A 57469-nucleotide genomic window follows, 5' to 3' on the forward strand; every position below is an offset into this window, starting at 1 on the left:
GGCCGCGTCGTTGCCGGCGCCACCGGACACGGTGTCGTCGCCCGTGCCGCCGTCCACGGCGTCATCGCCTTCGCCGCCGCCAGCCGCGTCGTTGCCGGCGCCACCGGACACGGTGTCGTCGCCCGTGCCGCCATCCACGGCGTCATCGCCTTCGCCGCCGTCGGCCGCGTCGTTGCCGGCGCCACCAGACACGGTGTCGTCGCCCGTGCCGCCGTCCACGGCGTCATCGCCTTCGCCGCCGTCGGCCGCGTCGTTGCCGGCGCCACCGGACACGGTGTCGTCGCCCGTGCCGCCGTCCACGGCGTCATCGCCTTCGCCGCCGCCAGCCGCGTCGTTGCCGGCGCCACCGGACACGGTGTCGTCGCCCGTGTCGCCGTCCACGGCGTCATCGCCTTCGCCGCCGTCGGCCGCGTCGTTGCCGGCACCGCCGGACACGGTGTCGTCGCCCGTGCCGCCGTCCACGGCGTCATCGCCTTCGCCGCCGCCAGCCGCGTCGTTGCCGGCACCACCGGACACGGTGTCGTCGCCCGTGTCGCCGTCCACGGCGTCATCGCCTTCGCCGCCGTCGGCCGCGTCGTTGCCGGCGCCACCGGACACGGTGTCGTCGCCCGTGCCGCCGTCCACCGCGTCATCGCCTTCGCCGCCTTCGGCCGCGTCGTTGCCGGCGCCACCAGACACGGTGTCGTCGCCCGTGCCGCCGTCCACGGCGTCATCGCCTTCGCCGCCTTCGGCCGCGTCGTTGCCGGCGCCACCAGACACGGTGTCGTCGCCCGTGCCGCCGTCCACCGCGTCATCGCCAGCGCCGCCGTCGGTGCTGTCGTCGCCTTCGCCACCGGCGGCGCTGTCATCGCCTTCGCCGCCGCTCACGGTGTCGTTGCCGGCACCGCCATCCACGGTGTCGTCGCCCGTGCCGCCGTCCACCGCGTCATCGCCAGCGCCGCCGTCGGTGCTGTCATCGCCTTCGCCGCCGCTCACGGTGTCGTTGCCGGCACCGCCGTCCACGGTGTCGTCGCCGACGCCGCCGTCGGTGGAGTCGTTGCCCGTACCGCCGCTGACGCTGTCGTCGCCTTCGTCGCCGGCCACGGTGTCGTCGCCGTCGCCGCCGGCCGAGCTGTCGTTGCCGGCGCCGCCGGCCACGGTGTCATTGCCCTGCCCGCCGTCCAGGGTGTCGCCACCACCACCACCGGCCACGGTATCTGAGGTCTGGCCGCCGGAGATGGGCGATTCGTCGACCAAGGCCACCTGGGCGTTGGCGGTGCCGAAGGTGCCGTTGAGCAGGTTGACGATGGTGAGGGTGACAGTGCCCTGGGCATCACGCACGGTGTTGCCGGTGATGGGGAGGCTGACCTCGACCGAGGTGCTGCCGGCGGGCACGGTGAGCTGCAGGGTGGTGCTGGCCACGCGGGCGTCGCTGGACTCGACCTTCAGGGTGACGACCACCGGCTGGGTAGTGGCCGAGCTGAGGCTGACCAAAAAGCGCACCGGCCCGGCCTGCTCATCCACCCGGGCGCTGGGGGCCGACAGGTTGACGGCCGGGATGACGGTGGGCGTGGTCTCCGAGCCACCGCCAGTCCCGCCGGCGCTGGAGCCGCCCCCGGTGGTGGCGGTGCCGCCACCGGTGCTGCCAGTGCTGCCCGTGGTGGTGGTGGTAGTGCCCAGGGCACTGCCGCTGCCGGCGTTGCCGCCGCTGTTGAGGCCGCTGAAACTGCTGCTGGTCCCTGAGAAGGTGCCGCCACTGAGGCTGGCGCCGCCGGTCCCCCCCGTGCCGCCGGCGGCCGCGCCGGTGCCCGAGACGGCCGCCCCCGCGTCGGCACTGACCTGGCCGACCGCCGGGCCGCCGCGCGAGCCCTCGCCCCCCCGGACGCTGCCCGAGGTGCTGGTGCCGGTGCTGGCGTTGGCGCTGGCAGCATCGCCGCTGTTGCCGCCCTGGCTGGCAAAGAGGCTGGTGATGGGCTGGGTCTGCTCGCTGCGCGCGGTGGTGCCGCCAGTGGCCGGGGTGCCGGCGGCGGCCTCGGTGGCAGACGCACCGCCGCTGGTGCCCAGCACCAGGCCTTCACGCGGCACGTTCAGGGCTTGGCTGCCGGCATTGCCCACCAGGGTCACGCTGCCCGGCGCCTGCGCGCCCGAAGCCCCGGCGGCCAGGGTCAGCACGGTGGTTTCGCCGGTCTGGGCGTTGACGTTGACGCCGATACCGGTGCTCGTGCTGCGGAGCTGACCGGCGGGGGTGTCCAGGCTCAGGCGAGAGAGGGCTTCGCCCTGGGCGTCCAGGGCCACGGCGCCGGCCTCGACCTTGATGGCCAGCTGGCGGCCGCCACCGCCGGTACCCGCGTCGTTGAGGGCCACGCGGGCCTGCTCACCCAGGGCCAGCAAGGCACGTTGGCCCCCGTCGCTGAGCAGCTGCACCTTGACGGTGCCGCTGCCGGCCACCAGCACATCCCCCAACAGCAAGGCATCGCCCACCGAGACCGAGACCTCCGCACCGTTACGCAGGACCTTGGCCGCACCACTGGCCTCCTGCACCGTGCCCACCACGCGCGTGTCGGGCTGCGCGGGCGCCGCCGCGGGCGACGGCCCGGCCTGCGCCAGCAGCACCGGCGCCGCCCCGCTGTCGGCCTGGGCCAGCAGCTGCTGCAACTGCAGCGGGTCCAGCACGGCCTGCAGCTGCTGCAGGGCCTGCGGATCGTCCAGCACGTCCTGCAGGCGCACGGCCCGGCCGTCGGCCAGGCTCAGCAGCAGGTCGCCGCCGTCCGCCGACAGGCTGACGGCCTGGCTGAGGAGTTGTCCGAGGTCGGCTTGGTCGGCGGGGGCGGCGCCCGCGCCTGCGGTGGACGCTTCTTGACCAAAACCGAACTGCAGGGAGCTGGAACGTTGAGCCATGTTGCCTCTGGGTGGTGTCTGGGGGTGTCTCGGGGTGCGATGCGGGCAGGCACGGCCCTCCCGGGGCCATGACCAGCCAATACCCCACAGGCTAGGGGGCCTCTCCAGATCCAAGGCTGTCAAAACCTGACATTCCCCGGCGCTTCTCCACGGACCGTGCGGTTTGTGGCAGCCGAGCCCCTGTCGCAGGCGCTGGCGTTGCGGGCGATAGCGGCGGTGGGGGGGGCGGCCAGCCCCACCGTCATGGCTGGACTGCCGGGGAGCAGAAGGCCTTCAGGCCTGCCAGTCGCGCAGCGGGGCGGCGAAGGCGTAGCCCACGTTGCGCGCGCTGCGCAGCGGGCAGGGCAGATCGGGCAAGGTCTGCTCGATCTTGCGGCGCAGCCGGCTCATCAGCGTCTCCAGACGCCGGAAGTCGTAGTCGAACTCCGGGTGGCCGATGGCCGCGGCCAGCTCGCCCCGGCGCACCGGCTCGGGGGCTGCGGCCATCAGGGATTTCATCAGCTGGAACTCGGTGGGGGTGAGCAGGATGCGCTCGCCCTGCGGCGGATACAGGGTGCTGGTCTGCAGGTCCAGCTGCCAGGTATCGGGCCGGGCCGGGGGTTCGGGCTGGCGGGCGCGGCGCCACAGGCTGTGCACGACCGCGGCCAGCTCCCGGAAGTCCACCGGCTTGACCAGGTAGATGTCGGCCCCGCCCTGGAAGCCGGCGATGCGGTCCTCCACGCCCCCGCGCGCGGTCAACATGGCAATGCCCAGGCCGGGGTAGGCCTGACGCAGCCGGCGGGCGATGCTCAGGCCGTCCTCGCCGGGCAGGCCGATGTCGAGCAGGGCCACGTCCGGGGTGTGGCGCTCCAGCCATCGGCTCAGGGCCACGCCCTGGGAGAAGGCAGCCACCTCGAAGCCCTGCCGCTCGAGGTGGAAGCACAGCTCGTCGGAGAGGTCGGGGTTGTCCTCCACCAGCACGACCTTGACCGTGCTCATGCCGCGGCCTCCGGGGGAGCCACGGCAGCCGCCGGCGGTTGCAGCGGCACCCACAGCTCCAGGCTGGCGCCCTGCCCGGCCACGGTGGGCAGCACCCGCACCGCCCCGGCGTGGCGCTCGGCAATCTGGCGCACCAGGTACAGGCCCAGGCCCAGGCCCGGGGCATCGCTGCCTTCGGCGGCGCGGTAGTACTTGCGAAAGACTTTCTCGTGGTCCTCGGGGTGGATGCCGGCGCCCTGGTCCACCACCGTCCAGGCCACACCCGGGCGGCCCGGCCAGTCCAGGCGCCGCACAAACAGGCCCACCGGTCGGCCGGCCGGCGAGTACTTGAGCGCATTGCCCACCAGATTGCTCAGGGCCAGGCGCAGCATGCGCGCGTCACCCCGCACCGGCGGCAAGGCGTCCTCGGCATGCAGACTCACCCGGTGCTGGGCGTCCTCGCCCAGGTCGGCCAGCAAGGCCGCGGCCAAGGCCTGCGGGGCCAGCAGCTCCAGATCCTGCGACCACTGGCTGACGTCCAGCCGGTCGCGCTGCACCACCAAGTCCAGCAGGCTGCCCAGGCGCTGCAGGGCGCGGCCGATGCGCTCGTGGCGCCGCGCCCGCTCGCGCGGCATCTCGGCATCCAGCACGGCCAGGCTCTGCATGGAGGCGTCGATCACCGCCAGCGGGGTGCGCACCTCATGGGCGATCATGGCCAGCAGGTCCGACTTCTCCTCGCGCAGGCGCTGTTCGGACTCGCGCCGCTGTTCGGCCTGCGCGGCGCGCGCCTCCGCCTGCTGCCGCTGGCGGTGGGACTCCACCGCCCGCACCACCAAATGGGCCACCGCCACCACCACCAGCGACAGGTGGGACAGGGCGAAGGAGGCCTCGCTGAGTGCGCTGACCGGCCACCAGCCCAGCAGCACCACCGCGTTGAGCGCGGTGAGGGCCGAGGACAGGCCCATGAGCAGGGCCAGGCCTCGCATCACCCCACGCTGGCGCCAGGTCGCCATGCCGCCCAGCGCCCCGCTGAGCAGGGCCCCGGCCAGCAGGGCATGCATGACCCAGGGCGTGGGGTTGAAGGCCGGCTCCAGCGCCTGCAGCAGGGCCAGCCCCAGGAAGAGCCCTCCCATGGCCATGCCCGCGCGCCACATGCCCGGAAAGTCGCGGTGCGCCCCATAGACGATCCACTGCATCAACAGGCCCAGCGCAGCCGAGATGGGCACCCCCACCGCCACCAGGCGGTCGGCCCAGGGCGGCCCCAGCGGCAGCAGGTGCTGCAGGCTGCCGCTCACCCCCAGCCAGACCAGGCCGTCCACGGCGACAAAGGCCGCAAACAGCAGGTAGACCCGGGCGCGCAGCCCGGCAAAGCCCAGCAGCGCCCCCACCACCAGCAGCAGCGAGGCCCCCGTCACCGCACCGGCCAGCAGCTGCGCCGCCCCCAGCGCAGCCAGGCCCCGGTCGCGGGGCAGCAGGGTCACCGGCAATGACAGGGCGCTGCGGGACTGCACCCGCAGCAGCAGCACATGCACGCCGGGCTCGTCGAGCAGCAGCTCGAAACTGGGCACCGCCAGCGGCAGCGCGCCCTGGGGCGCCACCCGGTCTCCGGCCACGCGCTCGGGTTCCCACTGTCCGCCGGGCCGCACATGCAGCAGGCGCACCTCATCCAGGTAGCCGCGCGGCAGCTTGAGCCACCACACCGCCGGGGCCTCGGCGTCGCGCAGCAGGCGCAGCCGCAGCCACACCGGCCCGTCTTGGTAGCCCAGTGACACCACCCCCCGGGCCGGCCGCCAGGCCGGCGCCTGCGGCCCCAGCAGTGGCGCCGCATCGGCCTGCCCGGTGGGGTCGGCCCACCAAGACAGGGCCTGGGCCACTTCGACCGCCCCGCCGCCGTCGGCCTGCAGCGCCAGCACCGGCCCGGCCTCGCCCGCGGCCTGCGGCAGCGCCAGCCCCGTGGACGGGCCCGCCAGGCCCCGCGCGCCGGGCCCCTCCAGCAGCGCGCCGGCCCAGCGCACCCCCAGCAGGAACAACAGCAGGACCGCCAGACCGGCCCAGGCCGCCCACGGCGGCACCGCCGCCGGCGACCCTGGCGGATCCGCCAGCCGACCGTTCCCGCCTGCTGCTGCGCCCCTCATCATGAAAGTCACGATAGCAGCGGCCTGCCGCCGCTGGCTGACAATGCCTGACAGCCACGGCGCCGCCGTGAAAACCGTCCCAAGATGCCGGGCCCCGTGCCTGCCACCCCGAAAGCCCCCATGGCCCTCAAGTCCACCATCTACAAGGCCCAGCTGCAGATCGCCGACATGGACCGGCACCTGTATGCCGACCACGCCCTCACGCTGGCCCTGCACCCCTCCGAGACCGATGAACGCCTCATGATGCGGCTGCTGGCCTTTGCGCTGTGCGTGCCGGCCGACGACCTGCGGGGCCGCCTGGAGTTCGCCGGCGGCCTGTCCGACACCGACGAGCCCGACCTGTGGCAGAAGGACCTGACTGGCGACCTGGTGCAGTGGGTCGAGGTGGGCCAGCCCGACGACCGCCGCCTGGCCAAGGCCTGCGGCCGGGCCGAGGCCGTGCGCCTGTGGGCCTACGGCAGCAGCACCCCCATCTGGTGGCAGGGCCTGCAAGGCAAGGTGAGCCGGCTGGAGCGGTTGGAGGTGTGGCAGGTGCCCACCAGCAGCAGCAAGGAGCTGGCGGCCCTGGCGCAACGCAGCATGCAGCTGCAGATCACCGTGCAGGACGGCGGTATCTTTGTGGGCAATGGCCAGGACTCGGTCCACCTGGAACCGGTCTGCCTGAAGGCCCGCGGCCGGGCCTGAGGGCGCAGCGGCCCCCCTCGAGCCCGCCAGGGCCTGCCCCCCGATGTCCGCAGGAAACCCGATGCCCCCCCGCCAGCCCCACCTGCGCCATGGCGCATCCGCCGGGTGCCCGTCGGCCCCGCTCTTCACCCGCCGCCACTGGCTGGGCGCCACCGCGGCGCTGGGCCTGGGGGGAGCCGCCGGTGCCGCTGGATCCACCGAGGCCGTACCGGCCCCGGCCCCGGCCGCGTCGGCGCCTTCGCCGCTGCCCCCTGCCTGGCCGCAGACACCCGACCCCTGGCAGTGGCTGGAAACGGTGGAAGCCCCCCAGGCCCTGGACTGGGTGCGCGGACAGAACGCCCGCACCGAGGCCGCGCTGGCCCAGCCTCCGGCGCACGGCCCCACGCTGGGGGCACTGCAGGCGGAGTTCCTGGACATCCTGCACGACCGCCAGCGCATCCCCGCCGTGCAACGCAGCGGCGACCACGTCTACAACCTGTGGCAGGACGCCGAGCACCCCCGCGGCCTGTGGCGCCGCACCCGCGTGGAGGACTACGAACGGCCCGAACCACGTTGGGAGCCCCTGCTCGACCTGGATCGCCTGGGGCGCGAGGACGGCACCGGCTGGGTCTGGAAGGGCGCCGCCCTGCGCGGGTCCCGGGCCCTGGTGTCGCTCTCCCGTGGCGGCGCCGACGCCCTGGTGGTGCGCGAGTTCGACCTGGCGCGCCGGGACTTCGTGCCCGACGGCTTTCGCCTGCCCGAGGCCAAGGGCGGCCTGGAATGGCTCGACGACGACCAGGTGCTGGTCTCCACCGACTTCGGCCCGGGCACGCTGACCACCTCTGGCTACCCGCGCCAGGTGCGTCTGTGGCGCCGCGGGCAACCCCTGGACCAGGCCCGCCTGCTGCACGAGGCGGCGGTGGACCATGTGGCCATCTCGTCGCGGGTGCAGCGCGCCGCGCACCGGCCGGTGGTGCTGCTGACGGTGCACACCGACTTCTTCCACGCCCGCAGCGCGCTGTGGTGGCCCGACCAGCCCCAGCGCCCTCCCCTGGCCCTGGACCTGCCTGACCACGCGGAGCCCCAGCTCTGGGGCGAGTGGCTGCTGCTGGAAACCCGCAAACCCTGGCGCACCGGTGGCCGCGACTGGCCCGCCGGCGTGCTGCTGGCCACCCCGCTGGCCGGGTGGCTGCAGGCCGGCCCCGACACGGCCGCTCCGGCCTGGCAAGCGGTGTTCGAGCCCAGTGCCCGCCGCTTCCTGGGCGACTGGGTGGCCACCGCCAGCCGCCTGGTGCTGCAGGTGCAGGACGACGTGGCCCACCGGCTGGAAGTGGCCCGTCCCGTGCCCCGCGGCGCCTGGCCCCTGCAGCGTCTGCCCCTGCCCCACCCCGGCAGCCTGCGGGTGCAGGCCCTGCGCGACCCCCAACTGCCCATGGCCCGCGACCGGCTGGCCGAGCAGCTGCTGGTGGAATACGTCGACTTCCTCACCCCCAACCAGCAGCTGCGCATCGGCAGCGACGGACGGGGGCGGCGCACCCTGCGCTCCCGGCGCAAGTTCTTTGACGCCCAGGGCCTGCAGGCCGAGCAGGCCTTCGCCCGCAGCGCCGACGGCACCCAGGTGCCCTACTTCCTGGTGGGCCCCCGCGACGGCCGGCCCCGCCCCACCCTGCTCTACGGCTACGGCGGCTTCCAGGTCAGCCAGGACCCCTTCTACTCCGCCGTGCGCGGCCGCGCCTGGTTGACCCAGGGGGGCCGCTTTGTGCTGGCCAACATCCGCGGTGGCGGCGAATACGGCCCGGCCTGGCACCAGGCGGCCCTCAAGACCCGGCGCCAGCGCGCCTTTGACGACTTCATCGCCGTGGCCGAGGACCTGGTGCGCCGCGGCCTGACCACCCCGCGCCAGTTAGGCATCCAGGGCGGCAGCAACGGCGGCCTGCTGGTGGGCGCGGTCATGACACAGCGGCCCGAGCTGTTCAATGCCGTGATCTGCGAGGTGCCGCTGCTGGACATGCAGCGCTACCACCTGCTGCTGGCCGGCGCCAGCTGGGTGGGCGAGTACGGCCACCCCGACGACCCCGAAGAGGGCGCCGCGCTGCGCCGCTACAGCCCCTACCACCAGCTGCGCGCCGGCGTGGCCTACCCGCCCCTGCTGCTGCTGACGTCCACCCGGGACGACCGGGTGCACCCCGGCCATGCGCGCAAGATGGCCGCGCAGCTGCAAGCCCTGGGCCAGCCCGCCTGGCTGCATGAACGCCTGGAGGGCGGCCACGCCGGCAGCGCCGACCCGGCACAGCTCGCCCACCAGCTTGCCCTGAGCTACAGCTTCCTCTGGCGCCACTTGGGCGGGCCGCCCGGCCCGCGCTGAACCCGCCCTGCGCTGCGACGTCCGCCCGCTGCCCTTTTCTTCCCTGCAAGGCCCCCATGGACCCCCTCCTGCCCCTTCCCCTGGACCCCGCCGCCGAAGACCCCTGGCAATGGCTGGAGGCGCTGGACGCGCCCGAATCCCTGGACTGGGTGCGCCAGCGCAATGCCGCCTGCCGCCAGGCCCTGGCGCAGGACGAGGCCTTTGCCACGCGCCGCGCCGCGCTGCAAGCCGTGCTGGACGACCAGGCCCGCATCCCGGCGGTGGCGCGCTGCGGCGACTGGGTCTACAACTTCTGGCGCGACGCCGCCCACCCCCGCGGCCTGTGGCGGCGCGCCCCGGTGGGCGAGCACCTGCAGGCCGCCGACCCCGACTGGCAGCTGCTGCTGGACCTGGACGCATTGGCCGCCCAGGAGGGCGAGCCCTGGGTGTGGCACGGCGCCCTGCGCTGCGGTCCAGGCTCCGAGCGGGCCCTGGTGGAACTCTCCCGGGGTGGCGCCGACGCCGCGGTGCTGCGCGAATTCGACATGGCGAGCCGGCAGTTCCTGCCCCAGGGCTTCCAGCTGCCCGAAGCCAAGAGCCGCGTGGTCTGGTTGGACGAGGACCGTGTGCTGGTGGCCACCGACACCGGCCCGGGCAGCCTGACCGACTCGGGCTACCCGCGGCAGATCCGCTGCTGGACCCGCGGCACCCCACTGGACCAGGCGCCCTGCTGGCTGGCCGCCGACCCGCAGGACGTGGCCGCCCACGCCTGGGTGGACCACGGCGCGCAGCCCCCGCGTGTGGTGCTGGGCAGCGCGCCGGCCTTCTTCACCACCCGGGAGCACCTGTGGCACGACGGCCAAGCCCGCCCGGTGGACAAGCCCGAAAGCGCCGGCCTGGGCTTCTGGCACGGTTGGCTGCTGCTGCACTTGCGCGAGGACTGGTCCGTGGCTGGGCGGCAGTGGTCCGCCGGCAGCCTGCTGGCGGCTCCGGTGGAGGACTACCTGGCCGGCCGCCGCGACGGCCTGCAGGCGCTCTTCCAGCCCAGTCCCACCTGCGCCCTGCAGACCTGGGCTGGCACCGCGCAGCGCCTGGTGCTCACCCTGTCGGACCAGGTGACGCACCGCGCCGAGATGCTCTGGCCTGCCGACCCGGGCCCGGCGGACGCCGCTCCCCTGCCCTGGCAGCGCCTGGCCCTGCCGCTGCCTGAGGGCGGCACCCTGGCGCTGCAGCCGCTGTACGACCCGCAGCTGGCCCACGACCCCTGGGCCGAGACGCTGCTGGTCACGGCCACCGGCTTCCTGACACCCGAGCGCCTCCTGGCCCTGGACCTGGACGCCGTGGCCGCCGGCCAAGGCGACGCCGCGCTGCGCCCGCTGCGCGCCCGGCCGGCCCATTTCGATGCCGACGGGCTGAGCGTGCACCAAGCCCATGCCCGCTCGGCCGACGGGACGGCCGTGCCCTATTTCGTCATCGGCCCGGCATGGGACCCGGCCGGGGACGACCGGCCCTGCCTGCTGTACGGCTACGGCGGCTTTGAAGTCAGCCTGGAGCCCTGGTACCTGGGCGGCACCGGCCGGGCCTGGCTGTCGCAGGGCGGGCGCTTGGTGGTGGCCAACATCCGCGGCGGCGGCGAATTCGGCCCGGCCTGGCACCAAGCCGCGCTACGCGGGCAGCGCCAGCGCGCCTATGACGACTTCATCGCCGTGGCCGAGGACCTGCGACGGCGCGGCCTGGCCGCGCCCGGCCGCCTGGGCATCCAAGGCGGCAGCAACGGTGGCCTGCTGGTCGGCGCGGTCATGGTGCAGCGGCCCGACCTCTTCGATGCCGTGGTCTGCCAGGTGCCGCTACTGGACATGAAGCGCTACCACCGCCTGCTGGCCGGTGCCAGCTGGATGAGCGAATACGGCGACCCGGACGACCCAGCCGACTGGGCTTACCTCAGCCGGCTGAGCCCGTACCACAACCTGCGTCCGGGCGTGCGCTACCCGCCGCTGCTGCTCGTCACCTCCACACGGGACGACCGGGTCCACCCGGCCCATGCCCGCAAGATGGCCGCCCGGATGCTGAGCCTGGGACAGCCCGTGCTCTACCACGAGCTGATGGAGGGCGGCCATGGCGGGGGCGCAGACAACGCGCAGATCGCCGACCGGCAGGCGCTGGAGTACGGTTTTCTCCTGCGCGTGCTGGGTCCGCGCTGACCTGGGCGGCGTCCTGCCGCGGCACCACCGGCAGCGGTCACCAAACTGTCGCCTTTTTGACACAGGGGCCGGGTCCGGTCGCGCTGCAAGGCCTGCGGGCCGCGGCTAAGCTTGCAGGCAGGAGGTCGCTGCTGGGTCGGCACCTCCGCCCCGCCACAAGATTCATCCGCTGCCTGCGCTCCGCTCCCATGTCCTACCTGCCGCCCGACGTGCCCTCTTCCGAACGGCTCATCATCCACAACCGCGAAGCGTGCTGCTTCGAGACCGAGGTGGATGGCCTGCGCTGCGTGGCCGATTACCGCCTGGAGGGCGCGGTGATGGCGCTGACCCACACCGGCGTGCCCCGCGCCCTGGAAGGCCGCGGCATCGCCGCCCAGCTCATGACCGCCGCCCTGGACCACGCCCGCACCCAGGGCCTGAAGGTCCGCCCGGTCTGCAGCTATGCGGTGGTGTACATGCGCCGCCACCCTGAAACCCAGGACCTGCTGGCCGACTGAGCCGGGCGGCGGGCAACCGCCCGCTGCCCGCGCCGGCCCCCCCTCGGCTGCCCTTCAGCCCGGCCCCAGCGGCAGGAAGCGCGGCGCCGGCGCCGCCTCCACCCGCCCCTGGGCGTCACGTCTGAGGCTGCCCCGGGCCAGGTGGTGCGGATGGTCGGGTGCCTCCTCCAGCCCCAGCACCGGGGCAAAGCAGACGTCGCTGCCCTCCAGCAGTGCCTGCCAGTGCGTGCGCGGCCGCTGCGCAAACACAGCCGCCAGCCGGGCCTTGAGCGCCGGCCAGGCGGCGGTGTCGTGTTGGGCGGCCGGGTCCACATCGTCCAGCCCCAGACGCTGCAGCAGCTGGGCATAAAAGGGCGGCTCCAGCGCGCCCACGGTCACCCAACCGCCACAAGCACAGCGGTAGCTGTCGTAGAAGGGCGAATCGTGGAAAGGGCTGGGCCGGCCGTCCGCCCGCGCGCCCCCCAGCTGCCCGCCACCGTGGATCCAGTGGGCCAGCCCGCCCAGCATGCTGACCACGTCCACGATGGCCGCGTCCACCACCCGCCCAGGTCCGCCGGCCCGGGCGGCCAGCACCGCGCTGACCAGCCCGAAGGCCAGGCCCAGCGCACCGGCGGCGTCGCCCAGTACCGTGGGCGGCACCTGGGGCGCCTGTGGGGCCGGCCGGCCCAGGCCCAGCAGCCCGGTGAGGGCCACATAGTTGAGGTCATGACCAGCGGCAGTGGCCAGCGGCCCCTGCTGACCCCAGCCGGTCATGCGGCCGTAGGCCAGCCGCGGATTCAGGGCGGCGCAATCGGCCGGGCCCAGGCCCAGGCGCTCCATCACGCCGGGGCGGTTGCCTTCAATCAGGGCGTCCACCTGCGCCACCAGGGCGCGGGCACGGGCCAGGCCCTCCGGGCGCTTGAGGTCCAGCACCTCCACCTGCTTGCCGCGGCGCAACGGGTTCTCGCCCGGTCCGCCCAGCTGCTCGGCCACCACGGCCGGCCCGGGCCGCACCAGCACCCGGACCTGTGCGCCCAGGTCGGCCAGCATGCGCCCGGCCAGGGGCCCCGGCCCCAGGCCCTCAAACTCCAGCACCTGCACGCCCGACAGCGGACGGCTGAGCGGCGTGCTGGCGGCCAGGGCCGCAGGCATGGGGGACAAGGGCGGCGGCGTGGAAAGGGCGATGGACATGGCACGGTGGTGCAAGGCGCGCACGGGACGCGGACCCACCCACTGTGACCGCGCCAGGCACCGTCTTCAATCGGGCTTGACCCAGCTGAAGCCGCCCGCCACCTTGCGATCGCTGCTCTTGCGGGTGCGCAGCACGGCCTCAAAACCATCGCGGCCGCCGTTCAGGCTGGCTTTGACCAAGCTGGTGACGTCTTCCAAGGGATAGGGCGCCAGGTCGGGGCGGCAGGCCAGCAGGGCCTGGGCCAGCCGCTCGGGCGGGACCCCGGGGTGGGTGACGGCCGCCGTGACCACTGCGTCGAACAGGCCACTGCGGTGCCGGCAGATGGCCTGCAGTCGCCGCATGACCTCGCGCGGGTTGGGGGCCTGGCCCGGCGCCATCCAGACCAGGTCCAGGCGCTCGGCCTGCAGCTGGCCTTCGGCCAGCGCCAGCCGGGTGGCCAGGTACTCGATGTCGCCCGCGGCCATGGCCGCGGGCACGCCGTTCTCGGGCAGGCCGGCGTAGCGGTCAGCCTGCTGCCGGGCCACGCGGCCGGCCAGTTCGAACAGACGGTCGGCCTCCGCCTGCTGCTGGGCCGGCGTGAGGGATTTCAGGTCTTCATCGGCAAGGGGCATCGCGGGCTTCCTTTCTCCATGGCGCCACGCCGCCCCTTCAGGGGCCCGTCAGGGCAGCAGCACGCTGCAGCCGGTGGTGGCACGGGCCTCCAGGTCACGGTGAGCCTGGGCCACCTGATCCAGCGGGTAGCGCTGGTCGATGCGCACGCTCACCGCGCCGGTCGTCACCATGGAGAAGAGGTCATCGGCCATCGCCTGGGTGCGCTCAAGGGTGGCGATGTGGGTGAACAGCGTCGGACGTGTGACATAAAGTGAACCCTTGGCCGCCAGCAGGCCGATGTCCACCGGCGACACCTTGCCCGAGGCGTTGCCGTAGCTGGCGAGCAAACCGAAGGGCTGCAGGCAGTCCAGCGAGCGCATGAAGGTGTCGGCCCCCACCGAGTCGTAGACGGCCTTGACGCCGCGGCCGGACGTGATGGCCTTGACGCGGGCAACAAAGTCCTCGGTGCGGTAATTGATGGCGTGACTGGCGCCATGCTCCAGCGCCAGTTGGCATTTGGCGTCACTGCCGGCGGTGGCGATGAGCTGCAGGCCCATGGCCCGGGCCCACTGGCAGGCGATCAGGCCCACGCCCCCGGCGGCGGCGTGGAACAGGATGGCGTCGCCCGCCTGCAGCCCGCCCTGAGGCTGGGTCTGGCGCAGCAGGTATTGCACCGTCAGACCCTTGAGCATCATGGCCGCGCCGGTCTCAAAGGGTATGGCCTCGGGCAGGCGCACCACGCAGCGCGCGGGCATGACACGCCGCTCGCAGTAGCTGCCCGGCGGCATGCTGGCGTAGGCCGCACGGTCGCCCACGGCCAGGTGGCCCACGCCCTCGCCCACAGCCTCCACCACGCCCGCGCCTTCCATGCCCAGGGCCAGCGGCAGGGCGTTGGGGTACAGGCCGGTGCGCTGGTATACGTCAATGAAGTTCAGGCCGACCGCATGGTGGCGGATGCGGATCTCGCCCGGCCCGGGCTCGCCCACAGGCAGCTCCACGAGCTTCAGGTTCTCGGGTCCGCCAAAGGCGTCGATGCGCACGGTGCGGCTGCTCAGGGTCATGTGGGAGTCTCCGGGGTTGTTGAGCGGGTGTTCAGGATCGCTGCGGTATCGTGCCAGCCTTTGGGTTGACGCGCACGTCAACCACCGCTTGCCCCCACACGATGTCCCATCCCCTCACCCTGCGCCTGGCCCTGCTGCTCACCCTGCCCCCGCTGCTGTGGGCCGGCAACGCGGTCGTGGGCAAACTGGCCGTGGGCGCCATGCCCCCGGTGGCCATGAACTTCGTGCGCTGGAGCCTGGCGCTGCTGCTGCTGTGGCCGCTGGGCCGCGCCGCCTTCCGTGATCCGGGCGCCCTGCGCCTGCGCTGGAAGTACCTCAGCCTGCTGGGCTTGCTGGGCATGGGCAGCTACAACGCGCTGCAGTACATGGCGCTGCACACCTCCTCGCCGCTCAACGCCACACTCATCACCGCCAGCTCTCCGGTGTGGATGCTGGGCATCGGCGCGCTGTGCTACGGCCAGCGCCCGCGCGGCCGCGAGCTGCTGGGGGCGGGCCTGTCCCTGCTGGGGGTGTGCCTGGTGATCTCACGCGGCGAGCCGGCCGCCCTGCTGCGCCTGCAGTTCGTGCCGGGTGACCTGCTCATGCTGCTGGCCATCCTGACCTGGGCCTTTTACAGCTGGCTGCTGGCCCGCCCACCGGCGCACATGCAGCCCGGCCAGCGACCTGACTGGGACTGGGCCGGCTTCTTGGCCGTGCAAACGGCTTTTGGCCTGGCCTGGTGCGGGCTGAGTGCCGGCGTGGAGCTGGCCGTGAGCGACGCCCGCTGGCAGTGGTCGCCACAGGTGGTGCTGATCCTGCTCTACGTCGCGGTGGGCCCGTCCCTGCTGGCCTACCGCGCCTGGGGACTGGGGGTGGCCACTGTCGGCCCCGCGGTGGCCAGCTTCTTCGTCAACCTCACGCCGGTGTTCGCGGCCATCCTCTCAGCCGCCCTGCTGGGCGAGGCCCCGCACTGGTATCACGCCGCCGCCTTCGGCCTGATCGTGGGCGGGATTGTGGTGTCGTCGAGGCGGTAAGCCGCGCAGCACACCACCACGGTGGCAACGATAATGCCGCCCCCATGAACCCCCTGCTCGGCACGCTCAACCCCTACCCGTTCGAACGCCTGCGCGAACTCACGCGCGGCATCACGCCCAATCCGGCGTTGCGGCCCATCAGCCTGGGCATTGGCGAGCCCAAGCACCCGGCGCCCAAGCTGGTGGAGGAGGCGCTGTGCGGCTCGCTCTCCGGGCTGGCGAGCTACCCGCCGACGATCGGTGAGCTGTCTTTGCGGCAGGCGGTGGCGGGCTGGGTCAAGCGCCGTTACGACCTGGACCTGGACCCGGCCACCGAGGTGCTGCCGGTCAATGGCTCGCGCGAGGCGCTGTTCTCCCTGGCGCAAACGGTGCTGGACCCGGCCGAGCGCGATGCGGTGGTGGTCTGCCCCAACCCGTTCTATCAGATCTATGAAGGTGCGGCCCTGCTGGGCGGCGCCCGTCCGGTGTTTGCCAACTCCGACCCGGCGCGCAACTTCGCCAACGACTGGCGCCAGATCGACGAGGCCACCTGGGCCAAGACCCGCCTGGTGTACGCCTGCTCGCCCGGCAACCCCACAGGCGCGGTGATGCCTCTGGACGAGTGGAAGCTGCTGTTCGAGCTGAGCGACCGCCACGGCTTTGTGATCGCCAGCGACGAGTGCTACTCGGAAATCTACTTCCGTGACGAAGCGCCGCTGGGTGGCCTGCAAGCTGCCAAGCTGCTGGGCCGGGACTTCACCAACCTGGTGATGTTGTCCAGCCTGTCCAAGCGCAGCAATGTGCCGGGCATGCGCTCGGGCTTTGTGGCGGGTGATGCCAAGATCCTCAAGGCCTTCCTCCTCTACCGCACGTACCACGGCAGTGCCATGAGCCAGACGATCCAGAAGGCCAGCATCGCCGCCTGGAACGACGAGGCGCATGTGGTGGCCAACCGGGCCGAGTACCGCGCCAAGTTCGCCGCCGTCACGCCGCTGCTGGCCGAGGTGCTGGACGTGCGCCTGCCCGACGCCGGCTTCTACCTCTGGGCGGGCGTGCCGGGGGGCGATGACGTCGACTTCAGCCTGAAACTGCTGGCTCAATACAATGTGGCGGTCCTGCCGGGCAGCCTGCTGGCCCGCCAGGCCCACGGCGCCAACCCCGGCGCCGGCCGGATCCGCATGGCGCTGGTGGCTGAACAGGCCGAGTGCCGCGAGGCGGCCGAACGCATCGTCGCCTTCACCCGCGCCTACGCCGCCGCCCTTTGACCCGGTGCGGCCTGCGCCGCATCCCCTCCCACCGCTTACACACCCCCGACCATGAGCCAACAACTGCAAGCCATCATCGACGCCGCCTGGGAACAGCGCGCCACCCTGAACACCGCCACCCAGGGCGAGGTGCGCGAGGCCGTGGACGCCGTGATCGCCGGCCTGAACAACGGCACCCTGCGCGTGGCCACCCGTGAAGGCGTGGGCCAGTGGACCGTGCACCAGTGGATCAAGAAGGCGGTGCTGCTGTCCTTCCGCCTGAACGACAACCGCCCGCTGGGCGCCGGTGACCTGACCTTCTTCGACAAGGTGGACACCAAGTTCTCGGGCATGGACGCCGCCGCGCTGGCCGCCATGGGCATCCGCGTGGTGCCGCCGGCCGTGGCCCGCCGCGGCAGCTACATCGCCAAGGGCGCCATCCTGATGCCCAGCTACGTGAACATCGGCGCCTACGTGGACGAAGGCACCATGGTCGACACCTGGGCCACCGTGGGCTCTTGCGCACAGATCGGCAAGGGCGTGCACCTGTCGGGCGGCGTGGGCATCGGCGGCGTGCTGGAGCCGCTTCAGGCCAACCCAACCATCATCGAGGACAACTGCTTCATCGGCGCCCGCTCCGAAGTCGTCGAGGGTGTGATCGTGGAAGAGAACTCGGTGCTGGGCATGGGCGTGTACATCGGCCAAAGCACCCCGATCTTCGACCGCGCCACCGGCGAGATCAGCTACGGCCGCGTGCCCTCGGGTTCGGTGGTGGTCAGCGGCAACCTGCCCAAGAAGACCGCCGCCGGCCAGGACTACAGCATGTACGCTGCGATCATCGTCAAGCGCGTGGACGCCCAGACCCGCAGCAAGACCAGCATCAACGAGCTGCTGCGCGACTGATCGCCGCCGCCCGCCCTCCAGACCGCACCGGGAGCCCCTGCCGATGAGCCTGAACATGCAACGCGCGCTGACGCTCATGGCCGAGCGTGGCGCCTCCGACCTGTTCCTCTCGGCCAACGCCCCGGTGCTCATCAAGGTCAACGGCCAGATGGTGCCGGTGACCGACCATGTGCTGCCGCCGATGATGCCCCGTGCCATGCTGGCCGAGGTGCTCACGCCGGTGCGCATGGAGGAGCTGGACCAGCAGGGCGAGCTGAACATGGGGATCTCCATCCCCAAGGTCGGCGTCTTCCGGATCTCGGCCTTCAAGCAGCGCAACACCATCGCGGCAGTGGTGCGCTGCATCCCCGTGCGTGTGCCCAGCCTGGACCACCTGCGCCTGCCGCCGGTGCTGCACCAGCTGGTACTGGAGAAGCGCGGCCTGATCCTGATGGTGGGCGCCACCGGCACCGGCAAGAGCACCACCCTGGCGGCCATGCTGGAGCACCGCAACCAGACGCTCTCGGGCCATATCCTCACCATCGAGGACCCGATCGAGTTCCTGTTCGGCAACAAGCGCAGCATCGTCAACCAGCGTGAGGTCGGCCGTGACACCGCCAGCCTGGGCATCGGCCTGAAGAACGCCATGCGCCAGGCGCCGGACGTGATCATGATCGGTGAGATCCGCGACCGCGAGACGATGACGGCCACCATCTCCTACGCGCTCTCCGGTCACCTGGTGATGGCCACGCTGCACGCCAACAACAGCTACCACGCCCTGGGCCGGGTGCTGTCCTTCTACCCGCCCGAGGCGCGGCCGCCGCTCCTGGCCGACCTGTCCTCGGCCCTCAAGGCGGTGGTGTCCCAGCGCCTGCTCAAGACACCCGACGGCGGCCGCACACCGGCGGTGGAGGTGCTGCTCAACACGCCGCTCGTGGCCGAGATGGTCGAGAAGGGCGACTTCAACAACGTCAAGGAGGCCATGGAGCGGTCCCTGGCCGAGGGTTCGCAGACCTTCGAGCAGGACCTGGCCCGCCTCATCAAGCAAGGCGTGGTGACCAAGGAGGAGGCACTGTCCCAGGCCGACTCGCCCACCAACCTGCTCTGGCGTCTGCAGAACGACACCACACAGCAGTCGCGCGTCACCCCGCCCAAGCCCGAGCCCGACACCGCCACCTTCACCGAGATCGCCCTGGACGTGGTGCCACCCACCCCGCCGGCAGCCAACCTGACGACAGCGCCCGCCGGCACGCCCACCTTCAAGCGCTCGCCCGCGGGCACCGGCTTCAACCTCAACCCCGCTGCACCGGCCAAGCCCGGCGGCAGCCGCTGAAGGGGTCCCTCCGCCAAGCGCTCCCGGTCCCCGGGGCCCGCCACGCCGGCGGTCCCGTCCCCGCGCGGCGTCGTGTCGCCCTGAGCCCGCCGCCCCCTCTTTCTCCTCCCTGCGCCCAGCGCGCCGGCCCCGCCGGCCCCGGGCGATCCTCCACCCCCCTGCGCCCGCCGCCTTCCGGTTGTTCCATGTCCGACACCCTGCGCCTGCTTGAGGCCCTGATCGCCCGCCCTTCCGTGACGCCAGACGACCAGGGCTGCCAGGCGCTGATCCAAGAGCGGCTGGAGCCCCTGGGCTTCCAGTGTGAAACCCTGTGGTTCGGACCGGAGACCCTGCGGGTGCGCAACCTGTGGGCGGTGCTGGACGGTGGGCAACCCGGCCCCACCGTGGTCTTTGCCGGCCACACCGACGTGGTGCCCACCGGCCCGCTGACCCAGTGGCGCAGCGACCCCTTCGTGCCCAGCTACCGCGACGGCCGCCTCTATGGCCGCGGCGCCGCCGACATGAAAACCTCCCTGGCCGCCATGGTGGTGGCCACCGAGGGCTTCGCCCGCCAGCGGCCGGCCTTCGCCGGGCGCATCGCCTTCCTGCTCACCGCCGACGAGGAAGGTCCCTCGGTCGATGGCACCGTCAAGGTCGTCCAGGCCCTGCAGGCCCGGGGGGAGCCGCTGGACTGCTGCATCGTCGGCGAGCCCACCTCGGTCGAGAAGCTGGGCGACATGATCAAGAACGGCCGGCGCGGCTCGCTCTCGGGACGGCTCACCATCACCGGCGTGCAGGGCCATGTGGCCTATCCGCACCTGGCCAAGAACCCGGTTCACCTGGCCGCACCGGCCCTGGCCGAGCTGGCGGCCACGGTCTGGGACCAGGGCAACGAATACTTCCCGCCCACCACCTGGCAGGTCTCCAACATCCACGCCGGCACCGGCGCCACCAACGTCATCCCGGGTGAGATGCTGGTGGACTTCAACTTCCGCTTCTCCACCGCCTCCACGCCCGAGGCGCTCAAAGCCCGCGTCGCCCGCGTGCTGGACCGCCACGAACTGCAATGGCGCATCGATTGGACGCTGGGTGGCGAACCCTTCCTCACCCCAGTGGGGCCCCTGGTCACGGCCCTGCAGGAGGCCATCCACGCCCAGACCGGCCTGCACACCGAGCTGTCCACCACCGGTGGCACCTCCGACGGCCGCTTCATCGCCAAGGCCTGCCGCGAAGTGGTGGAGTTCGGCCCCGTCAACGCCAGCATCCACAAGATCGACGAGCACGTGAACGTGGCCGATGTGGAGCCCCTGCAGGCCATCTACCGCGGCGTGCTGGACCGCCTGCTGCCGGCCACGGCGGCGTGAGCCTGCCTCACCCGCTGCAGACCGGCAGCCGTGGGCGTGCTCCTGAGCGCCGGGCCGTGCCGGTCCTGTCCTGACGCGTCTGTTTTCACGCCTTCCCCATGAGCACCACCCCCTTGATGACCGTCACCGCACTGGTTGAGCAGGCCGCCGAACGGCTGGACCAGGCCCAGGTGGCCTACGGCCACGGCACCACCAACGCCTTTGACGAGGCCGCCTGGCTGGTGCTGTGGGCCCTGCAGCACCCCCTGGACGCCCTGGACGATGTGGCCGAACAGCCCGTGGCCGAGGCCGACGCCGCCCGCGCCCTGGCCCTGGTGGACGAGCGCATCCGCAGCCGCCGCCCCGCCGCCTACCTGACCGGCGAAGCCTGGCTGCAAGGCGTGCCCTTCACCGTCGACGAGCGGGTCATCGTGCCGCGCTCGCTCATTGCCGAGGTGCTGGCCGAAGGCCTGATCGACGCCTGGATCGACGTGGACGCCCTGGGCCCCCGAGCCCGCGTGCTGGACCTGTGCACCGGCAACGGCAGCCTGGCCGTGCTGTGCGCCATGGCCTGGCCACAGGCCCAGGTAAGCGCCGCCGACCTCTCTGCCGACGCCCTGGCCGTGGCCGCGCTCAACCTGCAGCGCCACGGGCTGACCGAACGCATCCGGCTGTACCCCGGTGACGGCCTGGCCGCCGTCGCGGGCCAGACCTTTGACCTCATCGTCTGCAACCCGCCCTACGTCAACGCCGGCAGCATGGCCGCCCTGCCGCCCGAATACCGGGCCGAGCCCGAGATGGCCCTCTGCGGCAACCGGGCCGGCGGCCAGGACGGCATGGACTTCATCCGCCCGCTGCTGGCCCAAGCCCCCGCCCACCTGAGCGAAGGCGGCCTGCTGGTGCTGGAGATCGGCCACGAGCGCGAATTCTTCGAGGCCGCCTTTCCCACGCTGGAAGTGCTCTGGCTGCCCTGCACCGCCGGCGACGACCAGGTGCTCCTGACCAGCCGCGAGGCCTTGCTGGCGCAGGCATGAGCCCGCCCACGCTCCCGGCGCTGGAACGCTTCCTGGCCGACTTCCATGACCGGGCGCCCGGCGGCACGCCGCGCGCCTTCGCCGGTCTGCCCGTCGCCCCCGTGGCCGGTGGCACCGGCCATGCCGACACCTACGACGCACTGCTGGACGCCTTGTGCACGGCCTGGCCCCAGCTGCCGCCGGGCCCGGTGCTGGACCTGGCCTGCGGTGATGGCCACCTCCTGGCCCGCCTGCAGGAACGCCTTGACCCGGGCACGGCGGCAGGACGCCTGCTGCTGGGTGCAGACCTCAGCCGAGGCGAGCTGCAGGCCGCCCGTGCCGGCCTGGCCGGCGACGTGGGGCTCACCCAGGCCCGGGCCCAGCAGCTGCCTTGGGCAGATGGCAGCCTGGCGGCCGTCATCAGCCACATGGCGCTCATGCTGATGAGCCCACCCGAGGCGGTGGTGGCTGAACTGGCCCGTGTGCTGGCCCCGGGCGGACGCCTGCTGGCCCTACTGCCCCTGGCGCCGGCCCCGGGCGAGCCGCCGCCGCCGGTGTACCAAGCACTGGCAGCGGCCCTGCAAGCGGCACCACGCGCAACGCCGTGGGCAGAGGTGCGCTTCGAAGGTCGCCGCTGGCGGGACCCGCAGACGCTCACCCCCATGCTCGCGCCCGCCTTCGACGCGCTGCATTTCACCCCGCTGCGGGCCCACAGCCGCTGGACGCCTGAAGCCACCTGGGACTGGCTCACCGGCATGTACGACCTGCACCTGCATCCCCGTGCCGAAGCGCCCGGTGCCCGTGCACGCTGGCTGCTGGGCATTGCCCCTCACCTCGACGCCAACGGCCTGCTGCCGCTGGCCCACCACTTCCTCCTGGTCAGCGCCCGTGCGCGGCCCTTTGCTGAGCTGACATGATCCAGCTGAAGAACCTCACGCTGCGCCGCGGCGTCAAAGTGGTGCTTGAAGGCGCCACCGTCACCCTCAACCCCGGCGAGAGGGTCGGCCTGGTCGGCCGCAACGGCGCCGGCAAGTCCAGCTTGTTCGCCCTGCTGGCCGGCCGCCTGCATGCCGATGCCGGCGATTTCGACATCCCGGCCAAGTGGCGTCTGGGCGAGGTGGCCCAGCACATGCCCGAGGTGGACACCCCGGCCACCGCCTTCGTGCTGGAAGGCGACCTGCCCCTGATGGACGCCCAGGCGCAGCTGGCCGCCGCCGAGGCCGGGGACGACGGCGAAGCCATCGCCCTGGCCCACATGGCACTGGACGAGGCCGGCGTGTTCGACGCTCCGGCCCGTGCACAGACCCTGCTGCTGGGCTTGGGCTTCCGCACCGAACAGCTGGAGGCCCCGGTCAACAGCTTCTCGGGTGGCTGGCGCATGCGCCTGCAGCTGGCCCGGGCGCTGATGTGCCCCAGCGACCTGCTGCTGCTGGACGAACCGACCAACCACCTGGACCTGGACGCCCTGGTCTGGCTGGAAGGCTGGCTGCAGCGCTACGCCGGCACCCTGTTGGTCATCAGCCACGACCGGGAGTTCCTGGACGCCATCACCAACGTCACCCTGCACCTGGACGAGGCCAAGCTGACCCGCTACGGCGGCAACTACACCCGCTTCGAAGAGATGCGCGCCGAGCGCATGGAGCAGCAGGCCGCGGCGTTTGCCAAGCAGCAAGACCGCATCGCCCACCTGCAGAAGTTCATCGACCGCTTCAAGGCCCAGGCCACCAAGGCCAAGCAGGCGCAGAGCCGCGTCAAGGCCCTGGCGCGCATGGAGAAGCTGGCACCCGTGCTTACCGCCAGCGACTTCAGCTTCGAGTTCCGCGAGCCCGTCAGCCTGCCCAACCCCATGCTGGCGATGCGCGACGTGCAGTGCGGCTACGTCGGCGCCAACGAGGACGGCAGCGACAAGCCCATCGTCCACGGCATCAGCCGCACCGTGCTGGCGGGCCAGCGCATCGGCATCCTGGGGGCCAACGGTCAGGGCAAGTCCACCGTGGTCAAGACCATCGCCCGCGCCCACCCGGCGCTGGCCGGCACGCTGACCGAAGGCAAGGGCCTCGCCATCGGCTACTTCGCCCAGCAGGAGATGGACCTGCTGCACGCCGACGACACCCCGCTGCAGCACATGGTGCGCCTGGCCAAGGCCAGCGCCGCGCACCTGGGCGGCGAGGGCCGCGAGCAGGACCTGCGCAACTTCCTGGGCCAGTTCCGCTTCATGGACGACATGGTCCACCAGCCCATCGGCACCCTGTCGGGCGGCGAGAAGGCGCGCCTGGTGCTGGCCAGCCTGGTGTGGCAGCGCCCCAACCTGCTGCTGCTGGACGAGCCGACCAACCACCTGGACCTGCAGACCCGCGAGGCGCTGTCCATGGCGCTCAACGAGTTTGAAGGCTCGGTGATGCTGGTCAGCCACGACCGGGCCCTGCTGCGCGAGACCTGCGACGAGTTCTGGCTGGTGGCCGACGGCGCTCTCAAGCCCTTTGACGGCGACCTGGACGACTACCAGAAGTGGCTGCTGGAGCGCAGCCGCGAGGCGCAGCGCGCCCTCTCCGGCAAGGCGTCCGCCGCCAAATCCACCCCGGCCCCGGCCGCGGCGGCCGTGGTGTCGACCAGCGCTCCGGCCGCCGCGCCGGTGGCCGCCCCCAAGGCCGGTGGCCGTGAAGACCGCAAAGCTGCCGCCGCCGCCCGCCAGGCCTTGGCCGCCCGCACCCGCCCGCTGCGCCACGAGATCGCCCAGATCGACCAGCGCATGGAGAAGCTGGTCAAGGAGCGTGACCAGATCGAGGCCGACATCGTGGCCGGCAAGGTGGCTGGCCCCGACATGGCCGAGGCGGGCCGCCAGCTCAACCACATCGCGGCCGAGGTGGCGGCGATGGAGGAGCGCTGGCTGGAACTGCACGAGCAACTCGAAGCCATTGAGGCCGAGGGTTGAGGCCCCACCCCTCACCGGCCACCCCGCCCGGTGAGGGGGCCGCACGGCCCATCCCCACTTGGTCAATGACCACATAGATTGTGTGCAATTTAATTGCCCACAATAATTCAGGCCATGCATTCAACGCCCACCTCCACCGGCGACAGCACCGCCAGCTGGTTGGCGCTGGATCAGCAGTTGTGCTTTGCGCTGTACTCGGCCTCGCTGGCCATGACCAAGCTCTACAAGCCCCTGCTGGAACCGCTGGGCCTGACCTATCCCCAATACCTCGTGATGTTGGCGCTGTGGGAACAGGACGGCCTGGGCGTGAACCAGCTGGGCGAGCGGCTGTTCCTCGACAGCGGCACCCTGACCCCGCTGCTCAAGCGCCTGGAGACCCAGGGCTTGCTGCAGCGCCAACGCGACGCGACCGACGAGCGTCGCCTGCGCGTCACCCTCACCCTGCCCGGCCAAGCCCTGAAGGCCCAGGCCGAGGCCGTGCCTCGTGCTGTGGCTTGCGCTACTGCCTGCGAGTTGCATGAAATCGCCGCCCTCACGCAATCCCTGCAGGGATTGCGTCAGCGGCTCCTACGGGCCCAAGACGTTTCAAAGTCAGAAGCCTGATTTCCAACCCCGTCCGCCCCCCCCCACCAAGGAGACTCTCATGGCCATCGACAAAGCCCTCTACACCGCCCGCGCCACGGCCACCGGCGGCCGTGCCGGCACCGCCCAGTCCGACGACGGTGCACTGAACGTGGCCCTGTCCACCCCCGCCCAGCTGGGTGGCGCCGGCGGCCCGGGCACCAACCCCGAGCAACTGTTCGCCGCCGGCTACTCGGCCTGCTTCATCGGCGCCATGAAGGCCGTCTCGGCCCGCCAGAAGATCGCCCTGCCGGCCGAGGTGAGCATCACCTCCGACGTGGCCATCGGCCCCTTGACCGGCAAGGCGGGCGCCTTCGGCATCTCGGTGGCCATGCAGATCAGCGTGCCGGGTATGGACCGCGCCGCGCTGGAAGCGCTGGTCGCGGCCGCGCACGAAGTGTGCCCCTACTCCAACGCCACCCGTGGCAATGTGGACGTGACCCTGACGGTGGTCTGATCCCCCGGTGCCGGCGGCGGCCCGCCGGCCCTCAGCCCCCCCGCGCCAGCGCCCGCAGCAACAGCTCGACCCGGGCCTTGGCCGGGGTGAGCGGGCCCGCCGAAGGCAGGGCCGAAGCCGGCTCGCCCACCACGCTGCCGCCCTGGCAGCGGCTGGCGCGCAGCACGCCCAGGCCACGGCCAAGCAGCCGCCGCCCCAGGTCTTCCAGCACTTGGTGCACAGTGCCGTTGCCAGTGCCCTCAATCACCACCCCCCGAACGTCGGCTGCCGTCAGCGCCGCCTCCAGGGCAGCCGCCCAGGCCGCGGAGCAGCCGGCGTGGCTGGGCAGCACCACCACCTCAGGCCAGGTGGAGGTGTCGACCGGCAGGCAGTCTAGGCCCAGCGCGGCCCCGGCCGGAGGCCAGCCCGCCAAGGGCAGCACCTGCCCTTCTTCGACCCGAGCCCACCAGGGCTGATCACCCGAGCCGAACGCATCCATCCGGTAAGGCTGCAGCTTGCGCACCCCCAGGGCACCATGCACCACGCCGGCCATCACCGCCATCACCCCACGCGCACCCGGCCAGGCCGCCAGCGTCACCGCATCCAACAGATTCTGCGGGCCGTCGGCCAGCAAGGCCGTGGCCGGTCGCATTGCTGCGGTGAGCACCACCGGCTTGCCGGGGGCCAGCACCCGGTGCAGGAACCAGGCCGTCTCCTCCAGGGTGTCGGTGCCGTGGGTGACCACCACCCCCGCCACCTCCGGCCGCGCCAGGTGGTAGGCCACCCGCCGCGCCAGGGCCCCCCAGGTGGCATGGTCCATGTCCTTGCTGTCGAGCTGCGCAACCTGCTCGGCCTGCAGGTCACGCCCAGCCAAACCGGGCACAGCCGCCACCAGGTCCTGCACGCCCACCTGGCCCGCCGTATAGCCCACGTTGTCACCCGCCACCGCCGACCGGCCGGCCATGGTGCCGCCCGTGCCCAGGATCACCACCTGGCCGGAATTCTTTTGCATTTGCATGGGGTCTGGATAAAAATACAGTAACTGGATAAACCTTCAGCCCGCATGACCGAAAGCCCCAAACTCACCGCCCGCCAGCAGCAGATCCTGGATCTGGTGCAAAGCACCATTGAGCGGACTGGCGCACCGCCCACCCGGGCCGAGATCGCCGCGGAACTGGGCTTCAGGTCGCCCAATGCCGCCGAGGAGCATCTTCAAGCCCTGGCCCGCAAGGGGGTCATCGAACTGGTCGGCGGCACCTCGCGGGGCATCCGGTTGCAGGGGGCCACTTTAAAGGCCCTCAACGAGACCCGGGGCCGGCAGTTCCCCCTGTCCCTGCCGGGCACCCAGGCGCTGGCCCTGCCCCTGGTGGGCCGGGTGGCCGCGGGGCACCCCATCCTGGCGCAGGAGAACATCGACGCCACCTACCAGGTGGAGGCCACGCTGTTTCCGCGCCGGCCCGACTACCTGCTGCGGGTCAAAGGCATGAGCATGCGCGATGCCGGCATCGTCGACGGCGACCTGCTGGCCGTGCAGCGCACGGCCGAGGCACGCAACGGCCAGATCGTGGTCGCACGCCTGGACGACGAGGTCACCGTCAAACGCCTGCAGCGCACCCGCCACGGGGTGGAACTGCTGCCTGAGAACCCGGATTTCCAGCCCATCGTGGTGCCCACTTCGCACCCCGAGTTCCACATTGAGGGCGTGGCGGTGGGCCTGCTGCGCCAGAACATGCTGATCTGAGCCGGACGGCGCCCGGGCCTGCCAGCGCCCCAACCGCAGCGCAACGCGAGCGGGGTGGCCCTCAGCCCGGCTGCAGTCGGTCGCGCCGGCGCAATGCCGGAAACAGCCGGCACCAGGCCGCCACCACCGCCAGCGTGCCCACCCCGCCCAGCACGACGGAGCCCACGGGACCCAGCCAGGCGGCGGTGAGGCCGGACTCGAACTCTCCGAGCTGATTGCTGGCGCCGATGAACACCGAGTTGACCGCCGCCACCCGGCCGCGCATCTCGTCCGGTGTCTCCAGCTGCACCAGCGATTGGCGGATCACCACGCTGACCATGTCGGCGCCGCCCGCCACCATCAGCGACACAAAGGCGGCCACCAAGCTGGTGGAGGCCGCAAAACCCAGGGTGGCCAGGCCATAGACCGCCACCCCAGCCAACAGCACCACACCGGCGCGGCGCTGCAAAGGGCGACGCGCCAGCCACAAACCCACGCCCACCGCGCCCAGGGCGGGCGCGGCGCGCAACAGGCCCAGTCCCTCGGGCCCGGTATGCAGGATGTCGCGGGCGAAGATGGGCAGCAGCGCGGTGGCGCCGCCCAGCAGCACGGCAAACAGGTCCAGCGAGACGGCGCCCAGCAACACGGGGCGCTGGGCAATGAAACGCAGGCCCGCGGTCAGCCCCGTCCACCCTTCGGCAGGCCGGACCGCCGGGCGGGCGCGGTGGCGGATGCGGCTGACGCCCCAGAGGGCGGCGCACAAAGCCGCGGCAGCCAGGCCATGCACCAAGCCGCCACCCCAGGCCAGGCCGGCGGCCGGGTCCGTGTGGCCGGCCAACCCCGCCAGCGTCGGGCCCAGGGCATAGAGCCCCCCGCCCACCGCCGGGCCCAGCACCGTGGCGGCCTGCATGGTGGAGCTGCTGGCTGCCACGGCACGCGGCAGGACCGCGGCCGGCACCAAGGAGGGCAGCAGCGCCTGCAACGCCGGCATTTGCAGCGCACGGGCACAGCCCAGCAGCACCGACACGGACCAGATCGCTCCGGCCCCCAGCCAGCCACCGGTGCTGGCCACCGCCAGCCACAGGGCGGCCAGGGCCTGCAACCCCAGGCTGATACCCAGGGCCAGACGCCGGTCATGGCGGTCCACCCACTGTCCAGCCGGCAGGGTGAGCAGCAGGGCGGGCAGGAACTGGGCCAGGCCCACCAGGCCCAGGTCCCAGGCGCTGCGGGTGAGCTCATACATTTGCCAGCCCAGGGCGACCATCAGCATCTGGTTGGCTGTGGTGCCTGCCACGCGGGCCAGCAGCAATTGGCGGAAATCGTTCAGGTCGCGCAGGCGCAAGGACGGCGCGTCATCGGGCATCGGATCACTCATCCGGCCCGAGCTTACGCGAGGCCGGCGCTCAGACCGCCGTCTTGAAGGCCATCACGGCCTGGTTGCGCAGGGTCTTGAGCAGGTGCAGGTGGTTCTCGGCCAGCAGCAGGGGCTGGTCATGCTCGGCATAGAAGAGGGCAAAGGGCCGGGACTTGAGCATCAGGGGCAGCAGCAACAGGCCACGGGGTGCATCGGCCTGAGGCCACCAAGGCGGCAGGCGCCCACCGCCTGCGACCAGGCTGTGCAGATCCTCCACCACCGTGTCCACGCCCTGCAGGCAGGCGTGGCTGAACAGGTCTGCGGGCTGGCCCAGGTCCACGTGGATACGCTGCTGCAGGCCGTCGCCACCGGCGCCCACATTGCTGCGCCCCAGCAGCTGGCCGCTGCGGGGGTCGCGAAGGCAGAACACGACCCGATCCAATCCCAGCCCCTGGTGCATGGTGTGCAGGATGAGCCCCAGCACCTCGTTGAGCTTGAAGCGGTCGGCAGACAGGGCAGTGGTCACCTCGACGATGCCGTGGTGCAGGCGCGCCAGGTCGTGCCCGCCAGCCAGTGCCGTGGACGTCATGGACGTCATGGGCGTTGCGGGCGCGGCGGACACCGGTCGCGGCAGACGCAGGGTCGGGGCGTCGGCCTCGGCGGCCGCCACCAGCCCCGCGCCGGCCACTGCAGTCCGCGGGCCGGTGACGTCGCCCCCCCGGGAACCGGTCGCGATGCGCCCTGCCCCGCCGGTGGCGGTGGTTCCCGCCGGCTTGGCAGGCCGAACCGGGGCCGTGGCGGCACCGCCCTCGGTGGGCAGCTTGAGCACCCGGCTCAACTCCGCATGGTGGGTGCGGGAGACCTGCAGGGCATCCCGCAGGTCTTCGGCCCCCAGGCCCAGCACGGCCAGGTAGGGGCTGCCCATCTGGAGCAGGCGCTCGGTATCGGACTGGCGCCCCTGCAACACCACCTGGCGCGCCAACTCCGACGCGGCACGGATGCGCCAGCGCATGGTCTCCGCCGGCGCCTCCAGGCGGCGGGTCGGCGGGTCGCCTTGGGGGCGGGAGAATGCATGGCGCAGGCCCTCGGGCAGCCCCCAGGAGCTGGTGACGGCCTGTCCGAGCTCATCCAGGCTGATGCCCAGCACGTCGCGCTCGATGTCCGGGGCGGGTTCGCCCAATGCCCCCGCACCACGCATCTCCAGGGCCAGCGCCTCCTGGGGCAGGTAGTAGCTCACCAGCATGCCACCCAGATGCGACAGCATGCCGGCCAGGAAGGCTTCCTCGCGCTCACGTGCTCCGGGCGTGAGCTGGTCGGTGAGCACCGCTGTCAGCAACGCCTGGGCAAAGAGCTGGCGCATGCGTTGCGCCTGGTCCTGGTCGCCCATGTGCTCCAGCAGCAGCAGGGACAACGCCATGTTGCGGATGCCCGCAAAGCCGATGAGGGCCGCAGCCCGGGTCACGGTGCTGACCTCACCCCGTGCGCCGAAGCGGAAGTGCGCAGTGTTGGCCATGCGCAGCAGCTTCTGGGTCAGGGCCACGTCCTTGAGCACTTCAGCGGCCAGGCTCTGCAAGCTTTCCTTGTCCGACGTTGTGATGTGCTGGATGCGCACAATGGCGTCGGAAAGGGCAGGAAAGTCGCCCGCGTGGCGGATGCGCCGCAACAGGAAGTCCACCGTGCCATGGGCATGGGGGGCGGCTGGCGCCGGCTGACGCCAGGTCCGCAGCGCCTGGCAGAGGCTTGCGGCATCGGGCCAGCGGTCCTCAGGGCGGCGTGCCACCGCGCGCAGCACCAGGCCGCGCAGCCGGTCGTCCACCGCCGGCGCGCCCTCCGGCCAGCCGATGTCCTCCCCCTGAACCCGCTGGAGGTAGCGCTGCGGGTCGCTCTCCTGAAGCAGCGCGCGTCCGGTGAGCAACCGCCCCAGCAGCATGCCGGCGGCGAACACGTCCATGGCGGCACTGGGCGCCTGGCCGGCGGCAGCCTCCGGGGAGAGGTAGCCGGCCGTGCCCATGACCTCACCGGTGCGGTGGTCACGACCCAGCCGCGCGGCAATGCCGAAGTCCATGACCCGACAGCGTCCGTCCTGACCCAGCAGGACATTGGAAGGCTTGAGGTCGCGATGGACCACCCCGGCGGCATGGGCCGCTTCCAAGGCTTCCAGCAGGGCGATGAGCAGGTCCACCGCCTCGGCCGCCGGCCAGCACGGCTGGCTGCGCAGCCGCTCGGCCAAGGTCTGGCCCCGCACCAGCTCCATCACCATCACCGTGCGCTGCTGTTCCGGCGCAGCGGGATCAGGGGTCTGGAAGGCTTCATGCACGGTGACGATGCCCGGGTGGCTGACGGCGCCCATGACCCGCGCCTCGTCCAGCCACAGCGCCGCCGTCTGTTCGTCCTCGTCTTGGAGGATCTTGAGCGCGACCTCGCGCTCCAGGGTCGGGTCCCAGGCCGACCACACCACCGCCTGGGCCCCGCGGCCCAGGACCTGCCGCAGTTCAAAACGCCCCACCCGATGGCCCGAACGGGGGACCGCGGCAGCCGGTGCAGCTCGCAGACTCAGCATGGAAGACTCCTCATCCGACTTGGCGGATTCATGGTGTGGCCCCCCAGCGCCCGGAGGCGGTGCGGGCCAGCCTCAGGCTGGAAGGCCCCTGAGGAAGTGGGGGACTGGCACCGGCATCGCCCGCCGAACCGCCCGCCGCTCCCCCCGGGGCGGGCGGAGCCGTCTGCTGCGCCGACCCCGCTTCGCTCGCCATGCCTCTGGGCTCGCCGCCTGCAGGCCGACCCGCCGACGCCGAACGTTCGGCCTCCACGGCCGACTTCACGGCATCCTGCATGTCGGTGCCGGTCACCCCCAGGGCGCGGGCATAGCGCTGCACCACCGCCCGCACCGCCGGCTGCACGCGCCGCGGCGGCAGCGACAGGGCGTCGATCAACTCATTGGCGCAGCAACCCGCCACACGCAGGCTGTCCAGGTCAGACTCTGGCGTGCGCACCACAGCGCGCGGCCCGAAACGGGTCATCATGTGCAGCAGGCTCTCCGGCAAGCCCCAGTGCTGGGCCACCGCCAGCCCAAGCGCCTCGACGTCCACCCCCAGCACCGCATACGCGGCGGCCTCAGCCCCCATGCCAGGCTCGCCCGCGGCCCCGGCACCTTCATCAGGCTGGGTCAGGCGCCGGATCTGCGCCGCCTCCTCGGGGAAGTGGTACTGCACCACCAGGCGACCCAGGTTCTGCATCATCGCCACCAGGGTGACCACCTCCGGGTCATAGCCCGCGGGCGCCAAGGCCACGGCCACCCGGGCCGCGCGCTGCACCCGCCGGATGAGCAGCATCATCTCGCGCGCCGCCTCTGCCGACAGCGGCCCCGGCCAGGGCCGCAGCGACAACGCGGCTTGACGCACCCCGTCCAAACCCACCATGGCAATGGCCCGGCGCAGCATCAGCACAGGGTCGTGCTCCCCCGCCCGGGCCTGGCGCGCCGCCAGGCCATTGACCTGCCGCAGCAACTCAAAACTCAGGGCCATGTCGCCCAGCACCAGGCTGGCGAGTTCGCCGGTTCGGCAGCGCTCCATCAAGGCCAGGCGCGCCACCTGGTCGGCCCCGCCCGGCATGGCCGGCAGCACGCCCACGCTGCGCAGTCGGTCGAGCACCAGCGCCAGGGGCCCGCCCTCCTGTCCGGCCACGGTCTTGAGCCAGCCCTCCAATGCCCGCTGCAGGGTGCGGGCGTTGCGGTAGCGCTGGCGCTCCTGGCGGTCGGTGGCGCGGTTGACGATGGCCCGCAAGGGGTCAGGCACAGCCCTGGGCACTGTCCAGGGCAGGCGCACGATGTCATTGCCCGCCGGCGGCATCCGGGCAATCACCCGCCCGGTGTCGGGTTCCTCCAGGGCAGGCTGCGCCGCCAGGGCCTGGTGCATCACCAACCCCAGCCCCAGCACGTCCGTGAGGGCTGCCCGGCGCACCGCTTGCAGCTCCTCCATCGCCCCCTGGCGGTGCCCGGGCCGCCAGCGGCCCGCGACCTCCAGGCCCAGAAGCGCTCCATGGCCTCCGTCGCGGCACAGCAACATCCATGGCTGCACATCATGGTGCGCCACTCCCGCCTCATGGGCAAAGGCCAGCGCCTGCGCGGCGTGTGCCGCCCAGCGGGCCAAGTCCTGGGGATCCAGACCCTGCCGGCTGAACACCTCAGACCAGGTGACCCAAGGTCCGCGGTCGTACAGCACATAGGGACGCTGCTGGAAAGCGGCCGCCTCCACCACCGGCAACAGGGCAGGATGGGAAAGGCGCGCCGCCCGCCGCACCGTCTGCAGCCACAGCGCCAGCTCATCCTCCGGCAAGGGCTCGCGCGGCAACGCCAGCAGACCCTCCTGCCCGGAGCGGTCGTCGATGACCAGCCAGACCATGGTGCGCTCGCTCTTGCCCAGCAGCCGCAGCAACTGAAAGCGGCTGAAGCGTCGGACCGCGCGCCCAGGCATGACCGCCACGGAGGCGGCCGTGGCCGAAGACGGGGGGCGGGACGGCTGATCAGGCATGGTGGGGCGAGGCTGTGGCGTGATTGCACCTGCCGGCGCCCCTGAGGACTCCGGCAATCAGGGGCGGGATGACCTGCCATCTCCCGCTCCACCCAGGCGACCGGGGCGCGGTCCGGTCTGGCACTCCCGCCTCTGCAGCACGCCGGCGATGTCTGAGCCTTTATGTCAGAATTCCGAACAAGTCTTTCCCCGCAATTCGCGGTCCGGCAGACCCTCTCCGCCACTTCCTTCCTGGAGCGAGCGGTCCCCCGTCGCCCGATGCCCTGTGTCGACGCAACAGGAACCCCCATGAGCAGCGAACTGATCAAGCATGTTTCCGACGCCTCCTTCGAGGCCGATGTCCTGAACGCCGACAAGCCCGTGCTGGTCGATTACTGGGCCGAGTGGTGCGGTCCTTGCAAACAGATCGCCCCGATCCTCGATGACGCGGCCCAGGAGTTCGATGGCCGACTGCAGATCGCCAAAATGAACGTGGATGAGAACCGCGCCGTGCCGGCCAAGTTCGGCATCCGCGGCATCCCCACGCTGATGCTGTTCAAGGGTGGTCAATTGGCCGCCACCAAGGTGGGCGCCCTGTCCAAGGCGCAACTGGCCCAGTTCATCGAAGCTCACCTATAATCGCGGCTTGACGCCGTCAGGCAGCGGCGCCCGCCGCCGCCGACCCTGCAGATCGTTTTCTGCAGGCGTCCCGCCCGGCCCCGCCGGAGCCCTCGCCTTCAGAGCGTGCTCCGGTTTCCTGAACAGGCCGCGGCGCAGATCCCCAAGAGTCAATTCCAGGCTGCAGCAGCCGGTCCCTCCGACCGGTCCCAGGGCGGCTCGAGCGCGTGGTCCTGCGGTCCTCGTGCGCTGCGGCGCGCGATGTCCGTCGGTCTGCGGTGCTCCGGCAGGGGCAGCCCACACCGTGTGCCATCCGAGGATCCATCCCGATGCATCTGTCCGAACTGAAGGCGCTTCACGTCTCCGAGCTCATCAAGATGGGCGAAGCGCTGGACATCGAGAACGTTTCGCGCCTGCGCAAGCAGGAGCTGATGTTCGCGATCATGAAAAAGCGTGCCAAGGCCGGCGAACAGGTCTTTGGCGACGGCGTTCTGGAGGTCCTGCCTGACGGCTTCGGCTTCCTGCGGGCCATCGACACGAGCTACATGGCGTCCACGGACGACATCTACCTCTCGCCCAGCCAGATCCGCCGCTTCAACCTGCACACCGGCGACCTCATCGAGGGCGAGGTGCGGGTGCCCAAGGACGGCGAGCGCTATTTCGCCCTGGTCAAGGTCGACCGGGTCAATGGCCTGACGCCCGAGGAGAACAAGCACAAGATCATGTTCGAGAACCTGACGCCCTTGTTCCCCAAGGAGGCGTTCAAGCTCGAGCGTGACAACTTCAAGGGTGAGGAGAACATCACCGGCCGCATCGTCGACCTGATTGCGCCCATCGGCAAAGGCCAGCGCGCCCTGCTGGTGGCGCAGCCCAAGACGGGCAAGACGATGATGATGAAGCACATCGCCCACTCGCTGGTGGCCAACCATCCCGAGATCCACCTCATCGTGCTGCTCGTCGACGAGCGCCCCGAGGAAGTGACCGAGATGCTGCGCACCGTGCGCGGTGAGGTGATCAGCTCGACCTTTGACGAACCTGCCGCGCGACATGTGCAGGTGGCTGAAATGGTGATCGAGCGCGCCAAGCGCCTAGTCGAGCTGGGCAAGGACGTGGTGATCCTGCTGGACTCCATCACCCGCTTGGCACGCGCCTACAACAACGTGCTGCCCAGCTCCGGCAAGGTGCTGACCGGCGGCGTGGACGCCAACGCCCTGCAGCGGCCCAAGCGCTTCTTCGGCGCCGCGCGCAACATCGAGGAAGGCGGCTCGCTGACCATCATCGGCACCGCGCTGATCGACACCGGCTCCAAGATGGACGAGGTCATCTACGAGGAGTTCAAGGGCACCGGCAATTGCGAAATCCATCTGGATCGCCGCATGGCCGAAAAGCGCGTCTACCCCTCGATCTTGATCAACAAGTCGGGCACCCGCCGTGAAGAGCTGCTGCTCAAGCCGGAGATCCTCCAGAAGACGTGGATCCTGCGCAAGCTGCTCTACAACATGGACGAGATCGAGTCCATGGAGTTCATCCTCAACAAGATGAAGGCCTCCAAGAACAACATCGACTTCTTCGACATGATGCGTCGGGGCGGCTGATGGGAGGCCGAGGCGCCTGAGGGCGCCCCGTGCGGCCCGTCCCTGTGGGCCGCGGCAGGCTCACCCCAGGGGGCGAGCTTGCGCTACAATCTAAGGTTTTCCGCTGTCGGAAAGTGCGCATGGCATGGGGCCAGGCGTGGCTCCCGGCTCACCAGCGATGAAGGAAGGCGGCAACGCCTCTAAGAAGCCATGAAAGACGGCATCCACCCGAACTACCGCGACGTCTGCTTCGTCGACCTGTCCAACGGTTTCAAGTTCGTGACGCGCTCCTGCGCTCCGACCAAGGAATCCATCAAGATGGAAGACGGCCGCGAGCTGCCGCTGTTCAAGCTGGAAACCACCAGCGAATCGCACCCCTTCTACACCGGTCAGCAAAAGAGCGTGGACACGCTGGGCGGCCGCGTCGAGAAGTTCCGCAACAAGTTCGCCCAGTTCAGCAAGAAGTGAACTCGGCGGCGGTGGCCTGCGGCCACCACGGCGCAGACAAGGGCAGCTTCGGCTGCCCTTGTTGTTTTCCGGGTGACGGCCGTTGCCCCACGGCGCAGGCCCAGTGGCTGCAGCCAGCTTGACTATCATCGCCCCCCGTGAACGCCCCCAATCCCGCCCTGGTGCCCGAACGTGCCGCCGCCCGGCTGCCCCGTCTGCCTCTGTGGCTGCTGTGCGCCGCTTACCTGGTGCCCGGCGTCATCGGCCGCGATCCCTGGCGCAACGCCGACGTCACCTCCTACGCGGTGATGCTGGGCCTGGCCGAAGGCCGGGCCTCGTGGTGGGCACCCACCCTGGGCGGATTGCCAGCAGACGCCGCCTGGCTGCCCCATTGGCTGGGGGCCTGGGCGATCCAGGGCGCGGGCGCCTGGCTGGGCCCGGACCTGGCCGTGCGCATTCCTTTCACAGCCCTGCTGGGCCTCACCTTGGCCCTGGTCTGGTACACCACCTTCCACCTGGCCCGCACACCCGCCGCCCAGCCGGTGCGATTTGCTTTTGGGGGGGAAGCCCAGCCGGTGGACTATGCCCGCGCCCTGGCCGATGGCGCGTTGCTGGCGTTCATGGCCTGCCTGGGCCTGCTGCAGCTGGGCCACGAGACCACGCCAGAGCTGGTGCAGCTCAGCCTGGTGGCCTTGCTGTTCTGGGGTTTGGCGGCCGCGCCGCAGCAGCCGCGGTGGGCCTGGGCGGCGGTCCTGACGGCACCGCTGTTGCTGGCCTTGAGCGGCGCGCCCGCAGTGGGCCTGGGCCTGACCGGCGCCGCACTGCTGGCTTGCGGACTGTCTCACGCGGCAGACCGGCGCGCTTTGTGCGTGCCGCTGGCCCTGGCCTGGGTGGGCAGCGCGGGCCTGTCCTCCGTGGCCCACACCTGGGTCTGGCGTGTGGCTTTGCCCGACCAGGCCCATGAACTGCTCAGCCTGGTCACTCTCCTGGCCTGGTTCACCTGGCCGGTCTGGCCGCTGGCCGTCTGGACGATCTGGAAGTGGCGCCGGCAATGGCGGCAAGCGCACATCCTGCTGCCCTTGGCCATGGGACTGCCAGCCCTGCTGGCCTGCGTGGCCATGGGCGGCAGCGACCGGGCCCTGCTGCTGGCCCTGCCCGCCATGGCGGCCCTGACCGCCTTTGCGCTGCCCACGCTCAACCGCAGCGCCAGCGCCGCCATCGATTGGTTTTCGGTGTTCTTTTTCTCGCTGGCGGCGCTGGCGGTGTGGATCACCTACAGCTCGGTGCAGTGGCAGCTGCCGGCCAAGCCCCTGGCCAACATCATGCGGCTGGCGCCAGGTTTCAGCCCGAGCTTCAATGCCCTGGAGCTGGGGGCTGCCGTGCTGGCCACCGCCGCCTGGATCTACCTGGTGCGCTGGCGCACCGCGCGTCACCGGCATCCGCTGTGGAAGAGCCTGGTGCTACCCGCCTCGGGCGTGGCGCTGTCCTGGCTGCTCACCATGACGCTGCTGTTGCCGGTGCTGGACTACGCACGCAGCCCGCGGGCGGTCTTCAGCCAGGTGGTCCGCCACACCCAGGCTCAGGGTGGCTGCGTGCTGGCTGCCGCCCTGCCCCGCCCTCATCTGGCGGCGCTGGAGGTGTTCGGCCATCAGCCGGTGCAAGCCTTGGCCAGCTGGCAGGACATTCCTGCTGCGGCGCAGGCGCCCTGCGCCTCGCTGGTGCTGCAAACCCGGCAGCCCGCCCAGCCGCCGGTACTGGACGGATGGCGTCTGGCGGCGCGGGTGCGCCGGCCCACCGAGCGCAACGAGGTGACCTGGGTCTACACCCGCTGATCGCGGCAGCGGTTGCCGGGGAGCAGGAGCTTGAACTCCGAGCCCTTGCCCAATTCGCTGCGCACCACCAGCTCGCCACCATGCCGCTGCACCACATGCTTGACAATGGACAGGCCCAGACCGGTGCCGCCGGTCTCGCGTGAGCGGCTGCTGTCGACCCGGTAGAAACGTTCGGTCAGGCGAGGCAGGTGCTCCGGGGCGATGCCGGGGCCGGTGTCCCGCACGGCCACCCACAAGCCACCTTCCGGCCGGCGCTGCGCGCTGACCGAAATCTCGCCGCCGGCCGGCGTGTAGCGCACCGCGTTGTTGACCAGGTTGACGATGGCGCTCTGCAGCTCGGCCTCGTTGCCGGCCACCTCCAGGTCCTCACCCCAGTCAAAGTGCAGGACATGCCGGCCGGCCGAGAGCCCCTGGGCTTCCGCCTGCACCGCCTCACCCAAGCGGGCCAGTGCCAGCCAGTGGTCAGACGGCGGCCGAGGACTGCCCTCCAGCCGGGCCAGGGCCAGCAGGTCGCCCACCAGGGCCTGCATGCGTTGGGTCTGCTGAGTCATGAGGCTGAGGACCCGGCCACGCTCGGCGTCGGACAGCGGCAGGTTGACCATGGTCTCGACAAAACCTGATAGGACGGTCAGCGGGGTCCGGATCTCATGCGAGACATTGGCCACGAAGTCGCGGCGCATGGCCTCGTTGCGTTCGCGCTCGGTGATGTCCTGGGTCAGGAGCAGGCGCTCGCCCTCGCCAAAGGCCCGCAAGGTGACCTGCAGCAGACCCGGCTGGCCCGGACGCTGGAAGGTCACCACCTGCTCGGTGGCGCCCTCATGCAGGGCCTGCACGAAGGTGGGGGCACGGACCAGGTTGGTGATGCGCTGCAGGCGGTCGCGCTCGCGGTCGAGGTTCAGATGCTCGGCCGCCACCAGGCTGCACCAAGTAATCTGCTCCTGGGCATCGATGAGCAGCACCCCATTGGGCGACGCCTCGATGGCCCTTAGAAAATGGGCCAGGTGGCTCTGGGCCTTGCGGATCTCCTGGTCCTGCTGCCGCAGGACACGCTCGGTACGCAGGGCTACGCCCCCCCAGAAGCCACTCTCCAGCGGCGCGCTGCCCTGGGGCTCACGGCTGATCCAGCGCAGCACCAGGTAGCCGCGCCAGGCATCCAGCCCGACGAGCAAACCCAGCGGCAGGGCCACCCCGACCAGGGCGCCCACCAAGGTCAAGCCGGCCCAGCGCCCCAGGAAGAAGCCCGCCAGCGCACCCAGCGAGCAGGCCACGGTGACGCTGAGCAAGCGCGAGAAGATCCAGAACATGAGGTGGAGAGTGGACCGCGGCGACGCCGCATTGAAGGGAAGAAATGCGCGGCCCGGCGGCGCCACCAGGCCGCAGGCTCTCGGACCGGCGGGCGATGGCTCAGGCCGTCTGCGGGAACTGCTGGGTCAGGCGGTAACCCGCGCCGCGCACGGTCTCGATCATCTGGGCGCATTGGGCGGGCTGCAGCGCCTCGCGCAGCCGCTTGACATGCACATCCACCGTGCGCTCTTCAATGAAGACGTGATCCCCCCAGACGCGGTCCAGCAGCTGGGCCCGGCTGTGGACCCGCTCGGGATGGCTCAGGAAGAAGTGCAGCAGGCGGAACTCGGTGGGACCGAGCTTGAGCTCGGTTCCTGCCCGGCTGACGCGGCGCGTGGTGGGGTCCAGGCGCAATCCGGCCACCTCCACCGCAGCGTCCAGCGCCTCAGGCAGGCGGCGCCGCAGCAAGGCGCGGATGCGGGCCAGCAACTCCTGGGTGGAGAAGGGCTTGGTGAGGTAGTCGTCCGCACCAGCGTCCAGGCCCGCCACCTTGTCGGCTTCATCGGCCCGGGCGGTGAGCATGATGATGGGCAGGTCACGGGTGCGCGAATCGGCGCGCCAGCGGCGGGCCAATGCCACGCCCGACTGCCCCGGCAGCATCCAGTCCAGAAGCACGAGGTCGGGCAGCACGCCGTCCACGGCCACGCTGGCTTGGTCGGCGGTTTCCGCCAGGGTCACGTCGAAGCCGGCATGCCTGAGGTTGATGGCGATCAGTTCCGCGATGGCGGATTCGTCCTCGACGACGAGCACGAGCGGCATGGTCTTCTCCTGGGGCGTAGGGGTCAGCTGCGGCGGGTGGCGATGGACTCCACCGCCTCCACCGGGTTGTGGCGCACGTCGGTGCCCTTGACCACGTAGATGATCTGCTCGGCCAGGTTCTTGGCATGGTCGCCCACGCGCTCGATGGCCTTGGCCATGAAGATCAGGTCGATGCTGGCGGAGATGGTGCGCGGGTCTTCCATCATGTAGGTGATGAGCTTGCGCATCAGGCCATCGAACTCGGCGTCGATCTGGTTGTCCTGCTTGATGATCTCCACCGCCTGGTTCACATCCAGGCGGGCGAAGGCGTCCAGCGCCTTGCGCAGCGAGGCCACGGCCAACTGGGCCTCGAACTCCAGGTCACTGACCGGCAGACGCAGGCGGCCGAACACTCCGGTGTTGAGCAGGTGCTGCACGGTGCGCGCGATGCGGGCGGCCTCGTCCCCCACGCGCTCCAGGTTGCCGATGGTCTTGGAGATGGCGATGAGCAGGCGCAGGTCACGCGCGGTGGGCTGGCGACGGGCGATGATCGCCGAGAGGTCGGCATCGATGTCCACCTCCATCTGGTTGACCCGTCCTTCCGCGGCGATGACCTGCGCCGCGGTCTCGCCGCTGGAGTGGGCCAGCGCGTACAGGGCCTGGGCCACCTGGGCTTCGACCAGCCCGCCCATTTCGAGCACGCGGGTGGAGACGCCGCTGAGCTCGGCGTCGAACTGGGTGGAGAGGTGCTTGTCCATGGGATGACTGGGTTGGGGGTGGAGGCGGAAGTCCGCAGGCATCAGCCGAAGCGGCCGGTGATGTAGTCCTCGGTTTCTTTCCGCAGGGGCTTCATGAAGATGTCGCGGGTGGCACCGTATTCGATCAACTCGCCCAGGTACATGTAGGCCACATAGTCAGAGACGCGTGCCGCCTGCTGCATGTTGTGGGTCACGATCAGGATGGTGACCTTCTTCTTGAGTTCGGTGACCAGCTCTTCGATGGAGCCGGTGGCGATGGGGTCCAGCGCCGAGGTCGGCTCGTCAAACAGGATGATCTCGGGATCGGTGGCCAGGGCGCGTGCGATGCACAGGCGCTGCTGCTGGCCACCCGAGAGGTTGACCGCAGACTCATCCAAACGGTCGCGCACTTCCTCCCAGAGGGCGCCGCCCTTGAGCGCGGCCTCGACCTTGTCTTCGATATAGGTGCGGTTGCGCTCGCCGCGCACGCGCAGGCCGTAGGCCACGTTCTCAAAGATGGTCTTGGGGAAGGGGTTGGGCTTCTGGAAGACCATGGAGATGCGCATGCGCACCTCGATGGGGTCGACCTGGTGGTCCAGCAGGTTCACCGCATCGGGGAGCAGCTGGATCGTGCCGTCATAGCGGTGACCGGGATAGAGGTCGTGCATGCGGTTGAAACAGCGCAGGAAGGTGCTCTTGCCACAGCCCGACGGGCCGATCAGGGCCGTCACCCGGTTCTCATACACCGGCATCGAAATGCCCTTCAAGGCCTTGAAGGCGCCGTAGTAGAAGTCCAGGGCCTTGGCCTCGGCCTTCAAGGGCGGCGGATTGTTCGGCAGGGTGATGGTGGAGGTGGTCATGGAGCTGCTCGGGAGAAGTCGTTGCGGAGGCGGGTGGCGCGAAGGCCTCTCACCACTTGATGTTCTTGCGCAGGCGGTAGCGCAGCCAGATCGCCAGGGCGTTCATGCCCACGGTCATGAAGACCAGCACGAAGCTGGCGGCGGCCGCGTTCTGGTGAAAGGCCGGGTCCGGACGCGAGGTCCAGTTGAAGATCTGGATCGGCATCACAGTGAAACCGGAGAAGGCCCAGTCGAACAGGCCGGCCGGCGGGTCACCCATGAACGGGGCCGGCGGCAGGAAGGCGATGAAGGTCAGAGCGCCAATGGTGATGATGGGAGCGGTCTCGCCAATGGCCCGGGCCATGCCGATGATCACGCCGGTCAGGATGCCGGGCATGCCGTAGGGCACCAGGTGATGGCTGACCACCTGCCACTGCGAGGCGCCACAGCCGTAGGCGGCCTCTCGGATGTGCTGCGGGATGGCGCGCAGGGCTTCCCGGGTGGTCACGATCACGATGGGCAGGATCAGCAGGGCCAGCGTCAGACCGGCCGACAGGATGCTCTGGCCCAGGCCGAAGGTGTAGACGAACAGGCCCAGGGCCAGCAGGCCATACACGATCGAAGGCACGCCGGCGAGGTTGGTGATGTTGATCTCGATGACGTCAGTCACCCAGTTCTTGCGGGCGTACTCTTCCAGGTAGATTGCCCCTGCAATGCCCACCGGCACGGCGATCAGCGCCGTGACGGTCATCACCAGCAGCGAACCCACCCATGCCGACAGGATGCCGGCCTGCCCGGCGCGGCGCGACGGAAAGTTCGTGAAGAACTCGCTGTTCAGGCGCGGGATGCCATCCAGGGCCATGCCGGTGAACAGTGCAGCCAAGGTCAGGATGCCGATGGCCAGGGCCAGCAGGCCCAGCGTGGCAAACAGCACGTCGTAGCGCTTGGCCGCGCGGATCAGGGCGCGCATCTCCTCGGCATTGAGGGTGCTGCGCCGGGCGGCCACAGGAGCCGTGGTCTTGGGGGACGGGGTCATGTCAATAGGCCTCGCGGAACTTGCGGCGCATCCAGTAGCCCAGCATGTTGAAGCTCAGGGTGAGCATCATCAGCGTCAGGCCGGCGGCGAAGATGGTCTGGTAGCCCACCGAACCATGGGGCAGGTCGCCCAGGGCCACCTGCACGATGAAGGAGGTGATGGTGGCGGCCGGCTCGGTCGGGTCCAGCGTCAGGTTGGGCTGCATGCCGGCGGCCACCGCCAGGATCATGGTCTCGCCCACGGCTCGGGAGATACCCAGGATATAGGCCGAGGCGATGCCCGAGAACGCGGCGGGCACTACCACCTTCACGGCGGTCTGCAGCCGGGTGGCCCCCATGGCGTAGGAGCCTTCGCGCAGGCTCATGGGCACCGCACGCATCGCATCCTCGGACAGCGAGGACACGTAGGGAATGATCATGATGCCCATGACCAGGCCGGCCGACAGCACGTTAAAACCCGGCAGCTCCGGCATCAGGCGCTGCAGCATCGGTGTGACGAACAGCAGGGCGAAGTAGCCGTAGATGATGGTCGGCACCCCGGAGAGCAGCTCCAGGATGGGCTTGAGCGTCTCACGGGTACGGTGGCCGGCGAACTCCGAGAGGTAGATCGCGATGATGGTGCCCAGCGGGATGGCAATGAGCAGCGCCACGCCGGAACTGCTCAAGGTGCCGGCCAGCAGCACACGGATGCCGAAGTGCGCATCCTCGAACAGCGGGGTCCACTGGTCATCGGTGATGAAGTCCCACACGGAGACGTGGCTGAAGAAGGCCAGGCTCTCCTTGAGCAGGATGTAGACGATGCCGACCGTGGTGAACACCGAGACGCAGGCCGCCAGCAGCAGCACAGCCTCGATGGCGCGTTCGCGGCGCTTGCGACGCGCCTTGGCCAGCGCCAGTTCAGCCAGTCGGGCCTCGCCCGTGGACCCCAGGATGGGGGCCGGAGCGGCGGTGGTGGAGCTCATGTCTGGGGTTTCTTTCTGCACGGTCGGTCAGGGGAGGGTCTGCGCCCTCCCGGGCCTCATCACATGCGGGCTTCGCGAGCCAGCAGTTCCTCGATCTTCAGGCCGACTTCGTTCTTGCCGCCGAAGACGGTGCCCTTCTTGCCCTTGGCCAGGTGCTCGGCAGCCAGGGAGTAGGCCTTGGCCGGCAGCGGCACGTACTTCACTTCCTTGGCAATCTTGGCCGCATTCTTCAGGTAGAAGTCAGCAAACTCGCGCACTTCGCCACGGGCCAGCGCTTTGGCGCTGACGTAGATGAAGATCGGACGCGACAGCGGCTGGTAGCTGCCATCAAGCACGCTGGCTTCGCTGGGCAACACGGCCGGCTTGCCGGCCTTCTCCGCCACGGCCAGGGCCTTCAGGCGGCTCTGGTTCTCGGCGTAGTAGGCGTAGCCGAAGTAGCCGATGGCATTGACGTCCTGGGACACGCCCTGCACCAGCACGTTGTCGTCCTCGGAGGCGGTGTAGTCGCCGCGGCTGGACTTGGCCTTGCCGTTGATGGCCTCGGTGAAGTAGTCAAAGGTGCCGGAGTCGGAGCCGGCGCCGAACAATTTGATCGGGGCGTCAGGCCAGGCCGGGTTGACTTGGTTCCAGCGGGTGATCTTGCCCTGCGCGGCGGGTTCCCAGATCTTCTTGAGTTCTTCGACGGTGATTGACTTCAGGAAGGTGTTGCGGGGATTCATCACCACGGTCAGCGCATCGAAGGCCACCGGCAACTCGATGTACTCCACGCCGGCGGCGCGGCAGTCTTCCATTTCCTTGGCCAGGATGGGACGGGAGGCGTTCTGGATGTCGGTCTCGCCACGGCAGAACTTCTTGAAGCCACCACCGGTGCCGGAAATGCCCACGGTGACCTTCACCGCGTTCTTCTTGGCCTTCTGGAAGTCCTCGGCGATGCCTTCCGTGATGGGGTAGACGGTGGAAGAACCGTCGATCTTGACAATCTGGGCCTGGGCCAGCGCCGGGACCACGGAGGCCACCAGGACGGCAGCAGACAGGAGGGACGAGCGGAGCTTCATGGAAAGGCCTCTATCAGGAGGAAAGTGGACGATGGGTGCGCCGTCCGCGCCACGCCGCCAGGACACTTGGCAGCACATGCGGTCAGCTTAGGAAGTCGCCATGACAGCTTTGTGACACTGTCATATGACACCGTCACATAAGGTGTCGATGGCGTGCGGGTCAAACAGGGATTGCAGGGGTAGTCGGCTCAACGGGCCAGCTGGCACAGGCGGCCCTGCACCTTGTCGTGGTGGAACAGCGCCAGGCCGTCCGCCCCTTCGGTGACCAGGCGGTAGCCCTCACCGGTGTACACACCCTGCGCGCTGCGCGCCAGCTCGGCCGAACCATGGAGGGCACGCACCCGCACCGAGCTGCCGTCTTCCTGGAAACGGGCCTGGAAGGTCTTGCCGTCTTCGCAGTTCACACGGCCGAACTGGCCGGCGGCAAAACCCGCCGGCAGGGTGGGCGCGCTGCTGCAGGCCACCAGGCCCAGGACGGAGGCGAGGCAGGCAAAGGCAAGGAAGGATTTCACGGTCTTACTCCAAGTGGATCGGGATGCCGCCAGTGTTGCGACCGCACATGACACGTCTGTGAATCACATGACGGCGTCACATGACCGCGTCACGCCCCTGCCCTCACGTGTCGGTCATCTCAAGCGCGACGCACGCCACCCTTGGTGGCCTCGTGCTGGGCCACAACACGCCGGGCCAGCACCATCAGCGACTGGGCGATGCGGTCGGTGGTGGTGGCGATCTGCGGCAGGCGCTGGCCGTCCTTGGCCAGGCCATCCTCGCCCAACGCAGCGCTGAACAGGATCCACTGGTGGCGCACCAGCTCCAACTCCTCCTGCATGGCCGGGCTGCGCTGGCTCAGGCCCGAGACGGACTCCAGCGCCGAGCGGAACTCCACCAGGGTCTGGCGCGCATCCACGCGCAGCGCCTCAGTGCGCTGCCCCCGCGCGGCGGCAAAGTTGAGCTTGCCCACGCGCAGCACCATGGCGGCGGCGCGGGTGAGCAGGTCCACCGTGGAGGCCGTGCCGGTGTCCACAAACTCGTTGGACAGGCCGGTGTTGACGAAGCTGAGTTGAGCCGCCAGGGCTTCGCTGCTCTGGTAGCACTCTTCCAGGTCACGCGGGCTGAGCTGACCCAGCGGCTTGCCAGCCAAGGCAAGCAAGCTGAACGCGCCGTCGCCCACACGGGCCAGCTGACCCTTGCGGCGGGCGCTCAGGCTGGCGTCGGCGGTCAGGGAGGAAATGGCCGCCTCGGCGCGACTGCGCTCGCGCAGCAGTTCACCGGCGGCACGCTCGGCGTCGGCGCCAGCCACACGCTCAAATTGCAGCTTGGCCAGACGCTCGACCGCCACCCGCAACTCGGCGGCCGACATCAGGGCAGCACTGCTCTGGGCGGCTGCGGGCGCGGCGGATGCCGCCACGGCACAAGCCAGAGCCAGCAGCGCCTGCCGCCATCCCTTCAGGTGCGGGCCGGAGGTGGCGCCACGGACAGGACGCGGGCGCGCCCCGGACACGGTGGCAAGGAAGGAAGGCTTGAAATCTCGCATGGTGTGCACCCCAACTGGACGGGGCGCACTCTAGCGACGGGGCGTGACAAATTCACGAATCCGGCCCGCCTCTGTGACCACAGGCATTCAGCCCTGGGCCAAACCCGCCAAGTGTTGGGCATGTGCGCGGGCCTGCTCAGCATCTTGTGCCTCGACCATCACCCGCAACACCGGCTCGGTGCCGGAGGGCCGGATCAGCACACGCCCGGCCGCCCCGAGCGACGCCTGTACCGCCTGGGTGCCGGCCACCAGCGCTGCGTTCTCGGTCCAGGGCCGCCGGTGGGTCAGCCTGACGTTGAGCATGACCTGCGGGAACAGCTGCACGCCCCGCAGCAGGCCCTCGCCCAGCGGCTGACCACTGCGCTGCACCGCCTGCAGCACCTGCAAGGCGCTGATGATGCCGTCACCCGTGCTGTGGCGGTCCAGGGCAAGCAAGTGCCCGGAGCTCTCGCCGCCCAGCACCCAGCCGCGGGCGCCCAGCTCCTCCAGCACATAGCGGTCACCCACCTTGGCGCGCACCAGGTCGATGCCGCGACCACGCAACGCCGCCTCCACCGCCACATTGGTCATCAGGGTGCCCACCACGCCAGGCACCACCTCGCCCTGGGCCTGACGGTCAGCCGCCAGGGCCAGCAGCAGCTCGTCACCATTGAACAGGCGGCCCTGACCATCCACCAACTGCAGCCGGTCGGCATCGCCATCCAGCGCCACGCCAAAGTCGGCGCGGTGGGCGCGGACCGCCTCCACCAGCGCGCCCGGCGACGTGGCCCCCACGCCGTCGTTGATGTTCATGCCGTCCGGCTGGCAACCGATGGACACCACCTCGGCACCGAGCTCATGGAACACCGCCGGCGCCACCTGATAGGCCGCGCCGTGCGCCGCATCCACCACCAGCTTCAGGCCCTTGAGCGTCATCTCGCCACTGACGGTGCTTTTACAGAACTCGACATACCGGCCCTGCGCATCGCTCAATCGGCGTGCACGGCCGAGCTGTGCCGAGTCCACCCAGTCGCAGGCCTCGGCCAAGGCCTCTTCCACCGCCAGTTCCCAGGCATCGGGGAGCTTCTCACCCCGGGCCGAGAAGAACTTGATGCCGTTGTCCGCAAAGGCATTGTGAGAGGCGCTGATGACGACACCCAGGTCCAGCCGCAACGCCCGGGTGAGGTAGGCCACGCCAGGCGTGGGCAACGGACCGGTCAGCAGCACATTCACCCCCGCCGAGGCAAAACCGGCCTCCAGCGCGCTCTCCAGCATGTAACCGGAGATGCGGGTGTCCTTGCCGATGAGCACCGTCGGCCGCCGTCCCTGCGCGTCACGCAGCAACACCCGGGCCACGGCATGTCCCAGGCGGAGCACAAAGTCCGGGGTGATGGGGGCCTGGCCCACCGTGCCGCGGATGCCATCGGTGCCAAAGTACTTGCGAGTCATGTCAGGGCTTTCTTCGAAGGCGCGGTGAGGGCCCACATCGGCCACCGCGCCACATCAGTTCCAGGGACCGGAAATCAGGCCAGGCCGGCGGCGCGCCAGACCTTCAAGGCATCCGCCGTCGCGGCCACGTCGTGCACCCGCACCACACGGGCCCCCCGCGCCACCGCCGCCAGGGCCGCCGCCACACTGGGCACCAACCGATCCTGCACCGGCCGCCCCGTGATCTGCCCAAGCGTACCCTTGCGGGACCACCCCACCAGCAGCGGTCGGCCCAACGCCAGCAGTTGGGCCTGCTCGCGAAACAGGGTGAGGTTGTGGTCCAGCGTCTTGCCGAAGCCGTAGCCGGGATCCAGGACGATCGCCTCCGGCGACACGCCCGCCTGCACGACCGCGTTCAGGCGGGCCGCCAGGAAGGCCTCCACCTCCTGTGTGACGACCTCATAGCGCGGCGCCTGCTGCATGGTGGCGGGCTCGCCTTGCATGTGCATCAGGCAGATACCGGTGCCGGGGTAGCGCAGCACCGCGTCCAGCGCGCCTGGCCACTGCAGCGCACGGACGTCGTTGATGATGTCCACCCCCTCGGACAGCACGGCCGCGATGACCTCCGGACGGCTGGTGTCCACCGAGACCGGCACCCCCAACCGCACGGCTGCCCGCACGACCGGCATCACCCGGTCCAGTTCCTCTTGCAACGGCGGCATGGCCGCCCCGGGTCGGGTCGATTCGCCACCGATGTCCAGTAGGTCGGCCCCCTCTTCCACCAACTGCGCGCAGCGGGCGCCCAGGGCGGCAGCCGCGTGCCGGCCACCGTCAGAGAAAGAGTCGGGGGTCGCGTTGACGATGCCCATCACCCGGGGCGTGGACAGGTCGATCAGGAAACGGCGGGTCTGCCAATGCATGGTGACGGTGGTGGTGGCGAGGGGGAGGAATGCAAACGGGGCCCGAAGGCCCCGTGCTGGCGAAAAAGTCGCCTCAGGCCGCCGCGGCGGCGCCGTCGGTGCTCACAGGCGGAGTCGGGCCATTGCCCCCACGCTGCGACGACGGCGACCAGTCCTTGGGCGGACGCGGCGGCTTGCCATTCATGATGTCGTCAATCTGCTCGCTGTCGATGGTTTCCCACTCCAGCAGCGCCTTGGCCATCGCGTGCATCTTGTCCTGATGCTCCTCGATGTGGTGGCGCGCGATGGCGTACTGCTCATCGATGATCTTGCGGATCACCGCGTCCACCTTGCGCATGGTCTCTTCGGACATGCTGGTGGTCTTGGTGACCGAGCGACCGAGAAACACCTCGCCCTCGTTTTCGGCGTAGACCATCGGGCCAAGCTCATCGGTCATACCGTAGCGGGTGACCATGTCGCGGGCAATCTGGGTGGCCCGCTCGAAATCGTTGCTGGCGCCGGTGGTCATCTGGTTCATGAACACCTCTTCGGCGATGCGCCCACCGAACAGCACCGAGATGGTCGAGAGCATGCGCTCCTTGTCCATGCTGTAGCGATCACCCTCCGGCAGTTGCATCGTCACGCCCAGCGCACGTCCACGCGGGATCACGGTGACCTTGTGCACCGGATCGGTCTTGGGCATCAGGCGTGCCACCAAGGCATGGCCGGCCTCGTGGTAGGCGGTGTTCTTGCGTTCTTCCTCGGGCATGACCATGGACTTGCGCTCAGGCCCCATCATGATCTTGTCCTTGGCCTTCTCAAAGTCGACCATTTCCACCACCCGGCCATTGCGCCGGGCGGCGAACAGGGCCGCCTCGTTGACCAGGTTGGCCAGGTCAGCACCAGAGAAGCCAGGCGTGCCCCGCGCCAGGATGTCGGCACGGATGTCCTGACCCACCGGCACCTTGCGCATGTGCACGCCCAGGATCTGCTCGCGGCCGCGCACATCCGGCAGGGTCACATAGACCTGCCGGTCGAAACGGCCGGGACGCAGCAGGGCCGGATCTAGGATGTCAGGACGGTTGGTGGCCGCCATCACGATCACGCCCAGGTTGGTCTCGAAGCCGTCCATCTCGACCAGCATCTGGTTGAGGGTTTGCTCGCGCTCGTCGTTGCCGCCGCCCAGGCCGGCACCACGGTGGCGACCGACTGCGTCGATTTCGTCGACGAAGATGATGCAGGGGGCGCTCTTCTTGGCCTGCTCGAACATGTCGCGCACTCGGGCTGCCCCCACGCCGACGAACATTTCGACGAAGTCCGAGCCCGAGATGCTGAAGAACGGCACCTTGGCCTCACCGGCGATGGCCTTGGCCAGCAGCGTCTTACCGGTACCCGGCGGGCCGACCAGCAGCACGCCGCGCGGGATGCGACCGCCGAGCTTCTGGAACTTCTGCGGATCTTTCAGGAAATCGACCAGTTCCTTGACCTCTTCCTTGGCCTCGTCGCAGCCGGCGACGTCGGCGAAGGTGGTCGAGTTGTTGGCCTCGTCCAGCATGCGGGCCTTGCTCTTGCCGAAGCTGAACGCCCCGCCCTTGCCGCCACCCTGCATTTGGCGCATGAAATAGATCCACACGCCGATGAGCAACAGCATCGGCCCCCAGGACAGCAGCAGGCTCTGCAAGAGGCCCGGCTCCTCGCGGGCACGCACGTCAAAGCGCACGCCGTTGCTGATCAGGTCGCCGGTCAGGCCGCGATCAAGGAAGGTGCCGGTGGTGCGGATGCGGCCGCCGTCACTGGTTTCAGCGGCGATCTCGACGCTGCCAGGCCCTTCCTGGATGGTCACGTTCTTGATGCGCTTGTTGCGCACCATCTCCAGGAACTCTGAATAACCGACTTGCTGGCCGCCAACCGCGGTGCGGTCGAACTGCTTGAATACGGTGAACAGCACCAGGGCGATCACCAGCCAAACGGCGACTTTGGACATCCAGGGATTGTTCACCGTGGCTCCTTTGCTTCGTACATGGGCATCGATGTTGGCTGCCGGTCCCGGCGGGACCAGCCAGTCTCCACTTCAGCGTAGATGCGGGCGATTCTAAGCAACTCAATACCCCCCTTCAGAAAGGCGGCTTGACGGCCGCTTGGGGCGGTGCTCTGGGGTTTTCGGAAAGAGATCATGTCCGCTTGAGACCCATGCCGACCAGAAAGGTTTCGGATGAGCGGTCTCTTGACGACTTGGGCTTGTGGACCTTGACCACCCGGAAATGCTGACGGAACAGGCGCACAAGCTCCTCGTAGGCACCGCCATGGAACACCTTGGCCACCAAGGCGCCGTCGCTGCGCAGGTGGCCGATGGCGAAGTCCACGGCCAGCTCCACCAGGTTGGCGATACGCGCCGCATCGGTGTCGCCGATGCCCGACAGGTTGGGCGCCATGTCCGACACCACCAGGTCGACCGCACGGCCACCCAGCGCCTGCTCCAGTTCGGCCAGCACGGCGTCCTCGCGGAAGTCGCCCTGTATGAACTGCACGCCCTCGATGGGCTCCATCTCAAGCAGGTCCAGCGCAATCAGCGTGCCCTCCAGCTCGCCGGAGGCCGCCCCCCCGGCGCCTGCCACCTTGGGCGCAAAACGGCGCCTCAGGTACTGGCTCCATGCCCCCGGGGCGGAGCCCAGATCCACCACGACCTGCCCCGGCCGAACCAGGTGGAACACCTCGTCGAGCTCCTTGAGCTTGTAGGCCGCACGGGCCCGGAATCCCTCCTTCTGCGCCAGGCGCACCCAGGGATCGGTGACGTGGTCGTGCAGCCACGCCTTGTTGACCTTCTTGCTCTTGGTGTTGACTTTCATGCTAGCGGGGATAATACGGCGATGCCTGCCATTCAATTGACACCCGCCGAGCGCAAGGCGAAGCGGAGTGAAGCCCATCATCTCAACCCGGTCGTCCTCATCGGGGCCGACGGCCTGACCGAGGCCGTGAAAAAGGAGACCGACGCCGCGCTCAAGGCCCACGGCCTCATCAAGCTGCGCGTCTTCTCCGACGACCGCACCGCCCGCGAGGCGATGATGAATACCCTGGCCGAAGAACTCGACGCCGCGGCGGTCCAGCACATCGGCAAGCTGCTGGTGCTTTGGCGCCCGGTGCCGGAGAAGGCCGAGGAGGCCGGCGCGCCGCGCGGCAGTGCCCCCAAGACCTTCAAGGTGGTGAAGTACAACAACAACGGTACCGGCCGGCCCACCATTTCCAAGGTCACCGTGTTCGGCAACCAGCGCCTGACCGCCGGCGGCAACGTCAAGCGCGCCAAGACGCGCACGGTGAGCACCAAGAAGCGTTCCCAAGACCGCTGACACCGGGGAAGGCACGGCACCGGCCGTGCCGCTCTCCGCCGAGAAACCGGCCGCCCACAGGCGGCTGCTCCCACATCAGGGTCGGCGCTTGCCCGGAGAACTCACACGCGTCCCCGCAGCCGGCCGCGTTCAACGTGGCGGCGTCCAAGCCAGACGCAGGGCATGCACGCTCACCAGCACCGACTTGAGCGCGAACAGCCCAAAGCTGAGCGCATGCAGCTGGCCGAAACTCAAGGGCGTGGACTGACCCGCCTTGGCCATGGCCAGCCAGGGCTGGAGCACGTAGTAGCCCACCACGGTGCAGGCGATGGCACCAAGGGCCAGCCCCATGCCCAGGGAGAAACCACTGCCCTGACCGGCCTGCGCGCGATCGGCCGCCAGACGCCGCTCCAAGACCAGCATCAATACGCCCAGCAGCAACCCAAGCGCAGCCTCACGCTGGAAGATGTGGGCCACCACAGCGCCGGCCATCGGCCTGTCCAGCGTGGCAAATGGCGCCGGCGTTCCCAGGAACGCCACCGACCATAGGGCCCCGGCCCACAGGCCTGGCAACACGCGCCGGACCACATCCAGCCCACGCGGCAGATGCACCGGCACGGCCGGCACCGAAGGGTTGTCGTCGGGTCGGGACATGGCCGTGCCGTGTGTGTCGCCAGCCCGCTTCAGCGGTAGTGGATGCCGACGATCTCGTAGTGGCGCAGGCCACCCGGCGCCTTCACCTCGGCCACATCACCCTCCTCCTTGCCGATCAGGGCACGGGCGATGGGCGAGCTGATGGACACCAGGCCCAGCTTCAGGTCGGCCTCGTCGTCGCCGACGATCTGGTACGTGACGCGGTTGCCAGTGTCCTCATCCTCCAGGTCCACCGTGGCGCCGAACACCACCTTACCCCCCGCATCCAATGCGGCAGGGTCAATGATCTTGGCCGCTGAGAGCTTGCCCTCGATCTCCAGGATGCGGCCCTCGATGAAGCCCTGCTTGTCCTTGGCGGCCTCGTACTCGGCGTTCTCCGACAGGTCGCCCTGGGCACGCGCCTCGGCAATGGCCTGAATGACCGCGTGGCGCTCGACGGTCTTGAGCCGGTGCAGCTCTTCCTTGAGCTTTTCGGCGCCGCGCTTGGTCAGGGGAATGGTGCTCATGTCGTGTGCAGAAAAATGAAAACGCGCCACGGATCGTGGCGCGTTGCGATGGAACCCGACTCCGCACCCAAGATGCGGAATCGGAAAACGGCGCGGAGTTTAAGGCATTTGCCCTGCGCCCACAGCCGGGTCAAACCAAGGCCGGGTGCAGTTCCTGCAGCGACAGGACCTGCAGATCGTCCTGATGCTTCAAGGCTTCGACCGCGGCCTCGCAACCGGCCATCGTGGTGTAGTAAGTCACCCGGTTGGCCAGGGCCGCGGTACGGATGTAGCGGCTGTCGGCGATCGCGGTTCGGGTCTCGTCCACGGTGGTGAACACCAGCTGGATCTCGCCAGCCTTGATCATGTCGGCGATGTGCGGACGGCCGTCCTTGACCTTGTTGACCACCTTCACCGGCACGCCGGCGGCGGCGATCGCGGCCGCCGTGCCCTTGGTGGCCACCACCGAGAAGCCCAGGTCCACCAGCTCGCTGGCGACCTTGACTGCACGGTCCTTGTCGCTGTTCTTCACCGAGATGACCACCGTCCCCTTGCTGGGCAGGCGGCTGCCAGCACCCAGCTGGCTCTTGAGCATGGCCTCGCCGAAGCTGTAGGCCACGCCCATCACCTCGCCGGTGGAGCGCATCTCGGGGCCGAGGATGGGGTCCACGCCCGGGAACTTGTTGAACGGGAACACCGCTTCCTTGACGCTGTAGTACGGCGGCACCACCTCATGCGGCGCCACCCCGTTCAGGCCCTTCTGCTCGGCCAGCTTCTGGCCGGCCATGCAGCGCGCGGCGATCTTGGCCAGCTGCTGTCCGGTGGCCTTGGAGACGAACGGCACCGTGCGCGAGGCGCGGGGGTTCACTTCCAGCACATAGACGGTGCGCTCATCGCCTTCGCCCTGGATGGCGAACTGCACGTTCATCAGGCCCACCACCTTCAAGGCCTTGGCCATGAGGGCGGTCTGGCGACGCAGCTCGTCCTGCAGGCTGACCGGCAGCGAATACGGGGGCAGCGAGCAGGCCGAGTCGCCAGAGTGGACACCCGCCTGTTCGATGTGCTCCATGATGCCGCCGATCATCACCTCGGCACCATCAGAGATGCAGTCCACGTCCACCTCGATGGCGTCATCAAGGAAGCGGTCCAGCAGCACCGGCGACTTCTCGGAGACGCGCACCGCTTCGCGCATGTAGCGCTCCAGGTCCTTGTCGCCGTGCACGATTTCCATGGCGCGGCCGCCCAGCACATAGCTCGGACGCACCACCAGCGGATAGCCGATCTCGCGGGCCAGGGTCAGCGCGGCCTCTTCGGTGCGGGCGGTGCGGTTGGGCGGCTGCTTCAGGCCCAGGGTATGCAGCAGTTGCTGGAATCGCTCGCGATCCTCGGCGATGTCGATGGAATCAGGCGTGGTGCCGATGATGGGCACCCCGGCGCGCTCCAGGTCCAGCGCCAGCTTCAGCGGTGTCTGGCCACCGTACTGCACGATCACGCCGACCGGCTGCTCCTTGGCCACGATCTCCAGCACGTCTTCCAGTGTCACCGGCTCAAAGTACAGGCGATCAGACGTGTCGTAGTCGGTGGACACGGTCTCGGGGTTGCAGTTGACCATGATGGTCTCGTAGCCGTCTTCGCGCATGGCGAGGGCAGCGTGGACGCAGCAGTAGTCAAACTCGATACCCTGGCCAATGCGGTTCGGACCACCGCCCAGCACCATGATCTTTTTCTTGTCCGACGGCTGGGCCTCGCACTCCTCGTCATAGGTGGAGTACAGGTAGGCCGTCTGGGTGGCGAACTCGGCAGCGCAGGTGTCCACGCGCTTGTAGACCGGACGCACATTCAGGGCATGGCGCTTGGCGCGCACCTCGTGCTGGTTCGTGCCCAGCAGCTTGGCCAGACGGCGATCCGAAAAGCCCTTGCGCTTGAGGAAATACAGCTCGGCCTTGGACAGGCTCTCCAGCGTGCGGCCATCCAAGGCCTTTTCAGCCTGGATGATCTGCTCGATCTGCGCCAGGAACCAGGGGTCGATGGCGGTCTCCTCGAAGATCTCCTCCAGGCTCATGCCAATGCGGAAGGCATCGCCCACGAACAGGATGCGCTCCGGGCCGGGCTCACCGATCTCCTCGACGATCTCTTCGCGGTCGGTCGAGCGCTCGGTCAGGCCGTCGATGCCGGTTTCCAGGCCACGCAAGGCCTTCTGGAACGATTCCTGGAAGGTGCGGCCCATGGCCATCACCTCACCCACCGACTTCATCTGGGTGGTCAGGTGGGAATCGGCAGCCGGGAACTTTTCGAAGGCAAAGCGCGGGATCTTGGTGACCACGTAGTCGATCGACGGCTCGAAGGAGGCCGGGGTGGCGCCGCCGGTGATGTCGTTCTTCAGCTCGTCCAGGGTGTAGCCCACGGCCAGCTTGGCCGCGATCTTGGCGATCGGGAAGCCGGTGGCCTTGGAGGCCAGTGCCGAGGAGCGCGACACACGCGGGTTCATCTCGATGACCACCATGCGGCCATCGACCGGGTTGATCGAGAACTGCACGTTGGAGCCGCCGGTGTCCACGCCGATCTCGCGCAGGATGGCGATGGAGGCGTTGCGCAGCAGCTGGTATTCCTTGTCGGTCAGGGTCTGGGCCGGGGCCACGGTGATGGAGTCACCGGTGTGGATGCCCATCGGGTCCAGGTTCTCGATCGAGCAGACGATGATGCAGTTGTCCGCCTTGTCGCGGACCACTTCCATCTCGTACTCCTTCCAGCCAATGAGCGACTCTTCGATCAGCAGCTCGTTGGTCGGGGAGAGGTCGAGACCGCGCTTGCAGATCTCCTCGAACTCTTCGGGGTTGTAGGCGATGCCGCCACCGGTGCCACCCAGGGTGAAGCTGGGGCGGATGACCATGGGGAAGCCCGTACCGCCGATCTCGGCCTGGATGGACTTTTGCACGCCCCAGGCCTCTTCCATGCTGTGGGCGATGCCGGACTTGGCGGACCCGAGACCGATCTTGGTCATCGCGTCCTTGAACTTCAGGCGGTCCTCGGCCTTCTCGATGGCGTGCTCATTGGCACCGATCATCTCGACCTTGTACTTGTCCAGCACGCCGTGCTTGTGCAGGTCCAGCGCGCAGTTCAGCGCGGTCTGCCCGCCCATGGTGGGCAGGATCGCGTCCGGACGCTCCTTGGCGATGATCTTCTCGACCACCTGCCAGGTGATGGGCTCGATGTAGGTGACGTCGGCCGTGGCCGGGTCGGTCATGATGGTCGCCGGATTGGAGTTGACCAGGATGACGCGGTAGCCTTCCTCACGCAGGGCCTTGCAGGCCTGGGCGCCCGAGTAGTCGAACTCGCAGGCCTGGCCGATGATGATCGGGCCGGCGCCGATGATGAGGATGCTCTTGAGGTCGGAACGCTTGGGCATGGTTTTCGAGTGTGTGGTCGGTCAGGAGCGGCGGGGCCGGTTCATTCGAGGCTGGCGGTGGCCAGCTTGGCGCCAAAGCCGATGAACATGGCGCCGACCCCGGAGCTCATCGCGCTGGCCGTGCGGCGGTGTGCGCGGAAGGCCTGGGCCAGGCGAGCGCCCGCGAAGATCAGCACCGACAGGTACAGGGCGCTGCAGATCTGGGCGATCAGGCCGAGCGCCAGAAAGGTGAGTCCGGGATGCGGGTAGGCCGGATCCACGAACTGGATGAAGAACGACACGAAGAACAGGATGGCCTTGGGATTGAGCAGGCTGATGACCAGGGCCTTGCGGAAGGGCTGGGCCAGGTCCTGGTGGCTGACCCTCTGCTCCACCACCTCGGCGCGCCAGCGCTTGACCGCGCCGCGCAGCAGCTGCAGGCCAACCCAGAACAGGTAGCCGGCCCCCACCACCTTGACCACCATGAACAGCGCCGGCAGTGCCTTGAGCACCGAGGCAGCCCCCAGGGCGGCCAGGGTCATCAACACCGCATCCCCCACAAACACGCCGCAGGCGCCGGCATAGCCGGAGCGCACGCCCCGCTGGGCGGCGACCGACAGCACGAACAGTGAGTTCGGCCCCGGCAGCAGCACGATGGCGATGGTGCCCAGCAGATAGGTCCAGGGGTCGGTGATGCCGAACATGGAGGTGTCCTTCGGTGACGCCCGCTCAGGCCTTCTGGGCCGTCTTCTGGGCCGTCATCAGGTCGATGAAACGGTCGAACAGGTAGGCGATGTCGTGCGGGCCGGGGGAGGCTTCCGGATGGCCCTGGAAGCAGAACGCCGGCTTGTCGGTGCGGGCCAGACCCTGCAGCGTGCCGTCGAACAGGCTGATGTGGGTGGCGCGCAGGTTGGCTGGCAGCGACTCGGCGTCCACCGCAAAACCGTGGTTCTGGCTGGTGATCGACACGCGGCCGTTGTCCAGGTCCTTGACCGGATGGTTGCCACCGTGGTGGCCGAACTTCATCTTGAAGGTCTTGGCGCCCGAGGCCAGGGCCATGATCTGGTGACCCAGGCAGATGCCGAAGGTCGGGATACCGGTCTCGATCAGCGTCTTGGCCGCCGCGATGGCGTAGTCGCAAGGTTGCGGATCGCCAGGGCCGTTGGACAGGAAGATGCCGTCCGGGTTGTGCTGGAGCACCTCGGCAGCGGGCGTCTTGGCCGGCACCACGGTGACCTTGCAGCCCCGCTCAGCCAGCATGCGCAGGATGTTGCGCTTGACGCCGAAGTCATAGGCCACCACATGGAACTTGGGCGCGGTCTGTGTGCCGTAGCCGCTGCCCAGCTTCCACTCGGTCTCGGTCCAGACGAAGGACTCGGCCGAAGTGACGACCTGCGCCAGGTCCTGGCCGGCCATGTTGGGCGCGGCCTGTGCCTTGGCGATGGCGTCGGCCACATCGGCGGCGCTCACCACATGGCCCTCGGCGAAGGTGGCGATGCAGCCGCTTTGCGCGCCCGTCGTGCGCAGCACGCGGGTCAGCCGGCGGGTGTCGATGTCGGCAATGGCCACCGTGCCCTCGGCCTTCAGGTAGTCCGAAAGGGACTGCGACTGACGGAAGTTCGACACGCGGACCGGCAGGTCCTTGATGATCAAGCCAGCGGCATGGACTTTGGCAGCCTCGACATCCTCGGCGTTCACACCGTAGTTACCGATGTGCGGATACGTCAGGGTGACGATCTGCCGG

General features: G+C 69.9%; 47 protein-coding genes and 1 pseudogene (1 of these 48 cut by a window edge). 20 read left to right on the forward strand and 28 right to left on the reverse strand.

Annotated elements, in window-relative coordinates:
• The 3 genes and pseudogenes from G3A44_RS00005 to G3A44_RS00015 form a co-directional block, all read right to left on the reverse strand.
• A pseudogene (locus tag G3A44_RS00005) lies at positions 1-2877 on the reverse strand (hypothetical protein); the annotation flags it as partial.
• Positions 2878-3150: 273 nt separating this feature from the next.
• Positions 3151-3855, reverse strand: coding sequence for a response regulator transcription factor (locus G3A44_RS00010; protein ID WP_163455439.1), 705 nt, complete (start codon positions 3853-3855; stop codon positions 3151-3153).
• Complete coding sequence (locus G3A44_RS00015; RefSeq protein ID WP_163455440.1) at positions 3852-5906, reverse strand: sensor histidine kinase; 2055 nt, start codon at positions 5904-5906, stop codon at positions 3852-3854. The genes G3A44_RS00010 and G3A44_RS00015 overlap by 4 nt, the downstream gene beginning before the upstream one ends.
• Before the next feature lie 183 nt (positions 5907-6089).
• Here G3A44_RS00015 and G3A44_RS00020 point away from each other — a divergent pair, with 183 nt between their 5' ends.
• The 4 genes from G3A44_RS00020 to G3A44_RS00035 all read left to right on the forward strand — a co-directional run bounded on the left by G3A44_RS00020 (position 6090) and on the right by G3A44_RS00035 (position 11674).
• The gene (locus G3A44_RS00020; RefSeq protein WP_163455441.1) at positions 6090-6653 is read left to right on the forward strand and encodes a YaeQ family protein; all 564 of its coding nucleotides are present in this window, start codon (positions 6090-6092) and stop codon (positions 6651-6653) included.
• Between the two features lie 61 nt (positions 6654-6714).
• The gene (locus G3A44_RS00025; RefSeq protein ID WP_163455442.1) at positions 6715-8997 is read left to right on the forward strand and encodes a prolyl oligopeptidase family serine peptidase; all 2283 of its coding nucleotides are present in this window, start codon (positions 6715-6717) and stop codon (positions 8995-8997) included.
• A gap of 56 nt (positions 8998-9053) precedes the next feature.
• Entirely contained in the window at positions 9054-11177 is a 2124-nt protein-coding gene (locus G3A44_RS00030; RefSeq protein WP_163455443.1) for a prolyl oligopeptidase family serine peptidase, read from the forward strand.
• A 188-nt stretch (positions 11178-11365) separates the two neighbouring features.
• A complete protein-coding gene (locus tag G3A44_RS00035; protein ID WP_163455444.1) occupies positions 11366-11674 on the forward strand; it encodes a GNAT family N-acetyltransferase in 309 nt (102 codons plus the stop codon).
• Between the two features lie 54 nt (positions 11675-11728).
• Here the strand turns inward: G3A44_RS00035 and G3A44_RS00040 are convergent, their stop codons facing one another.
• The 3 genes from G3A44_RS00040 to G3A44_RS00050 all read right to left on the reverse strand — a co-directional run bounded on the left by G3A44_RS00040 (position 11729) and on the right by G3A44_RS00050 (position 14497).
• Positions 11729-12805 carry a CaiB/BaiF CoA transferase family protein gene (locus G3A44_RS00040; protein WP_163455798.1) on the reverse strand — a complete coding sequence of 359 codons (1077 nt, stop codon included), beginning with the start codon at positions 12803-12805 and terminating at the stop codon, positions 11729-11731.
• Between the two features lie 105 nt (positions 12806-12910).
• Complete coding sequence (locus G3A44_RS00045) at positions 12911-13456, reverse strand: hypothetical protein (RefSeq protein ID WP_163455445.1); 546 nt, start codon at positions 13454-13456, stop codon at positions 12911-12913.
• Positions 13457-13504: 48 nt separating this feature from the next.
• A complete protein-coding gene (locus tag G3A44_RS00050) occupies positions 13505-14497 on the reverse strand; it encodes a quinone oxidoreductase family protein (protein WP_163455446.1) in 993 nt (330 codons plus the stop codon).
• 101 nt (positions 14498-14598) lie between these two features.
• Between G3A44_RS00050 and G3A44_RS00055 the strand changes: the two genes are divergently transcribed.
• From G3A44_RS00055 to G3A44_RS00100, 10 genes are all read left to right on the forward strand, one after another.
• On the forward strand, positions 14599-15510 hold the full coding sequence (locus G3A44_RS00055; RefSeq protein WP_163455447.1) for a DMT family transporter: 912 nt from the start codon (positions 14599-14601) through the stop codon (positions 15508-15510).
• A gap of 44 nt (positions 15511-15554) precedes the next feature.
• Entirely contained in the window at positions 15555-16754 is a 1200-nt protein-coding gene (gene dapC / locus G3A44_RS00060) for a succinyldiaminopimelate transaminase (RefSeq protein ID WP_163455448.1), read from the forward strand.
• A gap of 51 nt (positions 16755-16805) precedes the next feature.
• Positions 16806-17636: a 2,3,4,5-tetrahydropyridine-2,6-dicarboxylate N-succinyltransferase gene (dapD, locus tag G3A44_RS00065; RefSeq protein WP_163455449.1), complete on the forward strand. Its 831-nt coding sequence runs from the start codon at positions 16806-16808 to the stop codon at positions 17634-17636.
• 43 nt (positions 17637-17679) lie between these two features.
• Positions 17680-18948, forward strand: a complete 1269-nt coding sequence (locus G3A44_RS00070; protein WP_163455450.1) for a PilT/PilU family type 4a pilus ATPase — start codon at positions 17680-17682, stop codon at positions 18946-18948.
• Positions 18949-19133: 185 nt separating this feature from the next.
• Complete coding sequence (dapE, locus tag G3A44_RS00075) at positions 19134-20291, forward strand: succinyl-diaminopimelate desuccinylase (RefSeq protein WP_163455451.1); 1158 nt, start codon at positions 19134-19136, stop codon at positions 20289-20291.
• Between the two features lie 116 nt (positions 20292-20407).
• Positions 20408-21304: a 50S ribosomal protein L3 N(5)-glutamine methyltransferase gene (gene prmB / locus G3A44_RS00080; protein WP_163455799.1), complete on the forward strand. Its 897-nt coding sequence runs from the start codon at positions 20408-20410 to the stop codon at positions 21302-21304.
• On the forward strand, positions 21301-22200 hold the full coding sequence (locus G3A44_RS00085) for a class I SAM-dependent methyltransferase (protein WP_163455452.1): 900 nt from the start codon (positions 21301-21303) through the stop codon (positions 22198-22200). Before prmB ends, G3A44_RS00085 begins: the two co-directional genes overlap by 4 nt.
• Positions 22197-24215, forward strand: a complete 2019-nt coding sequence (locus G3A44_RS00090) for an ABC-F family ATP-binding cassette domain-containing protein (protein ID WP_163455453.1) — start codon at positions 22197-22199, stop codon at positions 24213-24215. The genes G3A44_RS00085 and G3A44_RS00090 overlap by 4 nt, the downstream gene beginning before the upstream one ends.
• A gap of 114 nt (positions 24216-24329) precedes the next feature.
• Positions 24330-24818 carry a MarR family winged helix-turn-helix transcriptional regulator gene (locus G3A44_RS00095; RefSeq protein ID WP_163455454.1) on the forward strand — a complete coding sequence of 163 codons (489 nt, stop codon included), beginning with the start codon at positions 24330-24332 and terminating at the stop codon, positions 24816-24818.
• A gap of 40 nt (positions 24819-24858) precedes the next feature.
• Complete coding sequence (locus G3A44_RS00100; protein WP_163455455.1) at positions 24859-25293, forward strand: organic hydroperoxide resistance protein; 435 nt, start codon at positions 24859-24861, stop codon at positions 25291-25293.
• Positions 25294-25324: 31 nt separating this feature from the next.
• Here G3A44_RS00100 and G3A44_RS00105 read toward each other — a convergent pair whose 3' ends face one another.
• A complete protein-coding gene (locus G3A44_RS00105; RefSeq protein ID WP_163455456.1) occupies positions 25325-26284 on the reverse strand; it encodes an asparaginase in 960 nt (319 codons plus the stop codon).
• Positions 26285-26335: 51 nt separating this feature from the next.
• Between G3A44_RS00105 and lexA the strand changes: the two genes are divergently transcribed.
• The gene (lexA, locus tag G3A44_RS00110) at positions 26336-27013 is read left to right on the forward strand and encodes a transcriptional repressor LexA (protein WP_163455457.1); all 678 of its coding nucleotides are present in this window, start codon (positions 26336-26338) and stop codon (positions 27011-27013) included.
• A gap of 61 nt (positions 27014-27074) precedes the next feature.
• Here lexA and G3A44_RS00115 read toward each other — a convergent pair whose 3' ends face one another.
• From G3A44_RS00115 to G3A44_RS00125, 3 genes are read right to left on the reverse strand one after another with little or no spacing between them, the layout of a single operon-like run.
• On the reverse strand, positions 27075-28367 hold the full coding sequence (locus tag G3A44_RS00115) for an MFS transporter (protein WP_163455458.1): 1293 nt from the start codon (positions 28365-28367) through the stop codon (positions 27075-27077).
• Between the two features lie 28 nt (positions 28368-28395).
• A complete protein-coding gene (locus G3A44_RS00120) occupies positions 28396-30906 on the reverse strand; it encodes a serine/threonine protein kinase (protein WP_163455459.1) in 2511 nt (836 codons plus the stop codon).
• Positions 30907-30934: 28 nt separating this feature from the next.
• Entirely contained in the window at positions 30935-32818 is a 1884-nt protein-coding gene (locus G3A44_RS00125) for an HDOD domain-containing protein (protein ID WP_163455460.1), read from the reverse strand.
• Positions 32819-33163: 345 nt separating this feature from the next.
• Between G3A44_RS00125 and trxA the strand changes: the two genes are divergently transcribed.
• The 4 genes from trxA to G3A44_RS00145 all read left to right on the forward strand — a co-directional run bounded on the left by trxA (position 33164) and on the right by G3A44_RS00145 (position 37325).
• A complete protein-coding gene (trxA, locus tag G3A44_RS00130; RefSeq protein WP_163455461.1) occupies positions 33164-33493 on the forward strand; it encodes a thioredoxin TrxA in 330 nt (109 codons plus the stop codon).
• Positions 33494-33801: 308 nt separating this feature from the next.
• Positions 33802-35067 (forward strand): transcription termination factor Rho, encoded by a 1266-nt coding sequence (rho, locus tag G3A44_RS00135; RefSeq protein WP_163455462.1) that lies wholly within the window; start codon positions 33802-33804, stop codon positions 35065-35067.
• Between the two features lie 189 nt (positions 35068-35256).
• On the forward strand, positions 35257-35514 hold the full coding sequence (locus G3A44_RS00140; protein ID WP_163455463.1) for a type B 50S ribosomal protein L31: 258 nt from the start codon (positions 35257-35259) through the stop codon (positions 35512-35514).
• Positions 35515-35651: 137 nt separating this feature from the next.
• On the forward strand, positions 35652-37325 hold the full coding sequence (locus G3A44_RS00145) for a glycosyltransferase family protein (RefSeq protein WP_163455464.1): 1674 nt from the start codon (positions 35652-35654) through the stop codon (positions 37323-37325).
• On the opposite strand, the gene phoR is transcribed toward G3A44_RS00145, so the two are convergent.
• The 13 genes from phoR to G3A44_RS00210 all read right to left on the reverse strand — a co-directional run bounded on the left by phoR (position 37313) and on the right by G3A44_RS00210 (position 50724).
• A complete protein-coding gene (gene phoR / locus G3A44_RS00150; RefSeq protein WP_163455465.1) occupies positions 37313-38629 on the reverse strand; it encodes a phosphate regulon sensor histidine kinase PhoR in 1317 nt (438 codons plus the stop codon). The genes G3A44_RS00145 and phoR overlap by 13 nt on opposite strands.
• A gap of 100 nt (positions 38630-38729) precedes the next feature.
• Positions 38730-39428, reverse strand: a complete 699-nt coding sequence (gene phoB / locus G3A44_RS00155) for a phosphate regulon transcriptional regulator PhoB (RefSeq protein ID WP_163455466.1) — start codon at positions 39426-39428, stop codon at positions 38730-38732.
• A 23-nt stretch (positions 39429-39451) separates the two neighbouring features.
• Positions 39452-40165 carry a phosphate signaling complex protein PhoU gene (phoU, locus tag G3A44_RS00160; RefSeq protein ID WP_163455467.1) on the reverse strand — a complete coding sequence of 238 codons (714 nt, stop codon included), beginning with the start codon at positions 40163-40165 and terminating at the stop codon, positions 39452-39454.
• A gap of 41 nt (positions 40166-40206) precedes the next feature.
• Positions 40207-41004, reverse strand: a complete 798-nt coding sequence (pstB, locus tag G3A44_RS00165) for a phosphate ABC transporter ATP-binding protein PstB (RefSeq protein ID WP_163455468.1) — start codon at positions 41002-41004, stop codon at positions 40207-40209.
• Between the two features lie 49 nt (positions 41005-41053).
• Positions 41054-42019 (reverse strand): phosphate ABC transporter permease PstA, encoded by a 966-nt coding sequence (gene pstA, locus G3A44_RS00170; RefSeq protein ID WP_163455469.1) that lies wholly within the window; start codon positions 42017-42019, stop codon positions 41054-41056.
• 1 nt (position 42020) lies between these two features.
• Positions 42021-42980: a phosphate ABC transporter permease subunit PstC gene (pstC, locus tag G3A44_RS00175; RefSeq protein ID WP_163455470.1), complete on the reverse strand. Its 960-nt coding sequence runs from the start codon at positions 42978-42980 to the stop codon at positions 42021-42023.
• A 59-nt stretch (positions 42981-43039) separates the two neighbouring features.
• Positions 43040-44035: a PstS family phosphate ABC transporter substrate-binding protein gene (locus G3A44_RS00180; RefSeq protein ID WP_163455471.1), complete on the reverse strand. Its 996-nt coding sequence runs from the start codon at positions 44033-44035 to the stop codon at positions 43040-43042.
• A gap of 188 nt (positions 44036-44223) precedes the next feature.
• The gene (locus G3A44_RS00185; RefSeq protein WP_163455472.1) at positions 44224-44547 is read right to left on the reverse strand and encodes a lysozyme inhibitor; all 324 of its coding nucleotides are present in this window, start codon (positions 44545-44547) and stop codon (positions 44224-44226) included.
• A 119-nt stretch (positions 44548-44666) separates the two neighbouring features.
• Positions 44667-45572, reverse strand: a complete 906-nt coding sequence (locus G3A44_RS00190) for a hypothetical protein (RefSeq protein ID WP_163455473.1) — start codon at positions 45570-45572, stop codon at positions 44667-44669.
• 87 nt (positions 45573-45659) lie between these two features.
• The gene (gene glmM, locus G3A44_RS00195) at positions 45660-47000 is read right to left on the reverse strand and encodes a phosphoglucosamine mutase (protein WP_163455474.1); all 1341 of its coding nucleotides are present in this window, start codon (positions 46998-47000) and stop codon (positions 45660-45662) included.
• Between the two features lie 74 nt (positions 47001-47074).
• Entirely contained in the window at positions 47075-47899 is an 825-nt protein-coding gene (gene folP, locus G3A44_RS00200) for a dihydropteroate synthase (RefSeq protein WP_163455475.1), read from the reverse strand.
• Positions 47900-47972: 73 nt separating this feature from the next.
• Positions 47973-49877 (reverse strand): ATP-dependent zinc metalloprotease FtsH, encoded by a 1905-nt coding sequence (ftsH, locus tag G3A44_RS00205; RefSeq protein WP_163455476.1) that lies wholly within the window; start codon positions 49875-49877, stop codon positions 47973-47975.
• A 172-nt stretch (positions 49878-50049) separates the two neighbouring features.
• Positions 50050-50724, reverse strand: coding sequence for an RlmE family RNA methyltransferase (locus G3A44_RS00210; RefSeq protein WP_163455477.1), 675 nt, complete (start codon positions 50722-50724; stop codon positions 50050-50052).
• Positions 50725-50745: 21 nt separating this feature from the next.
• Here G3A44_RS00210 and G3A44_RS00215 point away from each other — a divergent pair, with 21 nt between their 5' ends.
• Positions 50746-51222 carry a YhbY family RNA-binding protein gene (locus G3A44_RS00215; protein WP_163455478.1) on the forward strand — a complete coding sequence of 159 codons (477 nt, stop codon included), beginning with the start codon at positions 50746-50748 and terminating at the stop codon, positions 51220-51222.
• Positions 51223-51351: 129 nt separating this feature from the next.
• On the opposite strand, the gene G3A44_RS00220 is transcribed toward G3A44_RS00215, so the two are convergent.
• The 5 genes from G3A44_RS00220 to carA all read right to left on the reverse strand — a co-directional run.
• Complete coding sequence (locus G3A44_RS00220) at positions 51352-51855, reverse strand: DUF4149 domain-containing protein (protein WP_203561241.1); 504 nt, start codon at positions 51853-51855, stop codon at positions 51352-51354.
• Positions 51856-51884: 29 nt separating this feature from the next.
• Positions 51885-52361, reverse strand: a complete 477-nt coding sequence (greA, locus tag G3A44_RS00225; protein WP_163455479.1) for a transcription elongation factor GreA — start codon at positions 52359-52361, stop codon at positions 51885-51887.
• A gap of 130 nt (positions 52362-52491) precedes the next feature.
• Entirely contained in the window at positions 52492-55746 is a 3255-nt protein-coding gene (gene carB / locus G3A44_RS00230) for a carbamoyl-phosphate synthase large subunit (protein WP_163455480.1), read from the reverse strand.
• A 41-nt stretch (positions 55747-55787) separates the two neighbouring features.
• Complete coding sequence (gene leuE / locus G3A44_RS00235; RefSeq protein WP_163455481.1) at positions 55788-56429, reverse strand: leucine efflux protein LeuE; 642 nt, start codon at positions 56427-56429, stop codon at positions 55788-55790.
• Between the two features lie 25 nt (positions 56430-56454).
• Positions 56455-57469 carry the 3' portion of a glutamine-hydrolyzing carbamoyl-phosphate synthase small subunit gene (gene carA / locus G3A44_RS00240; protein WP_239061628.1) on the reverse strand. Its footprint extends 155 nt past the window's final position, so only the last 1015 of its 1170 coding nucleotides appear in the window; its start codon lies off the right edge, out of view; its stop codon occupies positions 56455-56457.

Source organism: Ideonella livida, from assembly GCF_010499455.1.
Taxonomy (GTDB): Bacteria; Pseudomonadota; Gammaproteobacteria; order Burkholderiales; family Burkholderiaceae_C; genus Ideonella; species Ideonella livida.

Excerpts from the sequence above, each read along its gene's own strand:
- G3A44_RS00010 (WP_163455439.1), bottom strand. The coding sequence starts at position 3,855 with ATGAGCACGGTCAAGGTCGTGCTGGTGGAGGACAACCCCGACCTCTCC.
- G3A44_RS00020 (WP_163455441.1), top strand. The coding sequence starts at position 6,090 with ATGGCCCTCAAGTCCACCATCTACAAGGCCCAGCTGCAGATCGCCGAC.
- G3A44_RS00025 (WP_163455442.1), top strand. The coding sequence starts at position 6,715 with ATGCCCCCCCGCCAGCCCCACCTGCGCCATGGCGCATCCGCCGGGTGC.
- G3A44_RS00030 (WP_163455443.1), top strand. The coding sequence starts at position 9,054 with ATGGACCCCCTCCTGCCCCTTCCCCTGGACCCCGCCGCCGAAGACCCC.
- G3A44_RS00035 (WP_163455444.1), top strand. The coding sequence starts at position 11,366 with ATGTCCTACCTGCCGCCCGACGTGCCCTCTTCCGAACGGCTCATCATC.
- G3A44_RS00040 (WP_163455798.1), bottom strand. The coding sequence starts at position 12,805 with ATGCCTGCGGCCCTGGCCGCCAGCACGCCGCTCAGCCGTCCGCTGTCG.
- G3A44_RS00045 (WP_163455445.1), bottom strand. The coding sequence starts at position 13,456 with ATGCCCCTTGCCGATGAAGACCTGAAATCCCTCACGCCGGCCCAGCAG.
- G3A44_RS00050 (WP_163455446.1), bottom strand. The coding sequence starts at position 14,497 with ATGACCCTGAGCAGCCGCACCGTGCGCATCGACGCCTTTGGCGGACCC.
- G3A44_RS00055 (WP_163455447.1), top strand. The coding sequence starts at position 14,599 with ATGTCCCATCCCCTCACCCTGCGCCTGGCCCTGCTGCTCACCCTGCCC.
- dapC (WP_163455448.1), top strand. The coding sequence starts at position 15,555 with ATGAACCCCCTGCTCGGCACGCTCAACCCCTACCCGTTCGAACGCCTG.
- dapD (WP_163455449.1), top strand. The coding sequence starts at position 16,806 with ATGAGCCAACAACTGCAAGCCATCATCGACGCCGCCTGGGAACAGCGC.
- G3A44_RS00070 (WP_163455450.1), top strand. The coding sequence starts at position 17,680 with ATGAGCCTGAACATGCAACGCGCGCTGACGCTCATGGCCGAGCGTGGC.
- dapE (WP_163455451.1), top strand. The coding sequence starts at position 19,134 with ATGTCCGACACCCTGCGCCTGCTTGAGGCCCTGATCGCCCGCCCTTCC.
- prmB (WP_163455799.1), top strand. The coding sequence starts at position 20,408 with ATGACCGTCACCGCACTGGTTGAGCAGGCCGCCGAACGGCTGGACCAG.
- G3A44_RS00085 (WP_163455452.1), top strand. The coding sequence starts at position 21,301 with ATGAGCCCGCCCACGCTCCCGGCGCTGGAACGCTTCCTGGCCGACTTC.
- G3A44_RS00090 (WP_163455453.1), top strand. The coding sequence starts at position 22,197 with ATGATCCAGCTGAAGAACCTCACGCTGCGCCGCGGCGTCAAAGTGGTG.
- G3A44_RS00095 (WP_163455454.1), top strand. The coding sequence starts at position 24,330 with ATGCATTCAACGCCCACCTCCACCGGCGACAGCACCGCCAGCTGGTTG.
- G3A44_RS00100 (WP_163455455.1), top strand. The coding sequence starts at position 24,859 with ATGGCCATCGACAAAGCCCTCTACACCGCCCGCGCCACGGCCACCGGC.
- G3A44_RS00105 (WP_163455456.1), bottom strand. The coding sequence starts at position 26,284 with ATGCAAAAGAATTCCGGCCAGGTGGTGATCCTGGGCACGGGCGGCACC.
- lexA (WP_163455457.1), top strand. The coding sequence starts at position 26,336 with ATGACCGAAAGCCCCAAACTCACCGCCCGCCAGCAGCAGATCCTGGAT.
- G3A44_RS00115 (WP_163455458.1), bottom strand. The coding sequence starts at position 28,367 with ATGAGTGATCCGATGCCCGATGACGCGCCGTCCTTGCGCCTGCGCGAC.
- G3A44_RS00120 (WP_163455459.1), bottom strand. The coding sequence starts at position 30,906 with ATGCTGAGTCTGCGAGCTGCACCGGCTGCCGCGGTCCCCCGTTCGGGC.
- G3A44_RS00125 (WP_163455460.1), bottom strand. The coding sequence starts at position 32,818 with ATGCCTGGGCGCGCGGTCCGACGCTTCAGCCGCTTTCAGTTGCTGCGG.
- trxA (WP_163455461.1), top strand. The coding sequence starts at position 33,164 with ATGAGCAGCGAACTGATCAAGCATGTTTCCGACGCCTCCTTCGAGGCC.
- rho (WP_163455462.1), top strand. The coding sequence starts at position 33,802 with ATGCATCTGTCCGAACTGAAGGCGCTTCACGTCTCCGAGCTCATCAAG.
- G3A44_RS00140 (WP_163455463.1), top strand. The coding sequence starts at position 35,257 with ATGAAAGACGGCATCCACCCGAACTACCGCGACGTCTGCTTCGTCGAC.
- phoR (WP_163455465.1), bottom strand. The coding sequence starts at position 38,629 with ATGTTCTGGATCTTCTCGCGCTTGCTCAGCGTCACCGTGGCCTGCTCG.
- phoB (WP_163455466.1), bottom strand. The coding sequence starts at position 39,428 with ATGCCGCTCGTGCTCGTCGTCGAGGACGAATCCGCCATCGCGGAACTG.
- phoU (WP_163455467.1), bottom strand. The coding sequence starts at position 40,165 with ATGGACAAGCACCTCTCCACCCAGTTCGACGCCGAGCTCAGCGGCGTC.
- pstB (WP_163455468.1), bottom strand. The coding sequence starts at position 41,004 with ATGACCACCTCCACCATCACCCTGCCGAACAATCCGCCGCCCTTGAAG.
- pstA (WP_163455469.1), bottom strand. The coding sequence starts at position 42,019 with ATGACCCCGTCCCCCAAGACCACGGCTCCTGTGGCCGCCCGGCGCAGC.
- pstC (WP_163455470.1), bottom strand. The coding sequence starts at position 42,980 with ATGAGCTCCACCACCGCCGCTCCGGCCCCCATCCTGGGGTCCACGGGC.
- G3A44_RS00180 (WP_163455471.1), bottom strand. The coding sequence starts at position 44,035 with ATGAAGCTCCGCTCGTCCCTCCTGTCTGCTGCCGTCCTGGTGGCCTCC.
- G3A44_RS00190 (WP_163455473.1), bottom strand. The coding sequence starts at position 45,572 with ATGCGAGATTTCAAGCCTTCCTTCCTTGCCACCGTGTCCGGGGCGCGC.
- glmM (WP_163455474.1), bottom strand. The coding sequence starts at position 47,000 with ATGACTCGCAAGTACTTTGGCACCGATGGCATCCGCGGCACGGTGGGC.
- folP (WP_163455475.1), bottom strand. The coding sequence starts at position 47,899 with ATGCATTGGCAGACCCGCCGTTTCCTGATCGACCTGTCCACGCCCCGG.
- G3A44_RS00210 (WP_163455477.1), bottom strand. The coding sequence starts at position 50,724 with ATGAAAGTCAACACCAAGAGCAAGAAGGTCAACAAGGCGTGGCTGCAC.
- G3A44_RS00215 (WP_163455478.1), top strand. The coding sequence starts at position 50,746 with ATGCCTGCCATTCAATTGACACCCGCCGAGCGCAAGGCGAAGCGGAGT.
- G3A44_RS00220 (WP_203561241.1), bottom strand. The coding sequence starts at position 51,855 with ATGTCCCGACCCGACGACAACCCTTCGGTGCCGGCCGTGCCGGTGCAT.
- greA (WP_163455479.1), bottom strand. The coding sequence starts at position 52,361 with ATGAGCACCATTCCCCTGACCAAGCGCGGCGCCGAAAAGCTCAAGGAA.
- carB (WP_163455480.1), bottom strand. The coding sequence starts at position 55,746 with ATGCCCAAGCGTTCCGACCTCAAGAGCATCCTCATCATCGGCGCCGGC.
- leuE (WP_163455481.1), bottom strand. The coding sequence starts at position 56,429 with ATGTTCGGCATCACCGACCCCTGGACCTATCTGCTGGGCACCATCGCC.